The sequence below is a fragment of the Mycolicibacterium septicum DSM 44393 genome (genome assembly GCF_000455325.1).
Classification (GTDB): domain Bacteria; phylum Actinomycetota; class Actinomycetes; order Mycobacteriales; family Mycobacteriaceae; genus Mycobacterium; species Mycobacterium septicum.
The window spans coordinates 936,657-992,513 of sequence record NZ_HG322952.1 but is presented as its reverse complement, the minus strand read 5'-3'; the positions used below and the strand labels follow the sequence as shown (position 1 = coordinate 992,513).

The 55,857-nt window shown below is 66.0% G+C and carries 58 protein-coding genes, 1 tRNA gene and 3 pseudogenes; 32 read left to right on the top strand and 30 right to left on the bottom strand.

Annotated elements, in window-relative coordinates; translation table 11 throughout:
• Positions 1–39: 39 nt before the first annotated feature.
• From fadD17 to TX88_RS24880, 3 genes are read right to left on the bottom strand one after another with little or no spacing between them, the layout of a single operon-like run.
• Positions 40–1,551, bottom strand: a complete 1,512-nt coding sequence (gene fadD17 / locus TX88_RS24890) for a long-chain-fatty-acid--CoA ligase FadD17 (RefSeq protein ID WP_044520596.1) — start codon at positions 1,549–1,551, stop codon at positions 40–42.
• A gap of 2 nt (positions 1,552–1,553) precedes the next feature.
• The gene (locus TX88_RS24885) at positions 1,554–2,651 is read right to left on the bottom strand and encodes an acyl-CoA dehydrogenase family protein (RefSeq protein ID WP_044520595.1); all 1,098 of its coding nucleotides are present in this window, start codon (positions 2,649–2,651) and stop codon (positions 1,554–1,556) included.
• A 13-nt stretch (positions 2,652–2,664) separates the two neighbouring features.
• On the bottom strand, positions 2,665–3,843 hold the full coding sequence (locus TX88_RS24880) for an acyl-CoA dehydrogenase family protein (protein WP_044520594.1): 1,179 nt from the start codon (positions 3,841–3,843) through the stop codon (positions 2,665–2,667).
• A 165-nt stretch (positions 3,844–4,008) separates the two neighbouring features.
• On the opposite strand from TX88_RS24880, the gene TX88_RS24875 reads away from it, so the two are divergent.
• The 12 genes from TX88_RS24875 to TX88_RS24820 all read left to right on the top strand — a co-directional run bounded on the left by TX88_RS24875 (position 4,009) and on the right by TX88_RS24820 (position 15,797).
• Positions 4,009–4,200 (top strand): ferredoxin, encoded by a 192-nt coding sequence (locus tag TX88_RS24875; protein WP_036391771.1) that lies wholly within the window; start codon positions 4,009–4,011, stop codon positions 4,198–4,200.
• Between the two features lie 35 nt (positions 4,201–4,235).
• Positions 4,236–5,147, top strand: a complete 912-nt coding sequence (locus TX88_RS24870; RefSeq protein ID WP_044520590.1) for a 3-oxoacyl-ACP reductase — start codon at positions 4,236–4,238, stop codon at positions 5,145–5,147.
• 270 nt (positions 5,148–5,417) lie between these two features.
• On the top strand, positions 5,418–6,182 hold the full coding sequence (locus tag TX88_RS24865) for an MlaE family ABC transporter permease (RefSeq protein ID WP_003879810.1): 765 nt from the start codon (positions 5,418–5,420) through the stop codon (positions 6,180–6,182).
• On the top strand, positions 6,179–7,021 hold the full coding sequence (locus TX88_RS24860; RefSeq protein ID WP_044520588.1) for an ABC transporter permease: 843 nt from the start codon (positions 6,179–6,181) through the stop codon (positions 7,019–7,021). Before TX88_RS24865 ends, TX88_RS24860 begins: the two co-directional genes overlap by 4 nt.
• A 15-nt stretch (positions 7,022–7,036) precedes the next feature.
• Complete coding sequence (locus TX88_RS24855) at positions 7,037–8,242, top strand: MCE family protein (RefSeq protein WP_044520587.1); 1,206 nt, start codon at positions 7,037–7,039, stop codon at positions 8,240–8,242.
• The gene (locus tag TX88_RS24850; RefSeq protein WP_044520582.1) at positions 8,242–9,288 is read left to right on the top strand and encodes an MCE family protein; all 1,047 of its coding nucleotides are present in this window, start codon (positions 8,242–8,244) and stop codon (positions 9,286–9,288) included. The genes TX88_RS24855 and TX88_RS24850 overlap by 1 nt, the downstream gene beginning before the upstream one ends.
• Entirely contained in the window at positions 9,281–10,339 is a 1,059-nt protein-coding gene (locus TX88_RS24845; RefSeq protein ID WP_044520581.1) for a virulence factor Mce family protein, read from the top strand. The genes TX88_RS24850 and TX88_RS24845 overlap by 8 nt, the downstream gene beginning before the upstream one ends.
• Complete coding sequence (locus TX88_RS24840; protein WP_044520580.1) at positions 10,336–11,721, top strand: virulence factor Mce family protein; 1,386 nt, start codon at positions 10,336–10,338, stop codon at positions 11,719–11,721. The genes TX88_RS24845 and TX88_RS24840 overlap by 4 nt, the downstream gene beginning before the upstream one ends.
• A gap of 71 nt (positions 11,722–11,792) precedes the next feature.
• The gene (locus TX88_RS24835) at positions 11,793–12,914 is read left to right on the top strand and encodes an MCE family protein (RefSeq protein ID WP_110918149.1); all 1,122 of its coding nucleotides are present in this window, start codon (positions 11,793–11,795) and stop codon (positions 12,912–12,914) included.
• Positions 12,914–14,614 (top strand): MCE family protein, encoded by a 1,701-nt coding sequence (locus TX88_RS24830; protein WP_044520578.1) that lies wholly within the window; start codon positions 12,914–12,916, stop codon positions 14,612–14,614. Before TX88_RS24835 ends, TX88_RS24830 begins: the two co-directional genes overlap by 1 nt.
• Complete coding sequence (locus TX88_RS24825; RefSeq protein WP_044520577.1) at positions 14,614–15,312, top strand: Rv1363c family protein; 699 nt, start codon at positions 14,614–14,616, stop codon at positions 15,310–15,312. Before TX88_RS24830 ends, TX88_RS24825 begins: the two co-directional genes overlap by 1 nt.
• Positions 15,312–15,797, top strand: coding sequence for a mammalian cell entry protein (locus TX88_RS24820; RefSeq protein ID WP_044520576.1), 486 nt, complete (start codon positions 15,312–15,314; stop codon positions 15,795–15,797). The genes TX88_RS24825 and TX88_RS24820 overlap by 1 nt, the downstream gene beginning before the upstream one ends.
• Positions 15,798–15,803: 6 nt before the next feature.
• Here TX88_RS24820 and TX88_RS24815 read toward each other — a convergent pair whose 3' ends face one another.
• From TX88_RS24815 to TX88_RS24800, 5 genes are all read right to left on the bottom strand, one after another.
• Positions 15,804–17,255: an alpha,alpha-trehalose-phosphate synthase (UDP-forming) gene (locus TX88_RS24815; protein WP_044520575.1), complete on the bottom strand. Its 1,452-nt coding sequence runs from the start codon at positions 17,253–17,255 to the stop codon at positions 15,804–15,806.
• Complete coding sequence (locus TX88_RS34605; RefSeq protein ID WP_090426445.1) at positions 17,256–17,420, bottom strand: hypothetical protein; 165 nt, start codon at positions 17,418–17,420, stop codon at positions 17,256–17,258.
• A gap of 45 nt (positions 17,421–17,465) precedes the next feature.
• Entirely contained in the window at positions 17,466–17,855 is a 390-nt protein-coding gene (locus TX88_RS24810) for an intersectin-EH binding protein Ibp1 (RefSeq protein WP_084622108.1), read from the bottom strand.
• Between the two features lie 108 nt (positions 17,856–17,963).
• Entirely contained in the window at positions 17,964–18,302 is a 339-nt protein-coding gene (locus TX88_RS24805) for a hypothetical protein (protein WP_044520574.1), read from the bottom strand.
• 56 nt (positions 18,303–18,358) lie between these two features.
• Positions 18,359–18,745 (bottom strand): hypothetical protein, encoded by a 387-nt coding sequence (locus TX88_RS24800; protein ID WP_044520573.1) that lies wholly within the window; start codon positions 18,743–18,745, stop codon positions 18,359–18,361.
• 267 nt (positions 18,746–19,012) lie between these two features.
• Here TX88_RS24800 and TX88_RS24795 point away from each other — a divergent pair, with 267 nt between their 5' ends.
• Both TX88_RS24795 and TX88_RS24790 read left to right on the top strand, forming a co-directional pair.
• Positions 19,013–19,921: an enoyl-CoA hydratase gene (locus tag TX88_RS24795; RefSeq protein ID WP_044520572.1), complete on the top strand. Its 909-nt coding sequence runs from the start codon at positions 19,013–19,015 to the stop codon at positions 19,919–19,921.
• 11 nt (positions 19,922–19,932) lie between these two features.
• A complete protein-coding gene (locus TX88_RS24790; RefSeq protein ID WP_044521883.1) occupies positions 19,933–20,769 on the top strand; it encodes an SDR family oxidoreductase in 837 nt (278 codons plus the stop codon).
• A 67-nt stretch (positions 20,770–20,836) separates the two neighbouring features.
• Here TX88_RS24790 and TX88_RS24785 read toward each other — a convergent pair.
• Both TX88_RS24785 and TX88_RS24780 read right to left on the bottom strand, forming a co-directional pair.
• Positions 20,837–21,723, bottom strand: a pseudogene (locus TX88_RS24785) (NAD(P)-dependent oxidoreductase).
• A gap of 64 nt (positions 21,724–21,787) precedes the next feature.
• On the bottom strand, positions 21,788–22,267 hold the full coding sequence (locus TX88_RS24780) for a MarR family winged helix-turn-helix transcriptional regulator (RefSeq protein ID WP_044520571.1): 480 nt from the start codon (positions 22,265–22,267) through the stop codon (positions 21,788–21,790).
• A 276-nt stretch (positions 22,268–22,543) separates the two neighbouring features.
• Between TX88_RS24780 and TX88_RS24775 the strand changes: the two genes are divergently transcribed.
• Genes TX88_RS24775 through TX88_RS24760 form a run of 4 tightly spaced genes read left to right on the top strand, consistent with a single transcriptional unit; the run spans position 22,544 to position 26,688 of the window.
• Positions 22,544–22,957 carry an MmpS family transport accessory protein gene (locus TX88_RS24775; protein ID WP_244438658.1) on the top strand — a complete coding sequence of 138 codons (414 nt, stop codon included), beginning with the start codon at positions 22,544–22,546 and terminating at the stop codon, positions 22,955–22,957.
• Positions 22,954–25,797, top strand: a complete 2,844-nt coding sequence (locus TX88_RS24770) for an MMPL/RND family transporter (protein ID WP_244438606.1) — start codon at positions 22,954–22,956, stop codon at positions 25,795–25,797. Before TX88_RS24775 ends, TX88_RS24770 begins: the two co-directional genes overlap by 4 nt.
• Position 25,798: 1 nt before the next feature.
• Positions 25,799–26,242, top strand: a complete 444-nt coding sequence (locus TX88_RS24765; RefSeq protein ID WP_044520569.1) for a hypothetical protein — start codon at positions 25,799–25,801, stop codon at positions 26,240–26,242.
• An 11-nt stretch (positions 26,243–26,253) separates the two neighbouring features.
• Entirely contained in the window at positions 26,254–26,688 is a 435-nt protein-coding gene (locus TX88_RS24760) for a YdeI/OmpD-associated family protein (RefSeq protein WP_044520568.1), read from the top strand.
• On the opposite strand, the gene TX88_RS24755 is transcribed toward TX88_RS24760, so the two are convergent.
• Genes TX88_RS24755 through TX88_RS24740 form a run of 4 tightly spaced genes read right to left on the bottom strand, consistent with a single transcriptional unit; the run spans position 26,666 to position 31,104 of the window.
• Entirely contained in the window at positions 26,666–27,172 is a 507-nt protein-coding gene (locus TX88_RS24755) for a (2Fe-2S)-binding protein (RefSeq protein WP_044520567.1), read from the bottom strand. The genes TX88_RS24760 and TX88_RS24755 overlap by 23 nt on opposite strands.
• Positions 27,165–28,049, bottom strand: a complete 885-nt coding sequence (locus TX88_RS24750; protein WP_044520566.1) for an FAD binding domain-containing protein — start codon at positions 28,047–28,049, stop codon at positions 27,165–27,167. Before TX88_RS24750 ends, TX88_RS24755 begins: the two co-directional genes overlap by 8 nt.
• Entirely contained in the window at positions 28,046–28,750 is a 705-nt protein-coding gene (locus TX88_RS24745) for an SRPBCC family protein (protein ID WP_044520565.1), read from the bottom strand. The genes TX88_RS24750 and TX88_RS24745 overlap by 4 nt, the downstream gene beginning before the upstream one ends.
• Before the next feature lie 2 nt (positions 28,751–28,752).
• Positions 28,753–31,104, bottom strand: coding sequence for a xanthine dehydrogenase family protein molybdopterin-binding subunit (locus TX88_RS24740; protein ID WP_044520564.1), 2,352 nt, complete (start codon positions 31,102–31,104; stop codon positions 28,753–28,755).
• Between the two features lie 225 nt (positions 31,105–31,329).
• Between TX88_RS24740 and TX88_RS32910 the strand changes: the two genes are divergently transcribed.
• The 5 genes from TX88_RS32910 (at position 31,330) to TX88_RS34600 (ending at position 35,317) form a co-directional block, all read left to right on the top strand.
• On the top strand, positions 31,330–32,475 hold the full coding sequence (locus tag TX88_RS32910; RefSeq protein ID WP_084622106.1) for an acyltransferase family protein: 1,146 nt from the start codon (positions 31,330–31,332) through the stop codon (positions 32,473–32,475).
• A gap of 35 nt (positions 32,476–32,510) precedes the next feature.
• Positions 32,511–33,086, top strand: a complete 576-nt coding sequence (locus TX88_RS24730; protein ID WP_044521874.1) for a M15 family metallopeptidase — start codon at positions 32,511–32,513, stop codon at positions 33,084–33,086.
• Positions 33,087–33,184: 98 nt separating this feature from the next.
• Positions 33,185–33,886, top strand: a complete 702-nt coding sequence (locus TX88_RS24725) for a cutinase family protein (RefSeq protein WP_044520563.1) — start codon at positions 33,185–33,187, stop codon at positions 33,884–33,886.
• A 91-nt stretch (positions 33,887–33,977) separates the two neighbouring features.
• Positions 33,978–35,123 (top strand): glycoside hydrolase 5 family protein, encoded by a 1,146-nt coding sequence (locus TX88_RS24720; protein ID WP_044520561.1) that lies wholly within the window; start codon positions 33,978–33,980, stop codon positions 35,121–35,123.
• 38 nt (positions 35,124–35,161) lie between these two features.
• The gene (locus TX88_RS34600; RefSeq protein ID WP_110918148.1) at positions 35,162–35,317 is read left to right on the top strand and encodes a hypothetical protein; all 156 of its coding nucleotides are present in this window, start codon (positions 35,162–35,164) and stop codon (positions 35,315–35,317) included.
• Positions 35,318–35,320: 3 nt separating this feature from the next.
• Here TX88_RS34600 and TX88_RS35330 read toward each other — a convergent pair.
• From TX88_RS35330 to TX88_RS24710, 3 genes and pseudogenes are all read right to left on the bottom strand, one after another.
• A pseudogene (locus tag TX88_RS35330) lies at positions 35,321–35,724 on the bottom strand (HNH endonuclease).
• Between the two features lie 42 nt (positions 35,725–35,766).
• Positions 35,767–35,841: transfer RNA gene (locus TX88_RS24715), tRNA-Thr, on the bottom strand.
• A 27-nt stretch (positions 35,842–35,868) separates the two neighbouring features.
• Entirely contained in the window at positions 35,869–36,684 is an 816-nt protein-coding gene (locus TX88_RS24710) for a hypothetical protein (RefSeq protein ID WP_044520560.1), read from the bottom strand.
• A 96-nt stretch (positions 36,685–36,780) separates the two neighbouring features.
• Here TX88_RS24710 and TX88_RS24705 point away from each other — a divergent pair, with 96 nt between their 5' ends.
• Both TX88_RS24705 and TX88_RS24700 read left to right on the top strand, forming a co-directional pair.
• A complete protein-coding gene (locus TX88_RS24705) occupies positions 36,781–37,500 on the top strand; it encodes a response regulator transcription factor (RefSeq protein ID WP_044520559.1) in 720 nt (239 codons plus the stop codon).
• Positions 37,501–37,529: 29 nt separating this feature from the next.
• Entirely contained in the window at positions 37,530–38,963 is a 1,434-nt protein-coding gene (locus TX88_RS24700; protein ID WP_044520558.1) for a sensor histidine kinase, read from the top strand.
• Here TX88_RS24700 and TX88_RS24695 read toward each other — a convergent pair.
• A complete protein-coding gene (locus tag TX88_RS24695) occupies positions 38,923–39,339 on the bottom strand; it encodes an HIT family protein (protein ID WP_044521873.1) in 417 nt (138 codons plus the stop codon). The genes TX88_RS24700 and TX88_RS24695 overlap by 41 nt on opposite strands.
• Positions 39,340–39,494: 155 nt before the next feature.
• Between TX88_RS24695 and TX88_RS24690 the strand changes: the two genes are divergently transcribed.
• Complete coding sequence (locus TX88_RS24690) at positions 39,495–40,463, top strand: acyl-ACP desaturase (protein WP_044520557.1); 969 nt, start codon at positions 39,495–39,497, stop codon at positions 40,461–40,463.
• 6 nt (positions 40,464–40,469) lie between these two features.
• Here the strand turns inward: TX88_RS24690 and TX88_RS24685 are convergent, their stop codons facing one another.
• The 9 genes from TX88_RS24685 to TX88_RS24645 form a co-directional block, all read right to left on the bottom strand.
• Entirely contained in the window at positions 40,470–41,297 is an 828-nt protein-coding gene (locus TX88_RS24685; RefSeq protein ID WP_044521871.1) for an SDR family NAD(P)-dependent oxidoreductase, read from the bottom strand.
• A gap of 29 nt (positions 41,298–41,326) precedes the next feature.
• The gene (locus tag TX88_RS24680) at positions 41,327–41,755 is read right to left on the bottom strand and encodes a nuclear transport factor 2 family protein (RefSeq protein WP_044520555.1); all 429 of its coding nucleotides are present in this window, start codon (positions 41,753–41,755) and stop codon (positions 41,327–41,329) included.
• A gap of 74 nt (positions 41,756–41,829) precedes the next feature.
• Positions 41,830–42,963 carry an NDMA-dependent alcohol dehydrogenase gene (locus TX88_RS24675; RefSeq protein ID WP_044520554.1) on the bottom strand — a complete coding sequence of 378 codons (1,134 nt, stop codon included), beginning with the start codon at positions 42,961–42,963 and terminating at the stop codon, positions 41,830–41,832.
• Between the two features lie 92 nt (positions 42,964–43,055).
• On the bottom strand, positions 43,056–43,595 hold the full coding sequence (locus TX88_RS24670; protein ID WP_044520552.1) for a nuclear transport factor 2 family protein: 540 nt from the start codon (positions 43,593–43,595) through the stop codon (positions 43,056–43,058).
• A 2-nt stretch (positions 43,596–43,597) separates the two neighbouring features.
• Positions 43,598–43,804, bottom strand: a complete 207-nt coding sequence (locus TX88_RS24665) for a ferredoxin Fdx (RefSeq protein ID WP_044520550.1) — start codon at positions 43,802–43,804, stop codon at positions 43,598–43,600.
• Between the two features lie 5 nt (positions 43,805–43,809).
• The gene (locus TX88_RS24660) at positions 43,810–45,168 is read right to left on the bottom strand and encodes a lanosterol 14-alpha demethylase (protein WP_044520548.1); all 1,359 of its coding nucleotides are present in this window, start codon (positions 45,166–45,168) and stop codon (positions 43,810–43,812) included.
• Positions 45,165–45,992, bottom strand: coding sequence for an SDR family oxidoreductase (locus tag TX88_RS24655; protein WP_044520547.1), 828 nt, complete (start codon positions 45,990–45,992; stop codon positions 45,165–45,167). The genes TX88_RS24660 and TX88_RS24655 overlap by 4 nt, the downstream gene beginning before the upstream one ends.
• A gap of 11 nt (positions 45,993–46,003) precedes the next feature.
• The gene (locus TX88_RS24650) at positions 46,004–47,206 is read right to left on the bottom strand and encodes a cytochrome P450 (protein ID WP_044520546.1); all 1,203 of its coding nucleotides are present in this window, start codon (positions 47,204–47,206) and stop codon (positions 46,004–46,006) included.
• Positions 47,203–47,814 carry a TetR family transcriptional regulator gene (locus tag TX88_RS24645; RefSeq protein WP_044520545.1) on the bottom strand — a complete coding sequence of 204 codons (612 nt, stop codon included), beginning with the start codon at positions 47,812–47,814 and terminating at the stop codon, positions 47,203–47,205. The genes TX88_RS24650 and TX88_RS24645 overlap by 4 nt, the downstream gene beginning before the upstream one ends.
• Before the next feature lie 188 nt (positions 47,815–48,002).
• Here TX88_RS24645 and TX88_RS24640 point away from each other — a divergent pair, with 188 nt between their 5' ends.
• Genes TX88_RS24640 through TX88_RS24620 form a run of 5 tightly spaced genes read left to right on the top strand, consistent with a single transcriptional unit; the run spans position 48,003 to position 52,760 of the window.
• Positions 48,003–49,472: an aldehyde dehydrogenase gene (locus TX88_RS24640; protein WP_044520544.1), complete on the top strand. Its 1,470-nt coding sequence runs from the start codon at positions 48,003–48,005 to the stop codon at positions 49,470–49,472.
• Positions 49,473–49,491: 19 nt separating this feature from the next.
• On the top strand, positions 49,492–50,244 hold the full coding sequence (locus TX88_RS24635) for an SDR family oxidoreductase (RefSeq protein WP_044520542.1): 753 nt from the start codon (positions 49,492–49,494) through the stop codon (positions 50,242–50,244).
• On the top strand, positions 50,241–51,089 hold the full coding sequence (locus tag TX88_RS24630) for an NAD(P)-dependent oxidoreductase (RefSeq protein ID WP_044520541.1): 849 nt from the start codon (positions 50,241–50,243) through the stop codon (positions 51,087–51,089). Before TX88_RS24635 ends, TX88_RS24630 begins: the two co-directional genes overlap by 4 nt.
• 11 nt (positions 51,090–51,100) lie before the next feature.
• The gene (locus TX88_RS24625; protein WP_044520537.1) at positions 51,101–51,544 is read left to right on the top strand and encodes a carboxymuconolactone decarboxylase family protein; all 444 of its coding nucleotides are present in this window, start codon (positions 51,101–51,103) and stop codon (positions 51,542–51,544) included.
• On the top strand, positions 51,534–52,760 hold the full coding sequence (locus TX88_RS24620; protein WP_044520536.1) for a hypothetical protein: 1,227 nt from the start codon (positions 51,534–51,536) through the stop codon (positions 52,758–52,760). Before TX88_RS24625 ends, TX88_RS24620 begins: the two co-directional genes overlap by 11 nt.
• 87 nt (positions 52,761–52,847) lie before the next feature.
• Here the strand turns inward: TX88_RS24620 and TX88_RS24615 are convergent, their stop codons facing one another.
• Both TX88_RS24615 and TX88_RS24610 read right to left on the bottom strand, forming a co-directional pair.
• Entirely contained in the window at positions 52,848–53,306 is a 459-nt protein-coding gene (locus TX88_RS24615; protein ID WP_244438604.1) for a hypothetical protein, read from the bottom strand.
• 2 nt (positions 53,307–53,308) lie between these two features.
• Positions 53,309–54,538 (bottom strand): DUF6973 domain-containing protein, encoded by a 1,230-nt coding sequence (locus TX88_RS24610; protein ID WP_044520534.1) that lies wholly within the window; start codon positions 54,536–54,538, stop codon positions 53,309–53,311.
• 140 nt (positions 54,539–54,678) lie between these two features.
• Between TX88_RS24610 and TX88_RS24605 the strand changes: the two genes are divergently transcribed.
• Entirely contained in the window at positions 54,679–55,374 is a 696-nt protein-coding gene (locus tag TX88_RS24605) for a M15 family metallopeptidase (protein WP_044520533.1), read from the top strand.
• 13 nt (positions 55,375–55,387) lie between these two features.
• On the opposite strand, the pseudogene TX88_RS24600 reads toward TX88_RS24605, so the two are convergent.
• Positions 55,388–55,857: pseudogene (locus TX88_RS24600) on the bottom strand (TetR family transcriptional regulator); the annotation flags it as partial.

Here is a 55,857-nt window from a genome sequence, read left to right as displayed (position 1 = left end):
GTATCGAAATGGTTGGCGCGCGTGCCGCGCAGGTACGGGCTAGCGGGGGATCGGCCAGACCGGGTCCGCGCACTCGGTGGCCTCGGCCGACAACTGCCGCTTGATCACCTTGAACGTCTCGGTACGTGGCAACTCGGTGCCGACCCGGACATACGACGGCCACTGCTTGGGTCCCAGGTCGGGCTGCTCATGAAGAAATTTCCCGAAGCTGTCGATGTCGAACGGCTTGCCCGCCGTCAACACCAGCGCGGCCATCACCTGATCGCCCACATCGGGGTCGGGGATCGGGTACACCGCGACCTCGGCGACGTCGGGGTGGCGCGACAGGATTCGTTCGATCGGCGCGGTTCCCAGATTCTCGCCGTCGACCCGCATCCAGTCGCCCAGCCGCCCGGCGAAGTGCGCGAAGCCGTTCTCGTCGAGGTAGGCCAGATCGCCGGTGTGGTAGACGCCGCCGGTCATGCGGTCGGCTTCGGCTTCGGGATCGTTGTAGTAGCCGCGGAACCAGCCCGCACCCGTCGGGTTCACCAACTCTCCGACCACGCCGGGCGGGCACGGCTCGCCGGTGTCCACGTCGACGATCGCCACCTGGTCGGTGAGCGGGCCGAGGGCGCCTTCGGGGGTGTCGGGAGTGCGGGCGATCGCCACACCGCCTTCGCTGGAACCGAATCCGTCGACCACCGTCACCCCGAACCGCTCGGCGAACCGGCCCAGATCCCGCGGGGCACCCTCGTTGCCGTAGAGGAACCGCAGCGGATTGTCGGCATCGTCGGGCGCTGGTTCGGTGGCCAGGATGTACGACAGCGGCTTGCCGACGTAGTTGGCGTAGGTGGCGCCGAAGCGGCGGATATCGGGCATGAAACCGGAGGCGGAGAACTTGCGCCGCAACGCGATCGACGCACCGGCCGCGGCGGCGACTGCCCAGCCGGCCATGATCGCGTTGGAGTGGAACAGCGGCATCGACAGATACACGGTGTCGGCCGGACCCAGCCCGAAGCGGTCGGCCAGCATCCGGCCCGGAAACGCCACCTTGTCGTGGGTGACCCGCACGGCCTTGGGATCGCCGCTGGTCCCCGAGGTGAAGATGAGCATGAACAGGTCGTCGGCCGACAGATCGCCGAACGTCACCGGGGTGTCCCGATACGACGCGAGTTCGGCAGCCCAGTCGGCAGATTCGACGTCGATGAAATCCACCCCGGGGGGCACCGCGTCGGGATTGTCGGCCAGCACCAGCTGGCAGTCGGCCTTGGCGATATCGCGGGCCAGCGCCTCACCGCGGCGGGTCTGGTTGAGCCCGACGGGCACCAGCCCGCTCAGGCCCGCGGCCACCAGGAGGCTGGAGAAAAAAGTGGTGTTGCCGAGGAGTGCCCCGACGTGTGGGGGTTTGGAGGGGTCCAACCGTGCCCGCAGCGCCGCGGCCAGTTGCGCACCGGCGGCGATGTGGTCGGCCCAGCTGACGAACGAATCCTCTTGGTAGAGGCCACGATCGGTGACCTCGGCCAGCGGGACCAGCAGCTCGGTGACCGTCGGCCCGGCGGTTGGACCCCCCATCCCTAGACCGGGGTGTCCGCGAGTTCGCGGCCGATGCGCAGCAGCTGTCCCGTCGCCCCGCCGACACCGAACTCGGTCTGCTTGGCGGCCAGGAAGTACCGGTGCACCGGGTGGTCCGTGTCGATGCCGACACCACCGTGCACGTGCACCGCGGTGTGCGCGACGCGGTGGCCGGCCTCGGCAGCCCAGAACGAGGCACTGGCGACATCGATGTCGGCGGGCAGGTCCTCGGACAACCGCCAGGCGGCCTGGGTCAGCGTCAGGCGCAGCCCCTTGACGTCGATGTAGCCGTCGGCCAGCCGGGACGAGACAGCCTGGAAGCTGCCGATCGGACGGTCGAACTGCTCACGCTCGCGGGCATATTCGGACGTCAGCTCCAGCGCGCGCTCCAGCACACCGAGCTGGAAGGCGCTGTGGCCCAACGCCGAATAGGTGGTGAGCCACTGCGCGACCTCCGCGCCACCGACGAGGCGGCCGGCGTCCACCGTGGTGCCCTGCAGCTCCAGATGGGCCACGCTGCCCTTGCCGGTGGTGCTCAGCGCGGTAACGGTGACACCCGGGTCATCCTTGGTGACCAGGAAAACGCCGACCCCGGAATCGGTTTCGGCCGGAACCAGGAACGCGTCGGCCACCGGCCCGTAGTTCACCTGGGTGCGAGAGCCGGTGAGCTTGTACCCGGAGCCGTCGGCCTGCGCCTGCACCGGCCCCTGACCCATTTCGCCGTCCAGGGCGATGGCGAGGATCTTGTCGCCGGCCACCGCGGGATGTGCCCACTCGGTGCGCAGCTCCTCGGACCCGAACGCGGCCAGCGCGCCCGCGCCCAGCACCACCGAGTCCAGGTACGGCACGGCAGCCAGCTGACGGCCCAGCGCGGTCAGCACGGCGGCCTGCTCGAGCACGCCCAAACCGCCACCGCCCACCGACTCCGGCGCCGCGGCCGACAGGACGTCGGCCTCGACCAGCTTGGCCCACAGATTGGCGTCGAATCGCTGCTCGAGCCCGTCGAGCTCACGCTGGCGTTCGGGCGTGCACACCGATTCGGTGATCGTGCGCACCAGGCCACCCAGGTCGGCGGCCTCTTCGGTCGTCTTGAAATCCATTGGTGTGCCGTCCTTACCGGTTCACTCGGGGCAGGCCGAGCGCGACCATGCCGATGATGTCACGCTGAATCTCGTTGGTGCCGCCGCCGAAGGTCAGGATCAGTGCCGACCGGTGGAACCGCTCGATGCGGCCACGCAGCAGTGCGCCCTTGCTGTCCGGACGCAGCGTCGCCGAGGTGCCCAGCACCTCCATCAGCAGGCGGTAGGCCTCGGTGGCCAGCTCGGTGCCGTACACCTTGGCCGCCGACGCATCCGCGGGCGATGGGGCGGAGGTGGCAGAGGCCAGCTCCCAGTTGATCAGCTTGAGTACCTCGGCCTTGGCGTGCACCCGGGCCAGGTTCAGCTGCACCCACTCGGAGTCGATGACCCGCTTGCCGTGCACGTCCTTGGTGTTCTGGGCCCACTCGCGGACCCCGTCCAGCGCGACGTAGATCGGCTGTGAAGAAACCAGAGCCACCCGCTCATGATTCAGCTGGTTGGTCACGAGCTTCCAGCCGGCGTTCTCCTCGCCGACCAGGTTGGTCGCCGGGATGCGCACGTCCTGGTAGTAGGTGGCGCTGGTGTCCACACCGGACATGGTGTGCACCGGCGTCCAGGAGAAGCCCTCGACGGTGGTCGGCATGATCAGCATCGAGATGCCGCGGTGCTTCTTTGCCTCGGGGTTGGTGCGGACCGCCAGCCAGACGTAGTCGGCGTAGGCGATCAGGCTGGTCCACATCTTCTGGCCGTTGACCACATAGTCATCGCCGTCGCGCACCGCGGTGGTCCGCAGCGCGGCCAGGTCGGTGCCCGCGCCGGGCTCGGAGTAGCCGATCGAGAAGTGCAACTCGCCCGCGGCGATCTTGGGCAGGTAGAACTTCTTCTGCTCCTCGGTGCCGAAGTGCATGATCGTCGGCGCGACGCTGTTGATCGTCAGGAACGGCACCGGGGCGCCGGCGATCGCAGCCTCGTCGGTGAAGATCAGCCCGTCCATCGGCGGGCGGGCCTGGCCGCCGAATTCTTCTGGCCAGCTCAGGGTCAGCCAGCCGTCCTTGCCCATCTGCGCGACGGTGTCGCGGTAGACGGTGCCTCGACCCATCTCGCCCTCGGACGAGTTGAGTGCCTCGACGCGCTCGGGCGTCATCAACTTGGAGAAGTACGCGCGCAACTCGCGGCGCAGCTCCTCCTGCTCGGGGGTGTAACCGATCCGCATTCCGCTGCATCCTCACTGCTTGATATACCTGAGTTCTCACCTGGTTGTAACACGTTCTAGTCTTAGGATCCAGGCCGGTGCAGGACTGGTATCCGTCAGGTGTGGTCGTATTCTGTGGCTGCGCGCACGCAGCCCCGTGCGTGCACACGTTGTGAGGAGGTCGCCATGCGAGTTGAAGTGGACCGTGATCGCTGCGAAGGCAATGCGGTGTGCGTGGGTATTGCCCCCGATTTGTTCGATCTTGATGACGACGACTATGCCGTGGTCAAGTCCGATCCGGTGCCTGCCGACCAGGAGGATCTGGCCGAGCAGTCCATCGCCGAATGCCCCCGGGCAGCCCTGATCCGAAAAGACTAGAGGCATTCATAAATGCCGCGCACGCGAGGAGCAATATGACGACTGACCAGGCTCAGATTGATCTGTCCGGAAAAGTGGCGGTGGTCACTGGTGCCGCCGCGGGCTTGGGCCGCGCCGAAGCCGTCGACCTGGCCAAGGCCGGGGCGACCGTGGTGGTCAACGACATGGCCGGCGCGCTGGAGTCCTCCGACGTCCTCGACGAGATCGCGGCCGCCGGCTCCAAGGGTGTCGTCGTCGCCGGGGACATCAGCGCGCGCTCGACCGCCGATGAGCTGGTCGCCACCGCCGATGGTCTGGGTGGCCTGGACATCGTCGTCAACAACGCGGGCATCACCCGCGACCGGATCCTGTTCAACATGAGCGACGAGGAGTGGGACGCGGTCATCGCGGTGCACCTTCGTGGCCACTTCCTGCTGACCCGCAACGCGGCCGTCTACTGGCGCAACAAGGCCAAGGCGGGGGACGGCACGGTCTACGGCCGGATCATCAACACCTCGTCGGAGGCCGGGCTGTCGGGTCCGGTCGGTCAGCCCAACTACGGCGCCGCCAAGGCGGGCATCACCGCGCTCACGGTGTCGGCCGCCCGGGCCCTGGAGCGCTTCGGTGTCCGGGCCAACGCGATCGCGCCGCGGGCCCGCACCGCCATGACCGCGGGCGTCTTCGGGGATGCGCCCGAAGGTCAGGTCGACCCGCTGTCGACCGACCACGTCGTCACCCTTGTACGATTCCTGGCCGCGCCGGCGTCCGAAGCCGTCAACGGTCAGCTGTTCATCGTCTATGGTCCAACTGTCACGTTGGTCGCGCCGCCCACAGCGGAGAAGCATTTCACTGCGGACTCCGATGCCTGGAACCCGGCAGACCTCAGCGGGACGTTGCACGATTACTTTGCTGATCGTGACCTGGGACGTGGATTCTCGGCGACGGAGCTGATGGATTCACGAGACTGACGGTCTCGTTTGCCGTCGCTCGAAATGTGTAGAACGTGTTCTAACTCAATGTTGATGCGGTACGCCCTGAGCTGCAAAAACGGCGTCCGACATGAGGATTTTGAATTCTTTGACACTGCGAACATGTTCTAGTTAGTATGATCCGGCTCACTAAGAGCACCGTAAGACCAAGGGGTGGGAGAGCGGCTACGTCACGTGGCCGTCCAACTTTCGCTATCGCGACAATCCGCGGAATTTCCCCCACCTAAGTACCCGAGAACGGAGCCCAGGTTGATCGAACAGCTTGCGGTTCCGGCCCGGGCCGTGGGCGGCTTTGTCGAGATGTCCTTGGACACCTTCGCCAAGATGTTCCGTCGACCGTTCCAGTTCAAAGAGTTCCTGGATCAGACCTGGATGATCGCCCGGGTCTCGTTGGTGCCGACCTTGTTGGTCGCCATCCCCTTCACGGTCCTGGTCGCGTTTACCCTCAACATCCTCCTTCGCGAGATCGGTGCCGCCGACCTGTCCGGCGCAGGCACCGCCTTCGGCACCATCACCCAGCTCGGCCCGGTGGTGACCGTGCTGGTGGTGGCAGGCGCGGGCGCCACGGCGATCTGCGCCGACCTGGGTGCCCGCACCATCCGCGAAGAGATCGACGCCATGCGCGTGCTGGGCATCGATCCGATCCAGCGACTGGTCGTGCCCCGCGTGCTGGCCTCGACCTTCGTGGCACTGCTGCTCAACGGTCTGGTCTGTGCGATCGGCCTGGCGGGTGGCTATGTCTTCTCAGTGTTCCTGCAGGGCGTCAACCCCGGTTCCTTCATCAACGGCCTGACCGTGCTGACCGGCCTCGGCGAGCTCGTGCTGGCCGAGATCAAGGCGCTGTTGTTCGGCGTGGTCGCCGGACTGGTCGGGTGCTACCGCGGGTTGACCGTAAAAGGAGGCCCGAAGGGTGTCGGTAACGCTGTGAACGAAACGGTGGTCTACGCCTTCATCTGCCTGTTCGTGATCAACGTGATCATGACAGCAATCGGGGTCCGGGTGCTCGTGCGATGAGCTATGACGCCACACTCCGCTTCCGCCGGCTGTTCCGCGGCGTGCCCAAGGTCGTCGACAACGTCGGCGAGCAGGCGCTGTTCTACGGCGAGACCATGCGGTACCTGCCGAACGCCATCAACCGCTACCGCAAGGAGACCATCCGGCTGGTAGCCGAGATGACCATGGGCGCAGGCGCCCTGGTGATGATCGGCGGTACCGTCGGCGTCGCGGCCTTCCTCACCCTGGCCTCCGGCGGTGTGATCGCGGTGCAGGGTTACTCGTCGCTCGGCAACATCGGCATCGAGGCCCTGACCGGCTTCCTGTCGGCGTTCCTCAACGTGCGCATCGTGGCACCGGTGATCGCCGGTATCGCCCTGGCCGCCACGATCGGCGCGGGCGCAACCGCTCAGCTCGGCGCGATGCGGGTGGCCGAGGAGATCGACGCCGTCGAAGCGATGGCGGTTCATGCGGTGTCCTATCTGGTCTCGACCCGATTGCTGGCCGGCCTGATCGCGATCGTGCCGCTGTATTCGCTGTCGGTGCTGGCCGCGTTCTTCGCCGCGAGATTCACCACGGTGTTCATCAACGGTCAGTCGGCGGGTCTGTACGACCACTACTTCAATACGTTCCTGATACCCAGCGACCTGCTCTGGTCGTTCCTGCAGGCGATCGTGATGGCGATCGCGGTGATGCTGGTGCATACCTATTACGGCTACAACGCATCCGGCGGGCCGGTCGGCGTGGGCATTGCGGTCGGTCAGGCCGTGCGCACCTCGCTGATCGTCGTCGTCACCATCACGCTGTTCATCTCCCTGGCCGTCTACGGCGCGTCCGGCAACTTCAACCTTTCCGGGTAGGTGGCAGGAATTCCTATGACAGACGCACCTTCCAAGCACCGTCGTCATGTCAGGATCGCCGCTGCGATCCTGGCGGCGATCCTGGCCGCCGCGGTGGTCTTCACCTACCTGTCCTACACAGCCGCCTTCACGCCGACCGACACGGTCAGCCTGACCGCGCCGCGGGCCGGCCTGGTGATGGAGCGCGACGCCAAGGTGAAGTACCGCGGGATCCAGATCGGCAAGGTCACCGACATCGCGTATGCCGGCAGCGAGGCGAAGCTGACGTTGTCCATCAAGCGCGGCGAGATGCGCTACATCCCGTCCAACGCCACCGTGCGGATCGCGGGCAACACGATCTTCGGTGCCAAGTCGGTGGAGTTCCAGCCGCCCGCGGAGCCGCAGCCGACGTCGCTGCGCCCGGGTAGCACGGTGGCCGCCAAGGATGTGCAGCTCGAGGTCAACACGCTCTTCCAGACGCTGTCGGACGTGCTCAACAAGATCGACCCGGTCAGCCTGAACGCCACTCTCACCGCGCTCGGCGAGGGCCTGCGCGGCCACGGGGACGATCTCGGTACGGCTCTCACGGGACTCAACGGCTATCTGGCGCAGATCAATCCGAAGTTGCCGACCCTGCGCGACGACTTCGCGAAGGCCGCCGCGGTCGCCAACATCTACGGTGACGCCGGGCCGGACCTGGCCCGCATCGTCGACAACGTGCCCGCCCTGAACAAGACGATCGTCGACGAGAAGACCAACCTCAACGCCACCCTGCTGGCCGCGACCGGCCTGGCGAACAACGGCACCGCGACCCTGCAGCCGGCCGCCGACGACTACATCGCCGCCATCCAGCGGCTGCGGGCCCCGTTGAAGGTGGCCAGCGACTACTCACCCGAGTTCGGCTGTGTGCTCAAGGGTGTGTCGATCGGTGTGGACCGGTTCGCGCCGATCATCGGTGGTATCAGGCCCGGTCTGTTCGTGTCGTCGAACTTCCTGCCCGGCGCCCCGGCGTACACCTACCCGGAGAGCCTGCCGATCGTGAACGCCTCTGGCGGCCCCAACTGCCGTGGCCTGCCGGATGTGCCGTCGAAGCAGTTCGGCGGTAGCTGGTACCACTCGCCGTTCCTGGTGACCGACAACGCCTACGTGCCGTTCCAGCCGAACACCGAGGTGCAGTTCGACGCCCCGGCAACGCTGCAGTTCCTGTTCAACGGCGCATTCGCGGAGAGGGATCGCTTCTGATGGCGTCCAGTGCGCGTCCTGACCGGACCATGCTCAAGGTCAGCATCTTCACCATCGCCATGCTCTTGGTGGCGGCCATGCTGGTCGTGGTGTTCGGCGAATTCCGGTTCGCCTCGGAGAACAGCTACCACGCCACCTTCAGCCAGGCTTCGCGACTGAAGGCAGGCCAGGACGTCCGCATCGCGGGCGTGCCGGTCGGCACGGTCAACGACGTCAAGCTCAACCCGGACAACACGGTCGACGTGAAGTTCGACCTCAACAAGCGCTACCAGCTCTACACGTCGAGCCAGGCCAAGGTGCGCTACGAGAACCTGGTCGGTGACCGGTATCTGGAGATCACGTCGGGTCCCGGCGAACTGCGCAAGCTTCCGGCCGGAGCGACCATCCCGCAGCAGAACACCCAGCCGGCGCTCGATCTCGACGCGCTGCTGGGCGGCCTGCGGCCGGTGATGAAAGGCCTTGACGGCAACAAGGTCAACGAGATCTCCAACGCGATCATCGAGATGCTGCAGGGCCAGGGTGGAGCGCTGGCGAACATGCTCACCAGCACGAGCGCATTCACCCAGAACCTGGCCGCCCGCGACCAGTTGATCGGTGACGTGATCACCAACCTCAACACCGTGCTTGGCACCGTCGACGACAAGGGCGCGCAGTTCGATTCCAGCGTCGACGAATTGCAGAAGCTGATCTCCGGTCTGTCCGAGGGGCGCGACCCGATCGCCGGCGCCATCGCACCGCTGGCCTCGGCCGAGAACGACCTGACCGACATGCTGGACAAGTCGCGTCGCCCGCTGCAGGCCGTCATCGAGAACGCGCGGCCGTTCGCCCAGCGGATGGACGAACGCAAGGCCGACGTCAACAAGGTGATCGAACCGCTGGCCGAGAACTACCTGCGGCTCAACGGACTTGGCGCCTACGGCTCGTTCTTCAACATCTACTACTGCTCGATCCGGATGAAGGTCAACGGACCGGCCGGTAGCGACATTCTGATTCCGTTCGGCGGCCCGCCGGACCCGTCGAAGGGGAGGTGCTCGGAGAATGGCTAAGCGCGACGGCGACACAGCGCTACGCACCGGGATCTTCGGCATCGCCCTGGTGGCATGTGTGGTGCTGGTGTCCTTCGGCTACACCGGGCTTCCCTTCTTCCCGCAGGGCAAGAAGTACGAGGCGTATTTCAGCGACGCCGGCGGGATCGACCCGGGCAACGACGTCAACGTCTCGGGTATCGCGGTCGGCAAGGTCACCGGGGTGGCGCTGGTCGGTGACACCGCCAAGGTCAGCTTCACCGTGGATCGCAACATCAAGATCGGCGATCAGTCACTGGTGGCGATCAAGACCGAAACCGTGCTGGGGCAGAAGTCGCTTTCGGTGACGCCGAAGGGCAGCGGGTCCTCGACGGTGATCCCGTTGGGGCGCACCACGACTCCCTACACGCTCAACACGGCCCTGCAGGACCTGGGGCAGAACGTCTCCGAACTGGACAAGCCGAAGTTCGAGCAGGCCCTCCAGACCTTGACCGACACCCTGCGCGACGCCACACCGCAGTTGCGGGGTGCGCTGGACGGTGTGGCCAACCTGTCGCGCAGCATCAACAAGCGCGATGAGGCGCTCGAAGGATTGCTCACGCACGCCAAGCGGGTGTCGGATCTGCTGGCATCGCGCGCCGGCCAGGTCAACCAGCTGGTCACCGACGGCAACCAGCTCTTCGCCGCGCTCGACGAGCGCAGGCAGGCGCTGAGCAATCTGATCGCCGGCATCGACGACGTGTCCCGGCAGCTCTCGGGATTCGTCGCCGACAACCGCAAGGAGTTCAAGCCGGCGCTCGAGAAGCTCAACCTCGTGATGGACAACCTGTTGGAGCGCAAAGAGCACATCGGCGAGGCCTTGCGCCGCCTGCCGCCGTACGCGACCACCCTCGCCGAGGTGGTCGGCAACGGTCCGGGCTTCAACATCAACCTGTACGGTTTGCCGCCCGCGTCGATGTCCGAGGTGCTGCTCGATACCTACTTCCAGCCGGGGAAGCTGCCCGACAGCCTCGCCGACATGCTGCGTGGATACATCTCCGAACGCACGATCGTTAGGCCGAAATCGCCATGACCCAAGAGAGTTCGGTGTCGTCCGGTCGCAACCGGTGGATGCGCATCGGCCTGGCCGTGTTGCTGCTGGCGGTACTCGCCGTCGGCGTGTACCAGGTGTGGCCGTCGCGGACGGGTCCCAAGCTCACGGCGTACTTCACCAACGCCGTCGGCCTGTACCCCGGCGACGAGGTTCGGATCGTCGGGGTGCCGGTGGGCACGATCGACTCGATCGAGCCGCGGCCCTCGGATGTCAAGATCGAGATGACCCTCGATCGCGGCGTCAAGGTGCCCGCCGACGCCAAGGCGCTGATCCTCTCGCCGAACCTGGTGTCGGCCAGGTTCATTCAGCTGACGCCGGCCTACACCGAAGGCGACGTGATGGCCGACGGCGCATCGATCGGGCTGGACCGCACCGGTGTCCCGGTCGAATGGGACGAGGTCAAAGAGCAACTCACGCAGCTCAGTTCACAACTCGGGCCGCAGGCCAACTCGGTGCAGGGTCCGATCGCGGCCTTCGTCGACCAGGCCGCCACCACGTTCGACGGCAACGGCGACTCCTTCCGCAACGCACTGCGGGAGTTGTCCCAGACCGCGGGCCGGTTGGGTGATTCCCGCACCGATCTGTTCGGCACGGTGAAGAACCTTCAGGTCCTCGTCAACGCGTTGTCCAACAGCAACGAACAGATCGTGCAGTTCACCAATCACGTGGCGTCGGTGTCGCAGGTACTGGCCGACAGCTCCAACGGTCTCGATCAGACCCTGGGCACGCTGAACCAGGCGCTGGGCGATGTCCGCGGATTCCTGAACGAGAACAACGACGCGCTGATCGCCCAGGTGGGCAAGCTGGCGGACTTCACCCAGATCCTCACCGACCACAGTGACGACATCGAGCAGATCCTGCACGTCACGCCCAACGGTCTGGCGAACTTCTACAACATCTACAACCCGGCCCAGGGCACCGTCGGTGGTCTGCTGTCACTGCCCAACTTCGCCAACCCGACGCAGTTCATCTGTGGTGGCACCTTCGACATCGGCGCCAACCCGGACAACTACAAGCGCGCCGAGATCTGCAGGCAGCGGATGGGTCCGGTGCTGCGCCGCATCACGATGAACTACCCGCCGGTGCTGTTCCACCCGGTCAACAGCATCACCGCCTACAAGGGCCAGATCCAGTACGACACCCCGGCGACCGAGGCCAAGTCGGAGACTCCGGTGCCGTACCTGCAGTGGCAGAACGCCCCGGGCGTGACGCCGCCGCAGATCCCGCATGACGCGACGCTGAGTTCGCTGATCCTGCCGCCGGATGCACCCGCACCCGCACCCGGAACAGGAGTCGGTCCCGCGCCGGGGCCCGCACCCGGACCCGCGCCCGCGCCTGCTGAGGCTGGTGCCGGCGGATGATGAGGGGTAAAGCATTGAGGGGTAAGGCATCCCGGTTCAGCGGACGCACGCTGGCAATCGGCAGCGGCGCGATGCTGCTGGCCGGCTGCCAGTTCGGCGGACTCAACTCGCTCAACATGCCCGGCACGGCCGGGCACGGGGCGGGGTCCTACAACGTCACCGTGGAGTTGCCCGATGTGGCGACCCTGCCGCAGAACTCGCCGGTGATGGTCGACGACGTCACGGTTGGCAGTGTGTCCGGTCTGGACGCCATGCAGCGTCCGGACGGCAGCTTCTACGCGGCGGTACAGCTGTCGTTGGACGGCGACGTGAAGCTCCCGGCGAATGCCGTTGCGCGCGTTGCCCAGACATCGCTGCTGGGTTCTCAGCACGTGCAGTTGTCCGAACCGGTCGACGAACCGGCGCAGGGACAGTTGCGCGAGGGCTCCAACATCTCCCTGTCGCAGACCAGCCGCTACCCGACCACCGAGGAAGTGCTGTCCTCGCTGGGCATGGTGGTGAACAAGGGCAATCTCGGTGCGCTGCAGGACATCACCGATGAGGCCTACGCCGCGGTGGCAGGCAGGGCCGGAAGCTTCGCCGAGCTGATCCCGCGCCTGGCCGAGCTGACCTCATCGCTGGACCAGCAGACCAACGACATCATCGCTGCGGCCGACGGGCTGAACCGCTTCGCTTCGATCCTGGCCCGCAGCAAGGACAACCTGGGCCGCACGTTGGACAGCCTGCCCGGGGCGCTGAAGGTGCTCAACGAGAACCGCTCCAACATCGTCGAGGCGTTCACCGCGCTGCGCGGCTTCGCCGAGGTGGGCTCGCGGATCCTGTCGTCGACCAAGGACGATTTCGCGGCCGACATCAAGGATCTCTATCCGGTGATCAAGGCGTTCAACGACAACGCCGACGATTTCATCAAGGACCTGGAGTTCCTGCCCACGTTCCCGTTCCACTACAAGTACCTGCGCAACGCGGTCCGCGGTGACTACCTGAACGTGTTCGTCACGTTCGACCTGACATTGCGCCGGTTCGGCGAGTCGATCTTCACCACGGGTGGATTCGACCCGAACATGAAGCACCTCGACGAGGTGATCAATCCGCCGGACTGGCTGACCGGAGAGATGGCCAACCTGTCCGGACAGGCCGCCGACCCGTTCAAGATCCCCGCCGGAACTGCCACCCAGCACGAGGAGAAGCCGTAATGATCGACCGGCTGACCCGTATGCAGTTGATGATCTTCGGGGTCGTCACCGTCCTCACCGTCGGCGCGATCTCGCTGTTCTATCTGCATCTGCCTGCTGCCGTGGGTATCGGCACCTATCACGTCAACGCCAACTTCCTGACCGGTGGCGGCATCTACTCGAACGCCAACGTCACCTACCGCGGTGTGACGGTCGGGCGGGTGGATTCGGTGGGCCTGGCCCCCGACGGCGTGGTCGCCAGGATGCAGCTGAACAGCAGCACGGCGATCCCGAACAACGTCACCGCCACGGTCAAGAGCGTCTCGGCTGTCGGTGAGCAGTACATCGATCTGATTCCGCCGGAGTCACCGTCGACCGACAAGTTGCGCAATGGCGCCACCATCGATCAGCAGAACACCCGGGTCGGCCAGGACATCGCAGGCATGCTGCACGAGGCCGACACGCTGGTCAGCAGCATCGGAAACAGCCGCTTGCAGGATCTGCTGCGCGAGACGTTCAAGGCGTTCAACGGATCCGGGCCCGAACTGGCGCGGCTCATCGAGTCCTCGCGCCTGCTGATCGACGAGGCCAACGCCAGTTCCGGCGAGACCACCCAGCTGATCGACCAGGCCGGTCCGTTCCTGGAAGCGCAGATGCGCAGCGGGGACAACATCCGGTCGCTGGCCGACGGGCTGGCCCGGTTCACCGGTGAGGTGAACAAGGCAGACCCGCAGCTGCGCGCCACCCTCAAGACCGTTCCCGGCGCCACCGAGGCGGCCAACACCGCGTTCAGCGGTATCCGGCCGACGTTCCCGGTGCTGGCGGCCAACCTGGCCAACTTCGGCCGGATCGGCGTGATCTACAGCAAGTCGCTCGAGCAGGCGCTGGTGATCTTCCCGGCCCTGATGGCCGCACTGAACACGGTCGCCGGCGGTGTGCCCGTCGACGAGGGCGGCAAGCTCGACTTCAAGGTCGACCTCGGCGATGCGCCGCCGTGCCTGACCGGATTCCTCCCGCCGACCCAGACCCGGTCCCCGGCCGATCTGACCCTGCGGGATCTGCCGACCGACATGTACTGCAAGACCGCGCAGAACGATCCGGCCGTGGTGCGTGGCGCGCGCAACTACCCGTGCCAGGAGTTCCCGGGCAAGCGGGCACCCACGATCCAGTTGTGCCGCGATCCCAACGGCTACGTTCCGGTGGGCTCCAACCCGTGGCGCGGTCCGCCGGTGCCGTACGGCACGCCGATCGAGGACGGGCGCAACATCCTGCCGCCCAACAAGTTCCCGAACATCCCGCCGCAGGTCGACCCGGATCCGGGTCCGCCGGTGGTGCAGTTGCCGCCGGGTGTCGAGCCGGGCCCGGGTCCGGCGCCGCACGCTCCGTTCCCGCTGCCGGTGCCGCCGAACAAGCCGGGCACCCCGCCGCCGCCGTGGCCGTACTTCGCGCCGCCGGACCAGATCGTGCCGCCGTACGGCCGGACGCCTCCGGGAGCACCCGAAGCGGCACCGGCACCGGATGCGCCCGCACCGGCTCCGGATGCACCCTTGCCGGCCGAGGCACCACCTCTGGCCAGCGCTCCAGGGATCGGCACCTACGATCAGCACAGTGGGGTCTTCGCTGACGCAGACGGAGGCACCGGCGTGTACGCGGCCGGCGCCGACAATCTGGCACCCGCGGAGACCTGGGTAGACCTGATGCTGGATCCAAGGCAGGCTTGATGACGGAAGAAACGGCCTCGAATCAGAGGCCGGTGCGTAGGCGCGCGTCCAGGGCGGCCGGCCCGACCGGGGCCGCGCCCGCCGGCGACGCGACCACAACCACCGTGGTGGTCGATTCACCGACCACCACGGCAGCCAAGGCGCCGAAGCTGACGCCGCTGAAGGCGCCGCCCCGGCGGCGTCCCCACGGCAGGCTGGTGGCGCTGGCGGCGGCCGTGGCGCTCGGCCTGGGGACCGTGGCGCTGGGCGTGCTCGGGTACGTGATGTTCGGTCAGCAGCGGGCCGTGGACGATGTGCAGGCCCGCAACGAGCGCTTTGTCGACACGGGCGAGCAGACCGTGATCAACATGTTCAGCTACACCCAGGACACCATCGACGAGAGCGTCAGCCGCTTCATCGACGGCACGAGTGGCCCGCTGCGCGACATGATGAGCCAGGGCAACAACGCCGACAACCTCAAGGCACTGTTCCGTGACACCAAGGCCAGCTCGGAAGCCGTGGTGAACGGCGCAGCGCTGGAGAAGGTGGACGAGATCGCCGGGAATGCTTCGGTGCTGGTCGCGGTGCGCGTCACCGTCGCCGACATGGACGGCGTCAATTCTCCGACCCGTCCGTACCGGTTGCGGGTGATCGTGCACGAGGACGACAACGGCCACATGACCGGATACGACCTCAAGTACCCCGACGGTGGAAACTGATGCGCTCTAAACTCACTGGCCTGCTGATCGGCGTGCTGGCGGTGGCCTTCGTCGCCTTCGCCGGTATCGGTGGCTCGCTCTACTGGAACCGCGTGACGCAACGCGGCCAGGAGACCACGCGGGCCGAGTTGCCCGTCGTGGCGGCCGACCAGATCCCGAAGGTGTTCGGCTACGACTATCAGACCGTCGAGCGCAGCTTGTCGGAAACCTATCCGCTGCTCGCCCCGGACTTCCGCCAGAAGTTCGAACAGGACGCCACCGCCAAGGTGATCCCCGAGGCGCGCAAGCGTCAGTTGGTGGTCCAGATCAGCGTCGTCGGCGTCGGTGTGATGACCGCGGAACGCGAATCGGGATCGGTGCTGGTGTACATGAACCGCACGGTGACCGACCAGTCCCGCCAACCGCTGTATGACGGCAGCCGGCTGCGCGTCGACTACCGCAAGATCGGCGGGGACTGGCTGATCAACGCGATCAACCCGATCTAGCCTGATTCAGCCCGATTTGGATTGAGCGAGGGCGTCCAGGAAGGCGCGTGCCCACCGGTCCACGTCGTGGGCCAGCACCTGGCGGCGCAGCGCCCGCATCCGGCGCCTGCCCTCCTCGGGGCTCTGCTCCAGTGCCGCCTCGATCGCGTCCTTGACGCCCTCGAGATCGTGCGGGTTGGTCAGATAGGCCTGACGCAACTCAGCTGCCGCACCGGTGAACTCGGACAGCACCAACGCGCCGCCGAGGTCACTGCGGCAGGCCACGTACTCCTTGGCCACCAGGTTCATCCCGTCGCGCAGCGGGGTGACCAGCATGACGTCGGCCGCGACGAAGAACGCGATGAGCTCGTCCCGGGGCACCGGCCGGTGCAGGTAGTGCACCAACGGGTGCCCGACCTCCCCGTATTCACCGTTGATGTGCCCGACCTGACGTTCGATGTCCTCGCGCATCGCGATGTAGCTCTCGACCCGCTCGCGGCTCGGTGTGGCCAGCTGGACCAGGACGGTGTCGTCGCGTTTGATCCGGTCCTCTTCGAGCAGTTCGGTAAACGCGCGCAGGCGGACGTCGATGCCCTTGGTGTAGTCGAGCCGGTCGACGCCGAGCAGGATCTTGCGCGGGTTGCCGAGCTCGGCGCGGATCTGTCGGGCCCGCTGCCGGATCGCGCGGTTGCGGGCCTTGGCGTCCAGATCGGCCGAATCGATCGAGATGGGGAACGCCCCGACCTTGACCGTGCGGAATCCGTAGGAGATCTCGCCGAAGCGTGAGCGGACGCCGATCGAGGCGCGCGAGGTGTTGGCCCCGACCAGGCGGCGGGCCAGGACCAGGAAGTTCTGTGCACCCCCGGCCAGGTGGAACCCGACCAGATCGGCTCCGAGCAGGCCCTCCACGATCTCGGTGCGCCACGGCATCTGCATGAACAGCTCGACCGGCGGGAAGGGGATGTGCAGAAAGAAACCGATGGTGACGTCGGGACGCAGCATGCGCAGCATCTTGGGGACGAGCTGCAGCTGATAGTCCTGGATCCAGACCGTGGCACCGGGCGCGGCGGCCCGCGCCGTGGCCTCGGCGAAACGCCGGTTCACGTCGACGTAGCTGTCCCACCACTTGCGGTGGTAGACGGGTTTGACGATGAGGTCGTGGTAGAGCGGCCACAGGGTGGCGTTCGAGAACCCCTCGTAGTAGTCCGCGACGTCCTGCGCGGACAGTTCCACGGGGTAGAGCTGCACGCCGTCCTCGACGATGGGCTCTTCGCCGCTGTCGGGGACGCCGGCCCAGCCGATCCACGCGCCGCGCCGTTTACGCAGCAGCGGTTCCAGTGCGGTTACCAGTCCGCCGGGGCTGCGCTTCCAAGTCGTGCTGCCATCCGGCAACCGCTCCATGTCGATGGGCAGCCGATTGGCCACCACGACGAAGTCGGAGTTACCGGAGGCGGCCTCGGGGCCGCCCTCCGGACTCACTTACGCCTCGGTTTTCGAGGGCCCAATGCCGAGCATGGACAGAAACATCCGGCACTCGTCGGCGTCGGTGGCGTAGGTCGCCACGACGCGACGGGCCTGGCTGGCAGTGCTGTCGGCGAGCGGTTCGACGTCGTCGATCTCGGCGGTATCAGTTTTCGCAGGCATGACACAACTGTATGCGACCGGGAGGGCCCCGGTCGCCTCACGCCATCAGCCGATGGAACCGTGCACAGTCGGGCTGCTGCCGACGGTCGACTCCGGCACCGGCTGCGGTCCCTGAGCCTGCTGTTCCTCGGCCAGGCCGATGCACTCGCCCGAGTTGGCGCCGGTGCACGGGATGGAGCCGCCGCCGCCGGGCACGTTCACCGAGGGCAGGTCAGGGTTGGCCGGGGTGGCGCTGAATGGTGCGGGGGAGTTCGGCACGGTGTGCGGGACGCATGCGCCGCTGTAGAGGTCTTCCTCTTCGCCCGTCGGGCAGGCGATCGCCGGGCCGGAAGACACGGGTACGGAGAACGCGGCGATCGCTGGGGCGGCGGCCGCAGCGAGTGCAAATCCGCCGGCAAAGATCAGTCGTCGCATCGAGATCGGGAAGGTCGCCATCGTCACGCTTTCTCTAGGTATTCGATTGTTTTGTTGAGTGGGATTCTATGGATGCTGTGAGAGATCTGCATCAGATCTACGAGTTGGCTGGGAAACCGCCCCAAACTGCTACGGACTGGCGCTGATTGTTGACCGCGGAATTGGTTGTGGCCCTTCGGCCTCGTCCTCCTCGGCCAGTCCGATGCATTCGCCGGCATTGTGGCCTGTGCAAGGGATGGCTCCGCCTCCGCCGGGGAGGTTCACTGCCGGCAAATCCGGATTGCCGGGGATTCCGCTGAACGGCGACGGTGAATTCGGCACCAGGAATGGCGTGCAGGTGGTCGTGTAGACGTCTTCTTCCTCGCCGGAAGTACACGCCGCGTGTGCGGCCGGCGCACCCAGCCACAAGGACAGTGCACAGCCGGCGCCGGCGACGGACAGCACGACGGGCGCAACACGTGATTTCACGTCAGCAGTCTAGGACTGCTGGGGGTTTACTGTGCGGTCTCTGCGGTGGGGCTGTATCAGCCGATGGAGCCGTGCACGGTCGGACTGCTGCCGACCGTCGACTGCGGAACCGGTTGCGGGCCTTCGGCCTGCTGCTCCTCGGCCAGGCCGATGCACTCACCCGAGTTGGCGCCGGTGCATGGGATCGAACCGCCGCCGTCGGGCACATTCACCGAGGGCAGGTTCGGATTGCCTGCGGTCGGGCTGAACGCGTTGGGCGAGTTCGGGACCAGGTCCGGGACGCACACGTTGGTGAAGGTGTCTTCGGTTTCCCCGCTGGGGCAGGAGGCGAGTGAGCCGGACGCGGGCATCGCGAGAACTGTCAGGACAGGGGCTGAAGCGATGGCCACGGCAATGCCTGCCGCGACGGCGAAGCGACGCGCGATGAACGGGGAGTTGGCCATTGTGCTGCTTTCTCTTCAGGGCCTCAAAAGGTTTGCTGGACCCCGGCCGCGGTGGTCTGACGACGGTTGTCGGTGATGTCGTCCCGTGGTCGATATCCTACCCTTTACTAGGGAAAATAGCTCTGCGAACGATGTAGTGCCGACGGCGCCACACGTTCTGCTGTGAAGCGGCTGCATGGTAGCTGTGATCCCGGTGTGAGCTCGGTTACGCGATACACGTAATGTGCAGTTCGTTACTTACTTACCCTGCCTAAGAGGTGGTCCGAAATGGTCAGTTCCGACGACGAGGCCCGTCAGGTCGAATACGAGACACTCGATGAGGGACGCATCGCCCGGATCTGGCTGAACCGTCCGAATGCGCAGAACGCCCAGTCCCGAACCCTGCTGGTGCAACTCGACGAGGCGTTCGGCCGGGCCGAGGCCGATGACGCGGTCCGCGTGGTGATCCTGGCGGCGCGCGGGAAGAACTTCTCGGCCGGCCATGACCTCGGTTCCGAAGAGGCCCTCGCCGAGCGCACACCGGGCCCGACCCAGCACCCGACCTTCCGTTCCCACGGTGCTACCGCCGCCGGCGTCACCGAGCGGACCTACTTGCAGGAATGGCACTTCTACTTCGAGAACACCCGGCGCTGGCGTGATCTACGCAAGATCACCATCGCCCAGGTGCAGGGCAATGCGATCTCGGCGGCCCTGATGCTGATCTGGGCCTGCGACCTGATCGTGGCCGCCGACGACGCCAAGTTCAGCGACGTCGTCGGGGTGCGGATGGGGATGCCGGGCGTCGAGTACTACGCCCACCCGTGGGAGTTCGGCGCCCGCAAGGCCAAAGAGCTGCTGCTGACCGGTGATTCGATCGATGCCGATGAGGCGTACCGGTTGGGCATGGTGTCCAAGGTCTTCGCGCGCGACGAACTCGAAGACAAGACACTGGAATTCGCGCGGCGCATCGCCGAGCGGCCGACGATGGCGGCCTTGCTGATCAAGGATTCTGTCAACGCGGCCAGCGACGCGATGGGCTTCACCGAAGCGCTGCGCCATGCGTTCCACATTCACGAACTCGGGCACGCGCACTGGGCGTCGGCCAACGAGAACCGCTGGCCGGTGGGTATGCCACCCGATGTTCCCGACTGGCGGACGCTGGGGGCCCCGAAACCGGCCCGGCGAGATACACCATAAGGATGACGCAAATGGAACTGTCGTTGAAGGATCGCACCTACCTGGTCACCGGTGGCGGTAGCGGCATCGGCAAGGGTGCCGCGGCCGGCATCGTCGCGGCCGGCGGTAACGCCCTGCTGATCGGGCGCAATGCCGACAAGCTGAGCGCGGCCGCCGACGAACTCGCGGCGCAGGGGCCCGGATCGGTGCGGTACGAACCCGCCGACGTGACCAACGAGGACGAGGTTCGCCGCGCGGTCGATGCGGCCACTGCCTGGCACGGCCAGCTGCACGGTGTGGTCCACAGTGCCGGTGGTTCGCTGACCATCGGTCCGATCACGCAGATCGACTCCGAACTGTGGCGCCAGACCGTCGATCTCAACGTCAACGGCACGATGTACCTGATCAAGCACGCGGGCCGGGAGATGGTCCGTGGTGGTGGCGGTTCGTTCGTCGGCATCTCCTCGATCGCGTCGAGCAACACCCATCGGTGGTTCGGCGCATACGGCGTGAGCAAGGCGGCGTTCGACCATCTGCTCAAACTGGCCGCCGACGAGCTCGGGCCGTCCTCGGTGCGGTTCAACAGCATTCGGCCCGGCTTGACCCGCACCGAGATGGTCGGTCCCGTCTTCGAACTCCCGGCGGCCCGCGACGACTACGAGGCCTGCACGCCGATGCCGCGCTTCGGTGAGGTCGAGGACATCGCCAACCTGGCCGTGTTCCTCCTCAGCGACGCCGCGGGCTGGATCACCGGTCAGGCCATCGGTGTCGACGGCGGGCACGCCCTGCGCCGCGGCCCCGACATCTCGGGGATGCTGGAACCGCTGTACGGCGTCGACGGACTGCGCGGCGTGGTCGCCGCCGACTAGATCGGAAAGCCGTTGCGCCGAGGATGGCGGTCACCATGTGGCCGCAATCCTCGGCGCTGACGCGTTTCTAGGCGGGGTGGTCCGCTCCGGCCTCCCACGCGCTGAGCGCACCCACCGCCGACCAGTCCAACTCGGCGCGCCGGTGGCCAGCAGCGTGAGGAAACGATCACGCAGCAGGCTCGCGACGGGAAGCGGCACCTGTAGCTCCTCGCCCGCACTCAGCGCCAGCTTGACGTCCTTGAGGCCCAGGGTGGCGGCGAACCCGGCCGGGGTGAATTCCTCGCGGGCCAGCAGCCCGCCGTAGGTGCGGTACACGGGGGCGTCGAACAACGTCGAGGTCAGCAGTTCCAGGTACTGCTGCTTGTCCACCCCCGCCTTGCTCACGAGAGCCATTGCCTCACCCAGGGATTCGATCACCGAGGCGATCAGGAAGTTGCCGCTGATCTTGACGAGGTTCGCGGCTTGCGGTTCCTCGCCGAGGACGAATGTGCGCTGCCCGATGGCATCGAAAATCGGCGACACCTTATCGACCGCCGCCGGGGCGCCGGCCGTCACGACGAACAACTTCGCTGCCGCGGCGGCCTCGGGCCTGCCGAACACCGGGGCGGCCACGAAACCCTGGCCCGCCGTGGCATGGGCTTCGGTGAGGCGTTCGGTCAGGGCGGTGCTGACAGTCGACGACGAGACATGGATGGCGCCTTCGGGCAGCGAGGCGAGGATGCCGTCGTCGCCGAATGTCACCGCCTGCACCGCGTCGTCGTTGGCCAGCATGGTGACGACGACGTCGCCCCGGCAGGCGTCGGCCACCGACGCTGCCGGTCGTGCCCCCTGGGCGGCCAGTGCGGTCACCTTGTCGGGGGAGCGGTTGTACGCGGTGACCTCGTGTCCCGCCTTGAGCAGGTTGGCGGCCATGGCCGCACCCATGTTGCCCAGGCCGATGAATCCGATCTTCATGACTCCACTCCTACCGGGTTGGTTCGAACTCTGGCGGAAGACGATGGTCTCGGCGACTGTCCGATCAGGCAACGCCCTCGGATTCGGTGCCTGCCGGCGTATCGGCGATCTCGCGCATCTGGTCGAGCAGTCGCGCCGCGACCTGTGCGGCGAGCCACAGGGTCACCTGGTCGTCGTCGGACAGTCCGGCCAGGAGCGTGGCGATGCGCTGCTTGCGGATGTCGGCGCGCTCATCCCACAGCTGCCGGCCTCCTTCCCCGACCTTGACCAGGCATGCCCGTCCGTCGTCGGGATCGTCGCACCGTTCCACCAGCCCCTGCTGCTCCATCCGCTGCACGAGCTGCGTCATTCCGGACTGGCTCGCACCTTCGGCCTCGGCCAGCGCCGTAACCCGCATGGGGCCCTGCCGGTTGAGGCGCACCAGGACGAGCGTCGCGCTCGCGCTGAGGCCTTCGCGGTCGGCGAGGTGTCGCCACATCAGATCGGCGCTCGTGACGAGCAGGGCCGAGATCGCTTCCACTCTGCTGTCCGGCGTATCGCTCACGCGATATTTATATCATTCATGGGAAGTAATGCGTCGGAAACCAAGGGGCAGCGGGCTGGGGAGGATGTGGCGCGGGGTTCGCGCGCCAACAGCTGACCATTATTGTTAATTCGCGGCGTACAGCGAAGTCACAGACTCGCCGTGTGCAGCGAATCGGTGGTCGAGGGGGTTGATAGATAGTTCCTATGTGCGATATATCTAGCCGTCATGATCGTGGATGGACCTGCAAGCGGGCGAGGCGTCCGGGCGACCCGGCGCCCACGAGGCGGGACCTTCCTGCAGAAGGGCTGGCTCCCCCTGGTCACCGTCGTCGCGCTCGGTGTCGGTTCGGTGGCCGTCTGGAAGGTGCATCAGATGTCCGAGCCGGGACCCGTCCCGTCGGTGCTGACCGCGCAGGCGCCCGAGCAGTTCACCCCCAAGCGGCTCACCTATGAGTTGTTCGGGACCGTCGGCAACGGCGGGATGCTGAGCTACGTCGACATCAACGGCCACCCGCACAAGGTCGACATCACCGAGCTGCCGTGGACGCACACGGAGACGACGACGCTCACCGTGGTGTCGGGCAGCATCTCGGCGCAGGTCGCCGGTGGCGACGTGGGGTGCCGGATGCTGGTGAACGACGTTGTGCGCGACGAACAATCGTCGACCCATGCCGAAGCCGACGTCACCTGCCGGGTGAAGTCCGCGTGAGCGCACACCGGGCGGACGGACAGGCCGTCGCGCGTGCCGTACGCGTGTTGGCGGTGCCGATCATCGTCTTCTGGGCTCTACTCGCCGTCAGCACCAATACGTTCATCCCGCAGGTGGAACGCGTCGCCGAACAACTCGCCGGCTCGATGATCCCGAGCTACGCGCCGTCGCAGGTCGCGATGCTGCGGATCGGTGAGAAGTTCCAGGAGTCCACCTCCACCAGCCTGACGATGCTGGTGCTGGAAGCCGACCGGCCACTCGACGACGGCGACCACCGCTACTACGACGACCTGATGAACCGGCTCAAGCAGGATCCCGAGCACGTGCAGTACGTCATGGACCTGTGGGGCAAACCAATCACCGCGGCCGGGGCCCAAAGTGTGGACGGGAAGGCGACATTCGTCCTGCTGCGGCTCGCGGGCAACATCGGCCAGCTCCAGGCGAACGAGTCGGTGAACGCCGTCCGTGACCTCATCGCCCACGACACTCCGCCACCTGGGCTCAAGGTCTACGTCAGCGGGGCCGCACCACTGGCCTCCGACACGCTGACGATCGCGAACTCCAGCCTCAACAACATCACGATCCTGACGATCATCCTCATCGTGATCATGCTGCTCGTGGTCTACCGCTCGGTCTCCACCCTGCTGGTACCGCTCGTCAGCGTCCTGATCGAGATGCTCGTCGCCAAGGGCGTCATCGCCACCCTCGGACACTTCGGCGTCATTCCGCTGTCGTCGTTCGCGGTGAACATCGTGGTGGCGCTGACCCTGGGCGCCGGAACCGATTACGGCATCTTTCTGCTGGGCCGCTATCAGGAGGCCAGACAGGCCGGCGAAAGCCGGGAAGCCGCGTTCTACACGGCCTATCGCAGCGTCGCCCCGATCATCATCGGCTCCGGGCTGACGATCGCCGGTGCCTGCTACTGCCTGAGTCTGGCGCGTCTCGACTACTTCCACACCATGGGCCCGGCCGTCGCCATCAGCATGCTGTTCACCATCGCCGCTGCTCTGACGCTCGCACCGGCGATACTCACCCTCGGCAGCATGTTCGGCCTGTTCGACCCGAAGCGGGCGGTCAAGGGGCATCTGTACCGACGGATCGCGACGAGCGTGGTGCGGTGGCCCAAGCCCGTGTTCGTCGCCAGTACCGCGGTCGTGATGATCGGAGCGGTGTTCGTCCCCACCTACCGGGTCAGCTACGACGACCGCGCCTACCAACCTGCCGATGGCTCAGCAAATCTCGGCTTCGAGGCGTCGGACCGGCACTTCTCGCAGAGCAAGCTGTTCAGCGAGATGCTGATGGTCGAGAGCGATCACGACATGCGTAACTCGGCGGACTTCATCTCGCTGGACCGGGTGGCGAAGAGCCTCATCCGGTTACCGGGTGTCGCGATGGTGCAGAGCATCACCCGACCCTTGGGCCGGCCGTTGGAGCACGCCACCATTCCCTACCTGTTCACCACCCAGGGCAGCGGAAGCGGTCAGCAGCTGCCGTTCACCGAGCAGCAGAACGAGAACACCGACAAGCAGGCCGAGATCCAGGCGCGTTCGGTCGCGGTGCTGCAGCAGGTGATCGGGCTGACCCAGAAGATGTCCGACGAACTCCACTCGACGGTGCTCACGTTGGAGAACCTCAAGCAGGTCACCGATGACATGAATGCCGGGATCTCCAACCTCGACGACTTCCTGCGGCCGTTGAAGAACTACTTCTACTGGGAGCCACACTGTTTCGACATCCCAGGGTGCTGGGCGATGCGATCACTGTTCGACTCGCTGGACGGCATCGACAGCCTCGACGCGCAGATCGCCGACGCCGTCACGTCGTTCGAGGCCATCGACCGGCTGCTGCCGCAGATGATCTCGCAGCTGGAGCGGATGATGGCCGACAGCCGCTCCCTGCTGGGCGTGATCACCAACAACTACGGGCCCGCGCATCTGCAGTCCACCCAGACCGATCAGACGTTCTTCGATCTGATCAACGTGGGCAACGACTTCGACCAATCTCGAAGCGACGACTTCTTCTACATCCCCAGGGAGGCGTTCGACAACGAGGACGTCAAAACCGGTATGCAGCTGATGATGTCGCCGGACGGCAAAGCTGCCCGCTTCATCGTCACCCATGAGGGCAACGCGATGGGCCCGGAAGGGATCGACCACGTCGAGCAGTTCCCGGACGCGATCAAGGCGGCGCTCAAGGAAACGTCGCTGGCCGGCGCCAAGATCTACATCGGCGGTGCGGGGTCGAACAACAAGGACATCAAGGCCTATGCGGCTTCCGATCTGCTGATCGTGGCGATCGCCGCGGTCGTGCTGATCTTCTTGATCATGCTCTACCTGACCCGAAGCCTGGTGGCGGCCTTCGTCATTCCCGGCACGGTGGCGTTCTCGTATGCCGGCGCGTTCGGGCTGTCGATACTGGTGTGGCAGCACCTGATCGGCCTGCATCTGCACTGGCTGGTGCTGCCGCTGACCTTCATCATCCTGGTCGCGGTCGGCTCGGACTACAACCTGCTGCTGATCTCCCGCGTCAAGGAGGAAACCGGCGCCGGGTTGAACACCGGGCTCATCCGGGCGCTCGGGAGCACCGGTGGCGTGGTGACGTCCGCGGGTTTGGTGTTCGCATTCACGATGCTGGCGATGTTGATCAGCGATCTGCGCACCATCGGTCAGGTGGGTTCGACGGTCTGTATAGGTCTGCTGCTCGACACCCTGATCGTCCGGTCGTTCATCGTGCCGTGCCTGTTACGCATGCTCGGACCGTGGTTCTGGTGGCCCACCTTCATCCGGCAGCGTCCACTGCGGCAGCGTGCAGGCCGACAGCTGCAGGAAGCAGGGGTGTGACGTGACGACCTCCACTCTCTTCGGCCTGTTGTCGATCGTCTTCTTCTCATTGATCTGGGTGTTCGCGATCATCGCGTTCGTGTTCACGAGGCGGTCGATGGGCAAGCCGCATGTCACGTCGAGGCTCGACATCGGCGTCCTGCCTGCGACTTTGCACAAGGTCCGCAAACGAGAGGCGCTCTCGGACGATGAGTTGAGCCTGGCGCGGGAGGTGCTCTCCGTCCGTGGCAGCGTCCTGGCGTTCGCCGTTCCGGCCACGCTGTTCTGCATCGGATGCTTCTACGTCTTCGGCAGTCTCGAACAGTTGCACGGGCATACCCCGTCGGAACGAACGTTCCTCGGCGTGTTCCCGATGCTGACCTCCACCAACATGACCATCCAGATACTCAGGAGCGTGCGACTCAAACGACGGCTGCCCGCAGCCAAGGTGGCTTCGACCGCTTAGATTCGGGAGGTATGAAGTTCTCGACGACGATGTTCCAGGACGGCAACAACACCGGTATCGAAGTTCCCGCCGACGTGGTGGACGCGCTCGGCGCCGGGAAGCGCCCAGCCGTGGTGGTCGACGTGAACGGCTACCGATACCGGTCGACGATCGCGCCGATGGGCGGCAGGTTCCTGATTCCGTTCAGCGCCGAGCGTCGCGACGAGTCGGGGATCGGCGGCGGCGACGCCATCGACGTCGATCTGACGGTCGACACCGAACCACGCACCGTGGAGGCTCCCGACGACCTGCGGGCCGCGTTGGCGGAGTCACCGGGCGCTGCGGCGAAGTGGGAGAGCCTCTCCTACAGCAAGCAGAAGGCGCACGTGACGTCCGTGCAGGGCGCCAAGGCCGCCGATACCCGGGCCCGGCGCATCGCGAAAGTCATTGCTGAGCTAGAGGCTTGAGCTCGGCGTCGGCTTCTGCGTGCTCACACACCCGGTGCACCGCGTTGACGATGCCCTGGTAGCCGGTGCAGCGGCAGAAGTTGCCCGAGAGCCCCTCGCGGATCTCCTCGTCGGTGGGATTCGGGTTGTCGCGCAGCATCGCGGTGATCGAGGTGACGAATCCCGGTGTGCAGAAGCCGCACTGAAGGCCGTGGCACTCCTTGAGTGCGGCCTGAACGGGGGACAGCTGACCGTCCGGGGCGGCAATACCTTCGACCGTGGTCACTTCCTGACCCTCCACCTGAACCGCGAACACCAGACAGGACCGGACCGCCTGCCCGTCCAGCAGGACCGTGCAGGCGCCGCAGGCGCCGTGCTCGCAGCCGAGGTGGGTCCCGGTGAGACCGCAGTTGTCCCGCAGGAAATCGGCGAGTGTCACCCGAGGCTCGACCACACTCTGGTAGCCACACCCGTTGACCGAAACGGCAACCGGCAGTTCATGCATTGACGGCCTCCTCGGCGTGCGTGATCGCCTGGGTCCAGGCTCTGGACACCATGGCGGCCCCGACCCGGGCCCGGTATGACGCCGAGCCCTGCAGATCGGAAGGAATGTCGGTGAGTTCGGACATCGCCAGCCGGCCGATCTCGTCAGCGGTGATACCGCCGATCGGGGTGCCGATCACGGCTGTCTCGGCCGGGGTGGCCCGCAGCGGTGTGGACCCGAGCCCGAGCAGGCCGATGCCGCAGCGGGTGATCCGGTCGTCCTCATCGAGTTCGAATCCGACCACCGCGCCGGCGATCGCGAAATCACCATGGCGTCGGGCGAATTCGGCGATACCGAAGCTGCTGCGCCCCGAGGCGACCGGGAAGCGCACCGCGGTCAGGATCTCGTCGGAGGCCAGTGCGGTCTCCCACAGGCCGGTGAAGAACTCGGCGGCCGGGATCTGGCGGGTGCCACGCGCCGAGGTGGCCTCGATCGTGGCGTCGAGCGCCAATGCGACCGCCGCGTACTCGGCGGCCGGATCGGCGTGTGCGATGGCGCCGCCCAGGGTGCCGCGGCTGCGGATCTGGAAGTGCCCGATGTGCGGCGTGGCCAGGGTCAGCAGCGGCACAGAATCAGCGACCTCGTCGTCCAGGCCGACCATGGCGTGGGGGGTGGCCGCGCCGATCCGGACCTCGTTGCCCTGCAGCGCGATGTCGTTCAGCTCGGACAGCCGGGAGATGTCGATCAGGTTCTCGAAGTGGGTCAGGCGCATGGCCAGCATCGGTACCAGGCTCTGCCCGCCGGCCAGGATCTTGGCGTCCTCGCCGTACTCGCCGAGCATGGACACCGCCTCGGTGACCGTGGCGGGCCGGTGATACGCGAAGGGGGCGGGCTTCATGACACCAACCGCAGCAGCGCGGCGTGCAGATCCTCGGTGGTCAGCCCGCTGCTCTTACGCTTGCTGCGGCCGGCCCGGCCGAACAGGAAGCCGAGCACACCCGCGGCCGCGACCGCGCCGATGGCCGGCGCGAACCGCTTGGCCATCGGCACCGCCATCACCTTGGCCAGTGCGAGCGCATTGATCGGGGCGGCCTCCTGAGGTGCCTGCTCAGATGGGCCTGCGGCGGAGCCGGTTTCGGCCGCAGGCGCCTTCCCGCCCAGAAGTTCGGCCTCCAGGCTGCCGGCGAACTGGTCGATCAGGCTGCCGGCCACATCTGCCAGCACGCCGCGGCCGAACTGGGCGGCCTTGCCGGAGATGGCCAAATCGGTGGTGACCACCACCAGTGTGGAGTCGGCGCCCTCGTCTTTCAGCTGGGCGGTCACGATGGCCGACGCGGTGCCGTTGCCGCGGGTCTCCTTGCCGTTGGCCTTGAGGACCACCCGCTGCGCCGCCGCGTCCTTTTCCTGGAACGTCGCGTCGCCCTTGTAGGACACCGTGATCGGACCGACCTTCACCTTGACCGCACCGGTGAAGTCGTCGCCGTCGACACTCAGCAGGGTGGCACCGGGTAGGCAGGGCGCGACGCGTGCGACGTCGGTGAGCACCTCCCAGGTCTTCGCCGCAGGTACCGCGACCCGGAATTCGTTGTTGAGCTCCACGATCAGTGGTCCCTTCCTTTTTGTTCCTGCGAGCGTTCGATGGCTTCGACGATGGCCGCCGGGGTGGCGGGCAGCGTGGTCAGGGTGACGCCGAGTGGGGCCAACGCGTCGTTGACGGCGTTGATGACCGCGGGCGTCGAGCCGATGGCGCCGCCCTCACCGGCGCCCTTGTAGCCGCCGACGCCGGGGCCGGGAATCTCGACGTGGCCGTACTCGATCGTCGGGACCTCGGTGGCGGTGGGCAGCAGATAGTCGACAAATGTTGAGGACAAGGGGTTTCCGGCATCGTCGTAGGACAGCTTCTCCAGCAGCGCGCCGCCGATGCCCTGGACGGTGCCACCGGCGATCTGGCCCTCGACCACGTTGGGGTTGATCATCGGGCCGACATCCTCGCTGACGATGTAGCGGGTGAGGGTGACGTGTCCGGTGACCACGTCGACCTCGCATGTGCAGGCGTGGGTGGCGTTGGCCCAATGGATCGGGGCGGTCGGCGGCGCGGTGTAGCGCGCGGTGGCCTCCAGGTTCGCCGACATGCCCGGCGGCAGCATCTGCGGCTCGTAGTGGGCGCGGAAGGCCAGATCGGCGAAGCTCACGCTCTTCTCGGGATCGCTGCGCACGAGCGCTTTCGATCCGCCGAGCTCGATCTCGGACTCCTCGACCCCGAGTCGGGCCGCGGCCATCGCGACAAGCTGGTTGCGCAGGATGGTGCCGGCCTCGTTGACCGCACCCGCCGTCATCGGGGCACTGCGGCTGCCCTGGGTGCCTGCACCGTACGGTGTCACCGCGGTATCGCCCTGGATGGTGGCGACATCGTCGATGTCGGCGCCCAGGGCGTCGGCGGTGAGCTGAATAACGGTGGTTTCCAGGCTGTTTCCGGTGGATCCACCGTTGACGTACACGTTGATCTTGCCGGTCGGCTCCATCCGGATGGTGCAGCCCTCGCTGGCGAGGTGGCCGGTGGCGGCGCCGGTCGGCTCGATGTAGGCGGAGAAACCCAGCCCGAGGTAGCGGCCCTGGGCCAGTGCCGCGGCCTGCTCCTTGCGGAAGCCCTCGTGGTCGAGGATCTTCACCGCCTGCTCGAACGTCTCGATCGGGGCGACGTGGTCATAGGGCATGCCGTTGGGGTTGAAGTACGGCATCTCGTCGCGGCGCAGCAGATTCTTGCGCCGCAGCTCGACGGGATCCATGCCCATCTTCCGCGCGGCGATGTCGAGAAGTATTTCGCGGGTGAGGGTTTCGTACTGCCACGGTCCGCGGTAGGCATGCAGGCCCGCGGTGTTGGAGAACACGGTCTTGTAGCTGAAGCTCGCCTTGGGCACCCGGTACGGGCCGGGGAAGAACATGCCGATGGCCGCGGTGGTCAGCACCGGATACGGGGTCGGGTACGAACCCACGTCCTGGATGAAGTCGATGTCGGCAGCCAGGATCGCGCCGTCGTCGTCGAATGCCATGCGCACGTCGCCGTCGACGTGACGGGACTGACCTGCCGACATCAGGTTCTCGCGGCGGTCCTCGATCCACTTCAGCGCCCTCGCCACTTTGCGTGCGGCCAGCATGATGCACATGTCCTCCCGCATCGGCACGACCTTCTGGCCGAATCCGCCGCCGGTGTCGCGCATGATGACCCGGACGTGCTGAGCGGGGATTCCGAGCAGGCGGGCCGCGAACGCGCGGAGTTCGTGCGGGGTCTGGGTGGAGGCCCAGATGGTCAACTCGCCCGCGGCCGCCCATTCCGCGACCATGCCACGCGTCTCGATCGGCACCGGAACGTGCATCTGCTGGTAGATGTGTTCCTTCACCACGTGCGCCGCGGCGCCGAAGACCTCTTCGTCGGGCGGCATGCCGGCCATGCCGCCGGCGTTGTTGTCCGGGAAGGCCTCGTGGACGGACACCTCGGAGGTCAATGCCTGACGGAAATCGGCGATCGCGGGCAGCGGCTCGTAGTCGACGTCGACCAGGTCGGCCGCATCCTCGGCGATATAGCGGTTGTCGGCGATGACGAGCGCCACGGGATCGCCGACGAACTTCACCTCACCCTCGGCCAGTGGTGGCCGTGGCGTGTCGGGGACGTCCTTGCCCGCGACGGCATGCCAGGCCTCTTTGACCTCGGGGTTGAGGTCGGCGGCAGTGAGCACGGCGTGCACCCCGGGCAGAGCCCGGGCTGCGGCGGCATCGATGGCGGTGAACGTCGCGCGTGCGTAGGGGCTGCGGACGAAGCAGGCGTGCAGCATGCCGGGCCGCGTGATGTCGTCGACGTATGTGCCGCGTCCGGTGAGCAGGCGGGTGTCCTCGACCCGCTCGACCCGTCTGCCGGCGTAGCGGGTTGCGACGGTCTCCGGTACGGCTGACGCCATGGGATTGCTCCAATCCGTCCGTTGGTGTTGCGCGTAAGTAGGTGGCCACCAGGGCTTCGATGCCATCTCAAGAGTGCGATTATCGTACATCGGAAGTCGATATGTCTGAAGATGAGAGCGGCATTTCCGCATGAAGATCGGGGGTAGTCGCCCCGGTGTGATTGTCGCGCGACAAATCGAGCTGATGCCCGCCCCTCTAGACTTGAGCGTCGACCGAGGGGATATATGGATTCGGCGACGACATCTGAACGACGCCCAGCGACACTCCGATTGGTACGGGCCGCACTTCACGGGCCCCGCCTGTCATTCGATCAATTCCGCGCCGAAGGGCGCATCAGGGAGATCGACGGCCTGCGGGCCGTGGCGATCCTCTTCGTAATCGCCGGCCACATGCGCGATCCCATCTGGGGCAACGTCCCGGGCACGGGTGTGCCGATCTTCTTCGTCAACAGCGGCTTTCTCATAACGCTGCTGCTCCTTCGGGAACACAGTGAGCGTTCGCGCATCGACTGGGAGAGCTTCTACGTCCGCCGCGCTTTCCGCCTGCTCCCCGTCTACTTCTTCACCCTTTTGTTGTTCAGCGGGCTCGTAGTGGCCGGACTTGCGGAGAACCCCGGTAATTGGTGGAAGCGATTCGTGTACTTCCTGACCTTCCAGAACGAGTTTGCGTCTGGGGCGACATTCGGCCACACCTGGACCCTTGCGGTACAGGAGAAGTTCTATCTGGCATGGCCACTCGTGGCCTTCGCGCTCATCGCTCCGGTTTTCGAACGTGCGCGTCTCTGGTTCGCGGTCAGCCTCGCGGCGGTGATGACAGCAGCGTGGGTCGTCTGGCCCTCGAACTATTCGGTCGTGTTCATCCCGCTGATCCTGGGCTGCGTTCTTGCCCTGCTGATGTTCAGGGCGACGTCGTATCGCCTGGTTGCCCAATTCGCGAGACCCGGCGTGTTCCTGATCATCCTTGTTGGCGCGATCCTGGTGAAGGCTCTGGTCGACGTCCCAGGGATTGTGGACGTGCCGTTCTCTTACGCGGTGGTGCTTCTGATGCCGGGCCTTGTCATCGGCCCGCGTTGGGTGAGCAGAATTCTTCGCTCCCGGCCGCTCGTCGCGCTCGGGACATGGGCGTACTCGATGTATCTCCTGCATCCCCTTGTCCGGTCAGCAGTCGACATCGCGATCACGCCCGGACAATTCTCGATCCCACTTGAGATCCTGCGATACACCTTGGTGGTGGCCGGCACCGCCGCATTCAGTTTTGTCACCTACCGGTGGATCGAGAAGCCGTGCATCGGCATCGGCGCACGGTTCACGAACCGACGCGCGGCAGAACGGTCCGTTCAAAAGGGCGAGAATGCCATGGTGGCGGGGTGACACGCACTCTTGCCGGCCTGCTGGCGTTGTTCGTCATGGTCTGCGCTCCGGTACCCACGGCGTCCGCCCGGCCGGCGGCCGAGGCCGGGCTGGTCGACGTGCGCTCGGTCGTCCCCGACGCGGTGGTCGACCTGCGGTACGCGACCAGCGACAACTTCGTCGGCCAGCGGCTCTATCCGCCGGGGGCACCGTGCCTGGTGCACGAGTCGATGGCCCCCGGGTTGGCGGCCGCTGCGGCCGCGCTGCGCCCGCAGACGCTGGTGTTCTGGGATTGCTATCGGCCGCACGAGGTGCAGGTCAAGATGTTCGAGGTGGTGTCCAACCCCAACTGGGTGGCCCGGCCGTCCGCGTATGCGCGCAGCCACGAGGCCGGCCGATCGGTGGACGTGACGATCGCAGGGGCCGATATGGGCACCGGATTCGATGACTTCGCCCCGCGCAGCCTGGCCTATGCGACGGACGGGGTCAGCCCGGCCGCCCAGGCCAACCGGGCCCGGTTGCGCGAGGCCATGAAGGCCGGCGGGTTGACCGTGTACTCGGGGGAGTGGTGGCACTTCGACGGTCCAGGCGCGGCAGATCCTCGGCCCTACCTGGACGTACCGCTGGGATAGGTCCAGGCAATATTTGCGGACGCTGTCATCCAGGTTTGGGATGTGTCAGCATGGGGAACTGAAAACGTTCAACACGGTCCGTCAGACGTGGAGTCCATATGAACGTCCTCAAGCTCACCCAGGGCGCGGTGCTGATAGCCGCCTGCGCCGTACCGATGGCACCCGCGCCGGCCGCGTCCGCGCAGCCGTGCCCGGACGTCGAGGTGGTGTTCGCGCGCGGCACCTACGAGCCGCCAGGGGTCGGCGGACCGGGACAGTCCTTCGTCGACGCGCTGCGTACGCGTGCCGGAGAGCGTTCGGTCGAGGTGTACCCGGTGAACTACCAGGCCAGTGGAAACTTCGGTGACCGGATCGAGTTCGCCAGGACCGTCGTCGACGGCATCCGGAATGCGACCGACCACGTCAAGGCGACCGCCAAGGACTGCCCCAAGACCAAGATGGTGCTCGGCGGCTACTCGCAGGGCGCCGCGGTAGCGGGCTACGCCACCGCGGCCACTGTCCCCGACGGGATCCCGCCCGAATACAAGCAGTACATCCCCGAACCCATGGCGCCCGAGATCGCCGACCACGTGGTGTCGGTGGTTCTACTGGGGACGCCGTCCGACGAGTTCATGCGCGATATCGGCGCACCGGCGATGGTGATCGGCCCGCGATACAAGGACAAGACCATCGAGTTGTGCGAACCCGGCGACACCATCTGTGACGGAACACCCGCCGGGGTACCCAACTTCGCGCACACCGCATACGTGCTCAACGGCATGCCTGGCCAGGCCGCCGATTTCACGGTGGGCCGGCTCTGAGGGTGCCGAGTAGATAACGATATGAAACCTCAATGGTTGCAATGTGATACGTGACCCCGGGGTCTTTGCTGGGCGCCACTATGTTCACTAAGTGCACCGTCGAACGGCCCTCAAGATCCCGCTGGTACTGGCAGCAGCAGCGGCTCTACCTCAGGTACTGGCTCCTCTTCCCGTGATCCCGCGTGCGAGCGCGGCGGCGGGCCAGTGGCCGGTCGAGCGCGCCAACGCGTGGTACCAGGCCCAGGGCTGGTTGGTCGGCACGAACTTCATCACATCGAACGCGATCAACCAGATCGAGATGTTCTCGCCGGGTACCTACGATGCGCGACGGATCGACAGCGAGCTGGGGGCGTGCCGGCTACTCGGGTTCAACACGGTCCGGGTGTTCCTGCACGATCTGCTGTGGGCCCAGGACCGTGCCGGATTCCAAAGCAGGCTGGCTCAATTCGTCGGGATCGCGGCGCGTCAGGGCATCAAGCCGCTGTTCGTCTTCTTCGACTCGTGCTGGGATCCGAATCCGCAACTGGGGGCGCAGCGGGCCCCGACGCCGGGCGTGCACAACTCGGGCTGGGTGCAGAGCCCGGGAGCGCAACGCATCGACGACCCCCGCTACCGCACCGTGCTGCGTGACTATGTGGTCGGGGTGATGAGCCAGTTCCGCAACGACAACCGGGTCCTGGGCTGGGACCTGTGGAACGAGCCCGACAACCCTGCCAAGCAGTACCGCAAGGTCGAACGCAAGGACAAGATCGACGCCGTCGGAGGACTGCTGCCGCAGGTGTTCGGCTGGGCGCGTTCGGTCAATCCCGTGCAGCCCTTGACCAGTGGTGTGTGGCAGGGCAGCTGGGACCGCGGCAGCCGAAGTGCGATGGACAGCTTCCAGCTCGACAACTCCGACGTCATCTCCTTCCACTCCTACGCGGGCCCCGACGAATTCGAGGCCCGCATCGCTGAGCTCGCCCCGCTGGGCCGGCCGATGCTGTGCACCGAGTATCTGGCCCGGGATCAGGGCAGCACGGTCGAAGGTGTGCTCCCGGTTGCCAAGCGGCACAACGTCGGTGCTTACAGCTGGGGGCTGGTGGCCGGCAAGACCCAGACCTATTTCCCGTGGGATTCGTGGGACAAGCCCTACACCAAGGTTCCGAAGGTGTGGTTCAGCGATCTGCTGCAACCCGATGGGCGGCCCTATCGCGACGCGGAGTACCAAACCCTGCGAAAGCTGACCTCCCGGGTCTAGGTGTTTAGCCGCGGCCGATCCGGGTGACTCAACGGGTTATGGATCAACGTGACGGTGGCCGGGCGATACCGAAAGATGCCCGCAAGGTGACCGAAGGGCAAGAGGAGCTGCAGGACGAATTCGACCGTCGGGGTGAGGATCCCGAGGGCCCGGGACTGCACGAGAGTCACGAGAACATCGCCGACGAGACGTGAACGCTAGAACGACTGGCCGTTGGCGTAGCGCTCTCGGCGGTAGAAGCGACCGTTGCCCCTGTTGCGGGCTTTGTACGTCGGCAGCTGCGAGTCGCAGTTCGGGCAGACCAGTCTGAGGTTCTCGCGCCGTTGTTCGTCGAGTCTCCGTCGATGTGGTCCAACACCAAGACGAGCGGGAGGTCCTGCCAGGTGCTGGCCGCGCCGCAGATCGCACAACAGCCGGATTGAGCTTCGGTGAGATAAAGCCGGATGTAGTGACCGTGTAGAGAAGTAACGTAAGCCTCGCCGGATTCGAGCCAACGTTTTGTGCTGGCCTTCCGGCGGGCTGAGCCCTGACATGCATTACTGCAGTAGACCTTCTGACTGCGCTTCTCCAGTGGTGAACCGCAGCCGCGACATAGCCTCATGTGAGGAAGCTACTGACATGCACCGACACCCATCGGTGTGTATGGAGCCCCCGGTCAGGATTGAACTGACGGCCTTCCGCTTACAAGGCGGGCGCTCTACCACTGAGCTACGGAGGCGGGTGGAACGCGCCCTAGCTTAGCGGGTCAGTCGTCGGCGTCGATAATTCGCTGCGAGGCGACGGGCCGCGGGGAGCTCCGCCGGGACGAACGGCGCGGCAGCGGGATGCGGTCGGCGATGTTGCTGAGCGGATTGACCACCTGACTCAGTGTGATGACCGCGTCGTGCAGCGCGTCGATGGTGGGTGCCAGGGCCTCCAGCCCGGGCGCCAGACGATTCAGGGTGTCGGCGACATCGGCGAGCTTGAGCAGCGGGCCGTCGGGATCGGTCAGGGTGTCGAGCAGGCCGCCTTCGGCCAGCAGGCGATCGGCCACCCCGTCCTCGCGCAGCACCCGCTCGAACAGTCCGTCGTTGGCCAGCAGCTGATCGGCGAGCCCGCCCGGAGCGATCACCCGGGACACCGCGCCGTCCTCGGTGGTCAGCCGGTCCAGCAGGCCGCCCTCCAGGGTGACCTGATCCACCAGGCCGCCGGGGGCCACCGCCCGGGCCACAGCGCCGTTGTCCGCGGTCAGCCGGTCCAGCAGGCCGCCCTCGGCGGTCAGCTGATCGACCAGACCGCCCGGCCGCAGCAAACGGTTGATCGGGCCGTCGGGAGCCAGCGCCCGCCCCAGGGGGGCGTCGTCGTCCAGTAGCCGCGCCAACCGGTTCGCGCGCTCCACGGCATCATCGATGCCGAACAGCGAGGCCATCGATGACCTGCCGTTGAGTGGGTTCCCGTCGGTGATGCCGCGCTGCACCGCGTTGAGCGTCTCGTTGGCGATGCCGAGTCCGGCGTCGGCCACGGCCAACCCGATGCGTACGGGCGCGGTAGCAACCTGGATCAGCGTCTTGCCGAGGTTCATGGGCGTCAGTGTAGTTACCCGCGTCACAGCTAAACTCACAGGAAGTGCACAGCGTGCATGCAGGTTGAGTTCAAGAGGCACCATCAACATCAGGGAATGGCCATGCCTGCAGTTCCTGAGAGCGTCCCCGAAGCCCGGATCCTCGTTGTCGACGACGAGGCCAACATCGTGGAGCTGCTGTCTGTCAGCTTGAAGTTCCAGGGTTTCGAAGTTCACACCGCGTCGAACGGCGCCGGTGCCCTGGACAAGGCCAGGGAAGTCCGGCCCGACGCAGTGATCCTGGACGTGATGATGCCCGGCATGGACGGCTTCGGGCTGCTGCGCCGGCTGCGCGCCGACGGCATCGACGCGCCCGCGTTGTTCCTCACCGCGCGCGACAGCCTTCAGGACAAGATCGCCGGGCTCACCCTGGGCGGCGACGACTACGTGACCAAGCCCTTCAGCCTCGAAGAGGTGGTGGCCCGGCTGCGGGTCATCCTGCGCCGGTCCGGCCGAGGCGTCGAGGAACCGCGCAGCGCCAAGCTGTGCTTCGCCGACATCGAGCTCGACGAGGACACGCACGAGGTGTGGAAGGCGGGCGAGCCGGTCTCGCTGTCACCGACCGAGTTCACCCTGCTGCGCTACTTCATCATCAACGCGGGCACGGTGCTGTCGAAGCCCAAGATCCTCGATCACGTGTGGCGCTACGACTTCGGCGGCGACGTCAATGTCGTCGAGTCCTACGTGTCCTACCTGCGCCGCAAGATCGACACCGGCGACAAGCGCCTGCTGCACACGTTGCGCGGTGTTGGCTACGTTTTGCGTGAGCCACGCTGAGGTCCGTCCGTCGGCGGCATACTTTTGGGGTGTTTGACCGGGTAGAGCGGCGCGGTGTGCCGCTGCGCGTTGGCCTGGTGGCCGCCGCGCTGGTTCTGGTGGCGTTCGGGTTGCTCGCCTCCGGTGTCGCGGTGACCTCGATCATGCGGCACACGGAGATCAGCCGCATCGATCAGACGCTGCTCGACGCTTCGGACAGCTGGGCGCAGGAACCGCGCCAACTGCCCTCGACGCCCCTGGAAGGGCCGAACCCGGCACGCCCGCCGTCGAACTTCTATGTCCGCGGCGTCGATCAGGACGGCCGGACCTGGATCGCGATCAACGACCGCGAGGCCGAACCCGCACTGCCCGACGACAACAATGTCGGTCCGGCGCCGGTGACCGTCAAATCCGTCGGCGATTCCGACGTGCAGTGGCGGGCCATGACCGTGGAGGGTCCCAACGGGGAGCTCACCACCGTCGCGATCGACCTGTCCGACGTGCAGTCATCGGTACGCGCGTTGATCTGGTCGCAGGTGGGCATCGGCACGGTGGTGCTGGTGGTCCTCGGCATCGTCGGCTACGCCGTCGTGCACCGCAGCCTGCGCCCGCTGGTCGAGGTGGAACGCACGGCCGCGGCCATCGCCGCCGGCCAGTTGGATCGTCGTGTCCCCGAACGGGATCCGCGCACCGAGGTGGGACGGCTGTCGTCGGCGCTCAACGGGATGCTCGCGCAGATCCAGCGGGCGGTGGCGTCGTCGGACGCCTCCGCCGAGCAGGCGCGCACCTCGGAGGAACGGATGCGCCGCTTCATCACCGACGCCAGCCACGAGCTGCGCACCCCGCTCACCACGATCCGTGGATTCGCCGAGCTGTACCGCCAGGGAGCCGCCCGCGACGTCGAGATGCTGATGGGCCGGATCGAAAGCGAGTCCCGGCGGATGGGCCTGCTGGTCGAGGATCTGCTGCTGCTGGCACGTCTCGATGCGCAGCGGCCGCTGGATCAGCATCGGGTCGATCTGCTGACCCTGGCCACCGACGCCGTGCACGACACGCAGTCGATCGCCCCGAGCCGGCGGGTGCGGATGGAGGTGTTCGACGGGCCCGGGACCCCGGAGGTGCTCGGCGACGAGGCCCGGTTGCGCCAGGTGCTGAGCAACCTGGTCGCCAACGCGGTGCAGCACACCCCGGAAACCGCCGGGATCACGGTGCGGGTCGGCACCGACGACGACCACGCCATCATCGAGGTGTGTGACGAAGGTCCCGGCATGAGCCAGGACGACGCGCGACGGGTCTTCGAACGGTTCTACCGCGCGGATACCTCACGCACCCGCGCGAGCGGCGGTACCGGACTGGGCCTGTCGATCGTGCATTCCCTGGTGCTGGCTCACGGTGGCACGGTCAGGGTCACCACTGCGCCCGGTCAGGGCTGCCGGTTCACGGTCAGCTTGCCGCGGATTGCAGATCTGCCAGCGCGGCTTTGATCTTCGCTTGTGCGGCGTCGAGGGACTCGGCCGACGGGTTGTGATCAACGTGGGCGAAACCGAAGTCGGCCAGGTTGTAGGCGGGGAACACGTGCACATGCAGGTGCGGCACCTCGAGTCCGGCGATGATGACGCCGGCACGTTGCGCGCCGAAGGCCTGGCACACAGCCTTGCCGATCAGCTGTGACACCTCCATCACCCGGCCGAACACCGCGGGTTCGACGTCCTGCCAGTTGTCGATCTCAGCCCGGGGAACGACCAGCGTGTGGCCCTGTGTCATCGGTGCGATGGTCAGGAACGCGACGATCTCATCGTCCTCGTAGACGAATCGCCCGGGCAGTTCTCCGTTGATGATCTTTGTGAAGACGGACGCCATGGTGAGAAGCATAGTGAGCGCCCGAATCGGGCCGGTCGAGAGTTCGGCGCGGCCTGTGGAGTCGTCGGGACGGCCCATCGTGCTCTATCTTTGCTGGGCGGGGTGGGGGATTTTAGCCAGTCCGATGTGGTTGTACATCGGCTTTAAGGGGATTCATGCAGCAGGAGCTGACCGATGCGGTTTTGCAGGCTGAACTGGAGCAGATAGCCGAGCAAAACCTCAATCGGCATCTGGCCACCACGAAGGATTGGTACCCGCACGACTACATCCCGTGGGACTCCGGCAGCAACTTCGCCGCCGCCGGGGGCCAGGACTGGGATCCTGAGCAATCGCAGCTGAGCGACGTGGCCCGGGCGGCGATGATCACCAACCTGCTGACCGAGGACAACCTGCCCTCGTATCACCGTGAAGCCGCCGGGAGCTTCTCCCAGGACGGTCCCTGGGGAGCCTGGGTCAATCGCTGGACCGCCGAGGAGAACCGGCACGGCATCGCGATCAGGGATTATCTGGTGGTCACCCGCGGTGTCGATCTCGTCGCGCTGGAGCAGGCCCGCATGGAGCACGTGACCAACGGCTTCACGTCCACCGACGAAGAGCGGGCGATGCACAACTCCGAATTCCTGATGTCGGTCGCGTACGTGACCTTCCAGGAGTTGGCCACCCGCGTCAGCCACCGCAACACCGGCAAGGTCTGCGACGACCCGATCGCCGACCGGCTCCTGCAACGCATCGCCGCGGACGAGAACCTGCACATGATCTTCTACCGGAACATGTGCGAGGCCGCCCTCGATCTCTCGCCCGACCAAGCCCTGGACGCTGTCGGCGCCGTCGTCGAGAACTTCCGGATGCCGGGTCAGGGGATGCCGGACTTCCGCCGCAACGGTGTGCTGATGGCCAAGCACGGGATCTACGACCTGCGCCAGCACCTCGAAGAAGTGGTCATGCCGAACCTGCGCAAGTGGCAGATCTTCGAGCGCAACGACTTCAGTGCCGTCGGTGAGGCCCGGCGCGACCAGCTGGCGGCGTTCCTGGAAGACCTGCAGACGAAGGTGGTCAAGTTCGAGGAGCAGCGTGATCGGCTGCTGGCCCGCGAGGCCGCCAAGCGCGAGCGCGCGGCGTCCTGAACCCGGCTATGCCCCGGAGATGGTCTCGTGCAGTTCCTCGACCGTCCACGGCGGCGTGCTGTTGTGGTCGCGGTATCCGATGAAACCGGTTGAGGGCCGGGCGAATTCGCCGATGAACCCGCCCGCTGCGATGAATATGCGCCCGGTGATGTCCCGCGCGGCATCGCTGACCAGGTAAGCGTAAGTCGGGGCGACGTACTCCGGCGGCGCGGCGTCCAGCGCGCCCTGCATGCTGACGTCGTCGAGCAGCCCGCGCCGGTTGAGTTCGCTGATGTGCTGCTCGTAGTCCGATCCGGTGGACAGCCGGGTGCGAGCGCCCGGGCACACCACGTTGGCCCGCACTCCGTGTTCCTTGAGCTCGGCCGCGATGGCCAGGGTCAACCCGTTGACCGCACCCTTGCCGGCCGGGTAGCCGCTGCCGCCGTAATCGCCGAGGAAGGCGAAGGAACTGGTGTTGACGATGGTGCCGCCCCCTTGGGCCACCATCTTCGGTGCGACCGCGCGACAGGTCTCGAACGCCGTGCCCAGATGTGCGTCGAGCAGCTCGTGAAATTCGGCGCTGGTGACATTCAGAATGGATGACCCTGCCGGTTCGGCGGTACCGGCACAGTTGACCAGGATGTCGACCCGGCCGAACTCGGCCACACAGGTGTCGACGAGTGCGTCGGCCACCTTCGGGTCGGCGGGGGAACCGGCATGGGGGACACCGGAAATCCGGTGTGCAGCAGCGTGTGCGGCATCGGGGTCGCGTCCGTTGACCACCACACCCGCACCCTGGGCGGTCAGGAGTTCGGCAACCGCCAGGCCGATGCCGCGGGTGCCGCCGACCACGATCGCGCCGCGGCCGGCAAGCGCTCCGCCGGTCAGTTCTCGTCTTCCTGCGCGAAGACCATGGCTTCCAGGTTCCAGTAGCCGCGCAGGTTGGTGATCAGCCCTTCGGCGTTCACCTTGTAGGTGAAGACGCCACGCACGGTGGCGGTGAACCCGTTGGGAAACTTGGTGCGCAGCACCAGGATGTAGGCGATCTCGTTCGGCGAGCTGGACGGGAACGTTTCCTCGCACGTGACGGTCAGCTCGTTGGGCCCGATGTTGGCGTCGTAGAAGGCGCCGAGGGCTTCCTTGCCGCGAACCCCGGTGCCGTCGGGGTTGGTGACGGCCTCACCGATCGGGTCCTCGACCAGGATGTCATCGGCCATCAGGGCCAGCCAGCCCTCGCGGTCACCGGATTGCACGCATTTCCACGACGACCGCGATGCGACGACGACGGGTGTCTCAGTGGATGTCTCGGTCATGTGTTCCTTTCACACCGAGTTGTGGAGCCGTAGCCGTTCTCGGAACGGCTGCGGCTCCACAAAACGCAGAGTGGCTACCGATCGGCATCCGTGTAGCGGATGACGCCGCGGATGTTGCGACCCTCGAGCATGTCGGCGTAGCCGTCGTTGATCTGCTCGAGCTTGTACTGCCGGGTCACCATGTCGTCCAGGTTCAGCCGGCCGGCCTTGTACATGCTGAGCAGCTGCGGGATGTCGTGGTGCGGGTTGCCGCCGCCGAAGATGGTGCCCTGCAGGCGCTTCTGCAGCAGGGTCAGCATCGACAGGTTGAGCTTCACGTCGTTGCTGGCCATGTTGGCGACCGCGGTGGCCACCACGGTGCCGCCCTTGGCGGTGATGTTCATGTAGTGGTCGATGTCCTCACCCTTGAGCTCACCGACGGTGACGATCGTCTTGTGCGCCATGCGGCCCTGGGTGACCTCGGCGACGCCGGCCATCGCGGAGAAGATGTCCGGGTAGGCGTGGGTGGCACCGAACTTGAGCGCGTTGTCCCGTTTGAACTCAACGGGATCCACCGCGAAGACATTGCGCGCACCGGCGGCCAGCGCACCCTGGAGCGCACCGGTGCCGACACCGCCGACGCCGACGATGACCACGTCATCGCCCGGGCGGACGTCGCCACTGCGCACGGCCGAGCCGTACCCGGTGGTGACACCGCAACCCACGAGGCAGGCCACCTCGAACGGGATCGACGGATCGATCTTCACGACCGAGCTCTTGTGCACCACCATGTACGGGCTGAACGTGCCCAGCAGGGTCATCGGGATGACGGGCTGACCGTTCTTGACGGAGTGGATGCGATGCGTGCCGTCGGAAACCGCGGTGCCGGCCAGCAGGCCCGCACCGAGGTCGCACAGGTTGCGCAGACCTTCCTGACACGCCGGACATTCACCACACGACGGGATGAACGACAGCACGACGTGATCGCCGGGCTGGATGTGGTCGACACCCGGGCCCACCTCGGTCACGATGCCTGCGCCTTCGTGGCCGCCGAGCACCGGGAAACCTGCCATCGGGATGTCGCCGGTCACCAGGTGGTGATCGGAATGGCACATGCCCGAGGCTTCCATCTGAATCTTGACCTCGTCCTTGACGGGGTCACCGATCTCGATCTCCTCGATCGTCCACGGTTGGTTGAACTCCCAGATGAGAGCGCCTTTGGTCTTCATCGCGTGTGCCTTCCACTAGAGCCGTTGACCACAGACTAGAGCCATTAGTTGCGTGGGTCACACCCACCCCCAAGCAACTGCTTGGCCGGGAACTACCAGATCTTGACCGGGGCCTCGCCGAGCGGGTAGTAGCCGGGCAGTTTCTCGCCGGCCAGCGAACGCTCGATGCGCTTCTGCATGGTGGGGGTGAGGTCTCCGGACTCGATGAGCTTCAGGAACGCCTTCTGTACGTGGCCGAAGTCGAAGAAATCCCGCTGCCATTCGATGAGCAGATCGTCGTTGAGCCGGAACCAGCTACCGCCGATGCCGTAGATCTCGTCCTTGCTGCCGTCGCTCTTGTTCGCGATCTGCTTCCAGAACCCGACGATCTCGTTCTGCTTCTCGTCGATCAGGACCCGCTGGTACTCGTAGACCCAGTTCTCCAGGCCTTCCATCTCCAGGCCGAGTGCCACGTCGCGGATCTCGTCGCGGCCGACGCACATCACGTCTTCCTTGGGGCCGATGTTCCAGCCGTAGGTGGCATCTTCGGTGTAGAAGTCGGCCAGCGGCTTCCAGTCACCGGCCTTCTCTGCCTCCTGGTTGGCCTTCAGCCAGCGATCCGACCAGGCTTCCAGTTCTTCTCTTGACGCCATTGTCATTCCTTCTCTGTGATGGATAGAGCGCGGGTGGGACACATATCGACGGCCATCTCCACGGCATCGCGGAGTTCGTCAGGGGGTTCGGAATCGAGGATCTCGACGACGCCGCGCTTGGGCACCCGGAAGACGTCGGGCGCCTCCAGCTCGCACATGGCGTGGCCCTGGCAGAGGTCCTCGTCGAGTTCGACACGGTAGCAACCCATTTGGGTCAGTCCTTTACACGCTTGCGGTAGCAGACCTTGGCGGGCCGGGCCAACTGGACGACCATCTTGGAGTGGTCGTTCTGGTAGGTCTCGGGCGGTTGTGCCATCTCGAACTCGTACTCGCGCAACAGCACCGAGAAGATCGCCTTGATCTGCATCTGGGCGAACGCCGCACCCACGCAGCGGTGCCGGCCCGCGCCGAACGGGATCCAGGTCCACCGGTTGACCAGATCCTCCTGGCGCGGCTTGACGTAGCGGTCGGGGTCGAAGGCGTCCGGGTTGGGGAAGTCCTCGGGGATGCGGTTGGAGATCGCCGGCGAGGCCGCCACCATCTGGCCCTTGTGGATCGGGTAGCCGGCGACCTCGAACTCGTCCTGGGCCACGCGCATCAGGATGATCAGCGGCGGGTGCAGGCGCAGGGTCTCCTTGAGCGCGTTGTCGATGTTCGGAATCTGGCGCAGCGCATGGAAACTCACCTCCTGACCGTCGGCATAGAGCTCGTCGAGCTCGTTCTGGACCTTGGCGTAGAAATCGGGATTGCGCAGCAGTTCGATCAGCGTCCAGCTGGAGGTGCCCGAGCTGGTGTGGTGACCGGCGAACATCAGCGAGATGAACATGCCGGTCACCTCGTTGGCCGAGAAGCGCGGATTGCCCTCCTCGTCCTTGATCGACACCAGGACGTCGAGCAGGTCACGATCGCTCTTGTCGGTGGGCGGATTGGCGATCCGGCCGTTCATGACCTCCTGCACCAACTCGACCAGGTTGGCCCGGGCCTCGTCGCGGATACGGAAGCTCTCGATCGGCAGGTAGGGGTCGACGTAGCAGAGCGGATCGGTCCCGCGCTCGAGCAGGTGGTAGTAGTTCGCGAACCGGGAGTCGAGCTGGTTGCGGAACTTCAGGCCGATCAGGCAGGCCGTCGAGGTGTAGATGGTCAGCTCGGCGAAGAACTCCAGCAGGTCGATCTCTCCGCTGTCGCCCCAGTTCTCGATCATCCGGCGGACCTCGTTCTCGATGGTCGCCGCGTGGCCCTTCATCTGCTCACCGCGCAACGCGGTGTTGTGCAGCATCTCGGCCCGTCGCTCCGGGTCGGCATCGAACACCACGCCCTCACCGAAGATGGGGGTCATGAACGGGTAGGCCTCGGCCTGGTTGAGTTCGCTGTCGGTGGAACGGAAGAAGAACTCGTTGGCCTCCGCGCCGGACAGCAGGATCACCTGCTTGTCGGCGAGCTGGAACCAGCCGGCGTCGCCGCATTCGTTGCGGATCCGCCACATCAACCCGATCGGATCGGTGCGGAACTCCTCGAGGTGGCCGTGCTCCTCCTCGCCACCGGAAACCCGTTGTACTTCCTTGGTTATCGTCACTGCTCCGGCATCCCTTCTTCGCCCAGGGCGAGCTTCTGGCGGTCCTTGACATCGGCCAGCGGAGCCTCGGGCTGGAGTTCCATGTTTGCGATGAAGCCGCCGCGGGGTGTCTCGGCGACAAAGGTGATGGCCCGCGCGAGGTCGTCCGCGCGCAGGAAGTAGTCGTGGCGCGCCTGGCCCCACTTGGCCCAGTCCTCGAGTGCCGGGCCGATCAGCTCGGCCGGCAGGCTCCAGCCCATCGAGGTCTTGGTCGGACCGGGATGCACGATCGACGCGCGCACTCCGGTGCCTTCCAGCTCCATCTGATAGTTGGTCACCATCGCCACCAGAGCGGCCTTGGCGGCGCCGTAGGCGCCCATGTGCGGCCGCTGACGCAGTGCCACATCGGATCCGACGAAGATCAGGTCGCCGCGTTGCCGTTCGATCATCCCGGGTAGCACGGCGGTGGCCACCCGGTTGGCGCCGACCAGGTGGATCTGGATCTGGGACTCGAACTGCTCGGTGCTGATCGAGTCGAGCTTGCCGAAGTAGGTGTCACCGGCGCCGGCCACCAGTACCTCGATCTCGCCGAGTTCGGAGGTGGTCTGCTCGACAGCGGCCTTGACCGAGTCGGGGTCGGTCACGTCCAGGTGCACCGCGATGGCCTCGCCGCCGTTGGCGCGGATCTTCTCCACGATCTCCTGGAGCTTCTCCACCCGGCGGGCACCGAGGGCGACGGGAAACCCGTTGGCGGCGAGCTTGATCGCGGTGGCCTCACCGATGCCTGAGGAGGCACCGGCGACCAGGGCGGGACGACGGTCGGGTAGGGGGGCAAAACGAGGCATGCAGCGGCCTTTCAGCGGAGCTGGACGGTAATCGGAAGGTGAGCGAATCCACGGACACTGCTGGAGTGGACGCGGACGGCGTTGGCCTCGTCCACCTCGTATCCGCGGATTCGCTTGAACAACTCGGTCAATGCCACCCGGGCCTCCATGCGCGCCAGGTGCGCGCCGAGGCAGAAGTGGGCACCACTGCCGAAACTCACCAGTTTGGGACCGATCTCGCGATCGATCCGGTACTCGTCGGGATTCTCGAAGACGCGTTCGTCGCGGTTCGCCGAGCCGATCAGCAGCACCAGCACGTCCCCCGCAGGGACCGTGGTGTCGTAGTACGTCAGGTCCTCGGTGACCAGCCGGGCCAGGATCTGGCTGGAGGCGTCGTAGCGCAGGGTCTCCTCGACCCACGGCACGACCAGGTCGTGGTTGTCGAAGACGCGGGCCAGCTGGGCCGGGTTCTTGTGGCCCCAATATGCGGCGTTGGCAAGCAGTTTGGTGGTGGTCTCGTTGCCTGCGACCACCATCAGGAACAGGAACGCCATGATCTCGTCGTCGGTGAGCCTGTCGCCGTCGATCTCGGCCTCGACAAGTGCCGAGGTCAGATCGTCGGTGAGCCGCTTGCGGCGCTGTTTGACCATGTCGGCGTAGTAGACCAGCAGCTCACCCGAGGCCGCGATGGCCGATTCGGGCACGTCGGCGACGCCGTCCTCGCGGTGCATGACACCGTCGGCCAGCGCGCGGATCCGGATCCGGTCCTCCTCGGGTACACCCATCAGCTCGGAGATGACGTCCATCGGCAGCTTGCCGGCGAAATCGTCGACGTAATCGAATGTCGTGCTCTGCAGCGCCGCGTCCAGATGCTGGTGGGCGATCTCGGTGACCCGGCCCTCCAGTTCGCGGATGCGCCGCGGGGTGAAGCCCTTGGACACCAGCGTGCGCAGCCGCAGGTGGCCGGGATCGTCGAGGGCCAGGAACGACATGACGCGGTGCGCTTCGTCGTTGCGCGAGATCGGGTCGAGGGACACACCGTGCTTGTTGGAGAGTGTGACGCTGTTACGAAAACCCTGCAGCACGTCGCTATGCCGGGACAGCGCCCAGAACTTGAGGTCTTCGTTGTGATAGATCGGGGCCTCGTCGCGCAACCGCTTGTAGTACGGGTACGGATCCTCGTGGAAGTCGTAGTCGTACGGGTCGAAGATCAGCTCGACGGCATTCAAGGTCATTTGTCCTCTCCCAGGACGAGTCCGACCACATAGGTCAATCGGTCGGCGATCTGGTGGTAGGTGAAGGCGCCGCTGCCGGCATTGACCAGCGCGCCGAAGAAGGTCATCTCGAGGGCGGAGACGATGCGGGAATCGGCATCCGGCCCGACGGCCGATCGGATGCGCTTGTGGATCTCGGCGCCGATGCGGTCGCGCACCTTGCGCACCGCCGGGTCGGAGCCGCCGCCGAGCAGGGCTGTGGTGCAGGCGGCCGCCACCTCGGGTTCGTCGGCGACAACCAGGGTCAGCGCACGCAGCGCCTTGTCGACGCGGGTGGTCCTGGAGTCGTTCACGTCGGTGAAGTACGGGCATCGGCTGACCAGATCCAGGTACATCTCGGCGATCAGGTGGTTCTTCGACGAAAAGTACGTGTAGGCCGTGGCAGGTGCGACCCCGGCGCGTGCGGCGACCGCACGCACCGTCAGATCGGCGTAGGAGGACTCCCGCAACATCTCGGTTCCGGCGGTCAGGACCTTGCGGAAGGTCTCTTCCTGCCGGCGGTTGCGCGGGGCCTCCTTGTCTGGCTCCGGAGCTGGTTCTGTGACTGCGGACACCGCATCGCTGGACACATGTCCAAGTTATCCGACGATGTCGAGGTTGAGCAAGTATGGATCGTGAAAGGCCACAATGAACTGCGAATTCTGACGTCGGATGAGGAGTGGTGGGGTGCACCCTTGCGGCTCGACATCGTCTGCGGCTATCGTTCGAGACGAGACAGCCGGACAGTTGTCCAGAATTCGTGAAGTGGAGTTCACCAATGCCGGTACTGGCCGATCGCCAGAGTCAACTGCTTATCGACGGCAAGCTCGTTGCCGGGGGCGGCGGAGTGTTCGAGACCGTCAACCCCGCCACCGAGGAGGTGCTCGGCGTTGCCGCCGACGCCGACGCCGAGGACATGGGCAATGCCATCGAGGCCGCGCGTCGGGCATTTGACGACACCGACTGGTTGACGAACACCGCGCTCCGGGTGCGCTGCCTGCGCCAGCTGCGCGATGCGTTGCGCGAGAACATCGAGGATTTGCGGGAATTGACCATCGCCGAGGTGGGTGCCCCGCGCATGCTCACCGCCGGTGCACAGCTGGAAGGTCCGATCGACGATCTGGCCTACTCGGCCGACACCGCCGAGAACTACGAGTGGACAACCGATCTCGGTTACGCCACCCCGCAGGGCATCCCGACCAACCGCAAGATCGCGCGGGAGGCGGTCGGAGTCGTCGGCGCGATCACCCCGTGGAACTTCCCGCACCAGATCAACCTGGCCAAGGTCGGCCCGGCCCTGGCCGCGGGTAACACGCTGATCCTCAAGCCGGCCCCGGACACCCCGTGGGTGGCCGCGGCTGTCGGCCAGATCATCGCCGAGCAGACCGACTTCCCGGCCGGCGTGATCAACATCGTCACCTCCAACGATCACGCGGTGGGCGCGCTGCTGTCCAAAGACCCTCGGGTGGACATGGTTTCGTTCACGGGTTCGACCGCGACCGGTCGGGCCGTCATGACCGATGCGGCGCTCACGCTCAAGAAGGTGTTCCTTGAGCTGGGTGGCAAGTCGGCCTTCCTGGTGCTCGATGACGCGGACCTGGCCGGGGCTTGCTCGATGGCGGCCTTCACGGTTGCCATGCACGCCGGTCAGGGTTGCGCGATCACCACCCGTCTGGTGGTGCCGCGGGCCCGCTACGACGAGGCAGTGGAAGCTGCGGCCGCCACGTTATCGGGCATCAAGCCCGGCGACCCGAACAGCAAGCGCACGGTGTGCGGCCCGCTGATCTCTGCCCGTCAGCGCGACCGGGTTCAGTCCTACCTGGACCTCGCGCTGCAGGAGGGCGGCCGGTTCGCGTGCGGCGGTGGGCGTCCCGCGGACTTGGACACCGGGTTCTTCATCGAGCCGACGGTGATCGCCGGCCTGGACAACAACGCCCGGGTGTCCCGCGAGGAGATTTTCGGTCCGGTGCTGACCGTCATCGCCCACGACGGCGACGACGACGCCGTGCGGATCGCCAACGACTCGCCGTACGGCCTGTCCGGAACCGTGTTCTCCGGCGACGACGCCCGTGCGCAGGCAGTGGCGGCGCGGATGCGCGTCGGCACCGTCAACGTCAACGGCGGCATCTGGTACTCGGCCGATGCCCCGTTCGGCGGCTACAAGCAGTCCGGAATCGGCCGCGAGATGGGCGTGGCCGGCTTCGAGGAGTACACCGAAATCAAGTGCGTCGCGACGCTCGCGAACTAGAGGACTGAGGAGATTTTCGATGGGACAGTTCGACAACAAGGTGGCCATCGTCACCGGGGCCGGTGGCGGTATCGGCCAGGCCTACGCCGAGGCGCTGGCACGCGAGGGTGCGGCGGTCGTGGTGGCCGACATCAACACCGAAGGTGCGGCGAAGGTCGCCGACGGCATCAAGGGTGAGGGCGGCAACGCGCTCGCGGTGCGGGTCGACGTCTCCGACATCGACTCGGCCAAGGACATGGCGGCGCAGGCCCTTTCGGAGTTCGGCGGCATCGACTACCTGGTCAACAACGCCGCGATCTTCGGTGGGATGAAGCTCGACTTCCTGCTCACCGTCGACTGGGACTACTACAAGAAGTTCATGAGCGTGAACCTCGACGGCGCGCTGGTGTGCACCCGCGCGGTGTACCGCAAGATGGCCAAGCGTGGCGGCGGCGCGATCGTCAACCAGTCCTCGACCGCGGCCTGGCTCTACGCCAACTACTACGGCCTGGCCAAGGTCGGCATCAACGGCCTGACCCAGCAGCTGTCGCGGGAGCTGGGCGGACAGAACATCCGCATCAATGCCATCGCGCCCGGTCCGATCGACACCGAGGCCAACCGCACCACCACCCCGCAGGAGATGGTCGCCGACATCGTCAAGGGAATCCCGTTGTCCCGCATGGGCCAGCCGGAGGACCTGGTCGGCATGTGCCTGTTCCTGTTGAGCGATCAGGCCAAGTGGATCACCGGCCAGATCTTCAACGTCGACGGCGGACAGATCATCCGGTCATGACTCAGCAGCGATACGGCTACATCGGCCTGGGCAACATGGGTGCCCCGATGGCCAAGCGCCTGGCCGAATGGCCGGGCGGGTTCACGGTATTCGATGTGCGTGCCGAATCCATGGAGCCTTTCGCGGAGCTCGGCGCGACACTGGCGGACGACGTCACAGGTGTCGCCGACGCGGACATCATCAGCATCACGGTGCTCAACGACGAGCAGGTGCGTTCGGTGATCGCAGACCTGGCGCCGAAGGTCAAGCCGGACACCGTGATCGTGATCCACTCCACGATCAGCGACACCACCGCGGCCGAACTCGCCGAGCAGTACCGGTCGCAGGGCATCCACATCGTCGACGCACCGGTCAGCGGGGGCGGCGCGGCGGCCGAGAAGGGTGAGCTGGCCATCATGGTCGGCGCCGACCGGCCGGTCTACGAGCGGATCAAGCCGGCGCTCAAGCAGTTCGGCTCGATGGTGATCCACGCCGGCGAGCCGGGTGCCGGCACCCGGATGAAGCTGGCCCGCAACATGCTGACCTTCACGTCCTATGCCGCGGCGTGCGAGGCGATGAAGCTGGCCGAGGCGGCCGGGTTGGACCTGGGCGCGCTGGGCCGGGTGGTGCGTCATACCGATGCGCTGACCAGCGGGCCGGGCGCCATCATCGTCCGCGACAACATGGCCGAGCTGACCCCGGACCACTGGCTCTACGACGCGTTCACCCACACCCGCGGCCTGGGTGAGAAGGACCTGAGCCTCGCCATCGGCCTGGGTGACGTTGTGGGAGTGGACCTTCCGTTGGCTCAGCTGGCCTTGCAGCGGCTCGCTGACGGCCTCGGCGTACCGCACAAGAACGATTAGGAGAACTTTCGATGGACGAGTTGCGCGCCAAGGGCCTGGCCAAGATGAACGAGGTCTACGGCTGGGAGATGCCGAACATCGAGGGTGATCCGTACTTCGATCTCACCGTTGACCACCTGTTCGGCAGCATCTGGACCAAGCCCGGACTGTCGATGCGTGAGAAGCGGCTGATGACGTTGTCCGCGGTGACCGCCGTCGGCTCGCAGGATCTCGCCGAGATCCAGGTGAATGCCGCGCTGCTCAACGGTGAGTTCACCGAGGAAGAGCTCAAGGACATCGCGATCTTCCTCACCCAGTACCTCGGCTTCCCGCTCGGGTCCGGGCTCAACGGAACCGTGTCCAAAGTTGTGGCCAAGCGCCGCAAGGCCGCCGAGAAGGGGCTTGACGAGGACCGGCGCGCCAATGTGAACGCGGCAGTCAAGATGAACACCGGGAGCGAGCTCGATGACAAGTAGGTACGCGTCGCTGACCCATGACGAGCTGGTCAAGCTGGTACCCGAGCTGCTGCTCATGGGTCAGATGATCGACCGGTCCGGGATGGCCTGGTGCATCAGCAATTTCGGCCGTGAAGAGATGCTGCAGATCGCCATCGAGGAGTGGGCGGCGTCCAGCCCGATCTACACCAGGCGGATGCAGAAGGCGCTCAAGTACGAGGGCGTCGACGTCATCACCATCTTCAAGGGCTTGCAGCTCGACATCGGTGCGCCGCCGCAATTCATGGATTTCCGATACACGGTTCACGATCGCTGGCACGGCGAGTTCCATCTCGATCACTGCGGGGCGCTGCTCGACGTCGAGCCGATGGGCGAGGACTACGTGCGCGGCATGTGCCACGACATCGAGGACCCGACCTTCGACGCCACCGCCCTGGCCACCAACCGCAAGTGCCAGGTCCGGCCGATTCACCGGCCGCCCCGGGCGCCGGCGGACCGGCAGCCACACTGCGCGTGGACGGTAATCATCGACGAGTCCTACCCAGAGGTCGACGACATCCCGGCCCTTGATGTGATCGGCCGGACCCGGGCTGCTCAAACGGTTTTGGATCCGATCGATCCCTCCGAAGAGGGTGCTTCGGACTACTCGGGTCCGCTGCTGTCGGATTTCGACTTCGCGGCGTTCTCCCATTCGGCACTGGTCCGGGTGGCCGACGAGGTGTGCCTGCAGATGCATCTGCTGAACTTGTCGTTCATTCTCGCGGTGGGGAAGCGGGCCGGTACCAACACCGAACTGGCCACCGAGATCTGCACAAAGCAGCTGATCGGCGTGGCCGGGCTAGGTGCCGAGCGCATCCACCGGGTTCTCGATCTGCCCGGCGGCATCGAAGGTGCGGTGCGGGTGCTCGAGTTGCATCCGATGTTCAATCCCTCGGAATACGTCGACGCCGAGTTCGGCCCGGACACCGTCTCGGTACGGCGTTCCCCGGCCCACGAAGACGGTTCCTGGGTGGCCCTGACCGGGCCTGCCGAGACTCGGCCGCTGCAGGCCATCGTCGCGGGCGTCGACCGGCACCTGTCTGTCGAGGTCATCGGGTCCGAGGCGGAGTGGACCGCTCGGATTATCGAAACCGAGACGGCAGCAAAGGAATTTGACGAGGTTGCGGTGACCAAGTTCAGCGGCGGTGCGTCGTTCGTGTTCGAACCGCGGAAGTCGTTGCCGTTGACCGTGGTCTGAGTTGTACCGAGCCGACTTTGGCGGTGGGTCTGGGTTTCAACTGTGGTACTGCCTGCGGTACCACAGTTGAAACCCGCACATGTGCTGCTAGCTCGCAGGCACCGTCAGCATGAGAGTTCCACCGCCCGCCGGCTTCAGAACCACATTGGCAGGGAAGGTCACACGGTGGTCTTCAGGGCGGAGAAAATCTGGCGTGATACCAGCGGCTTTGACGGGTTTGTCATTGAGTTCAAAGACCAGCAGGTTGGCCTTGGAATTCAGGAACTTGCTCTTGATAACAGGAGCGCCGACGACCTTCTCGATGTATTCCCGCTCTGAGTATTCGTTGAAGAGGTGAACCTCGTCCCAATCCCAGCTGGTGAAGTCGCTCAGTCTGGCTGACTTGTTCTCGTGCAGCAGGGTTCTCAGTCCGCTGTCGAGTCGTTGATCGTTGTAGTCGATATCCATTGACTGCCTCATTGCTTGCCTGACCAGATCGCAGCTAGTCAGGGAGAAACACAGCAGCAGCACGCTTAGCGTGACGCCTACCGCTGAAAACTTGGCCACAACTAATATCCTCCCGCTGATGTTCCATAGCCTCCCGGCTGACCGGGATCGTAAATTCCACCTGGTCCGGCCCCGGTCGGCGTAGGCGCCTGGCCGGGAATTGTCGACAGGCTAGTTATGCCGGCTTCGCCCTCTTTGACTGTGTTGCTCCAGGCCAACCGCTCACCACCACTGTTCGGCGCCACCACGACGGTATCGCCTTGTCGGACGGCCCGCTCGACATAGTTGGCAAGCTCGGCAGGAGTCGCGTCAGGATGAGCCATTGCGATGTTCCTGCCTACCTCGTTGTTGTAGAGGTCCATGGCTTCGGCTGTGGAGGGATTGTCGGGCAGTCGCTCGTGTGCTGTCGTGAAATCACGGGTCCAGTCCGCGCCGAAGCGCTGAGTCATCAGTGCATTCCAGTAAGCGTGCCGGAATGCATCCGTGTGGTTATCGGCCGTGTCGTTGGGGTGCCGCGGTGGTGGAAATCGGTTGATTGCCTCGCTTTTGGCGGCTTCTGTGACTTGGTCGAGGTCGCGGAGGTCCAATACGGAAAGGCCGTCGAGTATCCGTCCCTCAGTAGCTGTGACCTGGTGCGGTTCGGTGAACATGTTGAACGGCCAACCCGGTTCCCAGTCGAGTTTGCCGTCAGGGTCCTCGTCGACTTGGTACTTGCGTTTGAGCTCGTCGAGTGGATCCACAGGCGGCGGATCACCTTCCGGAAATTCTCCTAGCTTTGCGGGCTTTCCCTCCTTCTCGCCTTCTCCTGCGAGCGCGTCGTATTCCTTGCGGATATCCTCGATGCGTCGACCGATGTCACCCATCTCTCCGGTCGATTGCGTGATGACATCGTTGATCTGGCCGATGCCCTTGCTGGCGAGGATCACCCGCATGATCTCGCCGGTCTTGCCGGGCGGGATCGACGCGTCCATGCTGGTTACCCAACTCTGGGTTTGCTCGAGATTCTGCCGACCGGCGCTGACCACCTCGGCTGCCCGGCTGACTTCAGTGGCCATGCGCTGGTCGAGGTTGGCGAGCTTGCCGTAAACGGCCGCGTGCTCGGCGTTCTTCGCCGCGTAGGCCTGAGAGGCCGTGCCCTGCCATCGTTCGTCGGGCGCTGCGGACTCTATGGTGGATTGCATCTCGCGGAGCCGCGCGCTGCCGTCGAACGTATCGCCTGTCGTCGGAGCGCCCTCACCGAACGTGGTGCGCGCCTGCGACCACGTCGTGTGGAAGGCGTCGAGTGCGCGCACAGCTCACCCCCAGCTGATTCGAGGGCTCAAGTCTAAGTCCCGGCAAACGGTCTCCCGTGCGCCAATTTCCCGTCCACCAGGACCGAATCAACCCCGCACTCACGGCGGATTTCCCCAGCTCTGCGATCTAGAGTGGCTGGGTGGGCATCCCAACGGTCCGCGCATGTGCCCTGGTTGCGGGCTTGTTCGCCTGGAGCATGGCGGGATGTGCCGGTGGTGCGTCGGAATCGGTCACGGCGCCGAGGACCATCGCCACTACGCAGCCCGGTTCGGTGGCGCAGCAACCCGCCCGGGCTCAGTCCGTGGACGCCGCCGCGCTGGGCGCCACCTGGCGGCCGGGATGCCCCGTGCCACCCATCGAGCTCCGCCGAATCACCCTGTCGTATTTCGGTTTTGACGGCCGATCGCACCGCGGTGAGTTGGTGGTGCACCGTGATGCGGTCAACGACGTGATCGCGATCTTCGCGGAGTTGTATTCGGTGCGATTCCCGATCGAGAAGATACGCACGGTGGACAACTATCCGCGCGCCGAGGACGAGCTGTCGATGCAGGACAACAACACTTCGGCCTTCAATTGCCGGCCGCTGCCGAGCGGAGCCTGGTCATTGCACGCCTACGGCCGTGCGGTCGACATCAACCCGTTGATCAACCCGTACATCTCGGCCTCCGGCGACTTGCAGCCCGCCACCGCGCGAGCGTATCTGGACCGCGCCCGCACCGATCAGGGGATGATCCGCGACGGTGACGTGGTGGTGCGGACCTTCGCCGCGCATGGCTGGAAGTGGGGCGGGCACTGGCATGACCCCGTCGACTACCAGCATTTCGAACGACGCTGACGCTCTTGCCGGTCTAGTTCCCGGCCGACGGCCTCGTGGACGCCAGATGTCCGCTCACCACTGCTGAGCCCACCCAGCGTCGCAGATAGCTGCGCAACGCGTCGCCGGTGCGCGGCGGACGCCCCGGGTCGATCACGAAGGACTGGATGATTCGCAGCAGGTGCTCGGCGAGCTCGTCGAGTTCGGTATCGGTGTAGCCGAGGCCGGCCCAATCGACGTCGAACTTGCGCAGCAGGGCGCGGGCAAAATCGACCGCGACATCAGAGGTCACCGACTCGGTGTGTGCATCTGCGCGACCGGGGGCGATCAGCAAACCGATGTGCTTGTCCTCGGGCAGCCACTCCAGCGCGATCGCGATGCCCTCGGCGGCTGCCTCCGCCGGGTCCGTCACCCCCGCGGATGGGCGGCCACCCGGTCCAGGAAGTCGCTGGCCGCGTGTACCGCCGATGCCACCAGCAGGGCGTCGGTGCTGGGGAAATAGCG

Bases quoted from the DNA above. Each gene is read 5' to 3' on its own strand.
- TX88_RS24820 (WP_044520576.1), top strand. From the start codon at position 15,312: ATGCGCTCTAAACTCACTGGCCTGCTGATCGGCGTGCTGGCGGTGGCC.
- TX88_RS24860 (WP_044520588.1), top strand. From the start codon at position 6,179: ATGAGCTATGACGCCACACTCCGCTTCCGCCGGCTGTTCCGCGGCGTG.
- TX88_RS24800 (WP_044520573.1), bottom strand. From the start codon at position 18,745: ATGGCCAACTCCCCGTTCATCGCGCGTCGCTTCGCCGTCGCGGCAGGC.
- TX88_RS24655 (WP_044520547.1), bottom strand. From the start codon at position 45,992: ATGCCTCGTTTTGCCCCCCTACCCGACCGTCGTCCCGCCCTGGTCGCC.
- TX88_RS24840 (WP_044520580.1), top strand. From the start codon at position 10,336: ATGACCCAAGAGAGTTCGGTGTCGTCCGGTCGCAACCGGTGGATGCGC.
- TX88_RS24885 (WP_044520595.1), bottom strand. From the start codon at position 2,651: ATGGATTTCAAGACGACCGAAGAGGCCGCCGACCTGGGTGGCCTGGTG.
- TX88_RS24845 (WP_044520581.1), top strand. From the start codon at position 9,281: ATGGCTAAGCGCGACGGCGACACAGCGCTACGCACCGGGATCTTCGGC.
- TX88_RS24790 (WP_044521883.1), top strand. From the start codon at position 19,933: ATGGAACTGTCGTTGAAGGATCGCACCTACCTGGTCACCGGTGGCGGT.
- TX88_RS24630 (WP_044520541.1), top strand. From the start codon at position 50,241: ATGACTCAGCAGCGATACGGCTACATCGGCCTGGGCAACATGGGTGCC.
- TX88_RS24750 (WP_044520566.1), bottom strand. From the start codon at position 28,049: ATGAAGCCCGCCCCCTTCGCGTATCACCGGCCCGCCACGGTCACCGAG.
- TX88_RS24650 (WP_044520546.1), bottom strand. From the start codon at position 47,206: ATGACCTTGAATGCCGTCGAGCTGATCTTCGACCCGTACGACTACGAC.
- TX88_RS24680 (WP_044520555.1), bottom strand. From the start codon at position 41,755: ATGACCGAGACATCCACTGAGACACCCGTCGTCGTCGCATCGCGGTCG.
- TX88_RS24810 (WP_084622108.1), bottom strand. From the start codon at position 17,855: ATGGCGACCTTCCCGATCTCGATGCGACGACTGATCTTTGCCGGCGGA.
- TX88_RS24850 (WP_044520582.1), top strand. From the start codon at position 8,242: ATGGCGTCCAGTGCGCGTCCTGACCGGACCATGCTCAAGGTCAGCATC.
- TX88_RS24635 (WP_044520542.1), top strand. From the start codon at position 49,492: ATGGGACAGTTCGACAACAAGGTGGCCATCGTCACCGGGGCCGGTGGC.
- TX88_RS24670 (WP_044520552.1), bottom strand. From the start codon at position 43,595: ATGGCGTCAAGAGAAGAACTGGAAGCCTGGTCGGATCGCTGGCTGAAG.
- TX88_RS24690 (WP_044520557.1), top strand. From the start codon at position 39,495: ATGCAGCAGGAGCTGACCGATGCGGTTTTGCAGGCTGAACTGGAGCAG.
- TX88_RS34600 (WP_110918148.1), top strand. From the start codon at position 35,162: ATGGATCAACGTGACGGTGGCCGGGCGATACCGAAAGATGCCCGCAAG.
- TX88_RS24730 (WP_044521874.1), top strand. From the start codon at position 32,511: ATGGTCTGCGCTCCGGTACCCACGGCGTCCGCCCGGCCGGCGGCCGAG.
- TX88_RS24620 (WP_044520536.1), top strand. From the start codon at position 51,534: ATGACAAGTAGGTACGCGTCGCTGACCCATGACGAGCTGGTCAAGCTG.
- TX88_RS24755 (WP_044520567.1), bottom strand. From the start codon at position 27,172: ATGCATGAACTGCCGGTTGCCGTTTCGGTCAACGGGTGTGGCTACCAG.
- TX88_RS24855 (WP_044520587.1), top strand. From the start codon at position 7,037: ATGACAGACGCACCTTCCAAGCACCGTCGTCATGTCAGGATCGCCGCT.
- TX88_RS24625 (WP_044520537.1), top strand. From the start codon at position 51,101: ATGGACGAGTTGCGCGCCAAGGGCCTGGCCAAGATGAACGAGGTCTAC.
- TX88_RS24880 (WP_044520594.1), bottom strand. From the start codon at position 3,843: ATGCGGATCGGTTACACCCCCGAGCAGGAGGAGCTGCGCCGCGAGTTG.
- TX88_RS24760 (WP_044520568.1), top strand. From the start codon at position 26,254: ATGAAGTTCTCGACGACGATGTTCCAGGACGGCAACAACACCGGTATC.
- TX88_RS24835 (WP_110918149.1), top strand. From the start codon at position 11,793: ATGCTGCTGGCCGGCTGCCAGTTCGGCGGACTCAACTCGCTCAACATG.
- TX88_RS24675 (WP_044520554.1), bottom strand. From the start codon at position 42,963: ATGAAGACCAAAGGCGCTCTCATCTGGGAGTTCAACCAACCGTGGACG.
- TX88_RS24705 (WP_044520559.1), top strand. From the start codon at position 36,781: ATGGCCATGCCTGCAGTTCCTGAGAGCGTCCCCGAAGCCCGGATCCTC.
- fadD17 (WP_044520596.1), bottom strand. From the start codon at position 1,551: ATGGGGGGTCCAACCGCCGGGCCGACGGTCACCGAGCTGCTGGTCCCG.
- TX88_RS32910 (WP_084622106.1), top strand. From the start codon at position 31,330: ATGGATTCGGCGACGACATCTGAACGACGCCCAGCGACACTCCGATTG.
- TX88_RS24725 (WP_044520563.1), top strand. From the start codon at position 33,185: ATGAACGTCCTCAAGCTCACCCAGGGCGCGGTGCTGATAGCCGCCTGC.
- TX88_RS24665 (WP_044520550.1), bottom strand. From the start codon at position 43,804: ATGGGTTGCTACCGTGTCGAACTCGACGAGGACCTCTGCCAGGGCCAC.
- TX88_RS24875 (WP_036391771.1), top strand. From the start codon at position 4,009: ATGCGAGTTGAAGTGGACCGTGATCGCTGCGAAGGCAATGCGGTGTGC.
- TX88_RS24825 (WP_044520577.1), top strand. From the start codon at position 14,614: ATGACGGAAGAAACGGCCTCGAATCAGAGGCCGGTGCGTAGGCGCGCG.
- TX88_RS24870 (WP_044520590.1), top strand. From the start codon at position 4,236: ATGACGACTGACCAGGCTCAGATTGATCTGTCCGGAAAAGTGGCGGTG.
- TX88_RS24710 (WP_044520560.1), bottom strand. From the start codon at position 36,684: ATGAACCTCGGCAAGACGCTGATCCAGGTTGCTACCGCGCCCGTACGC.
- TX88_RS34605 (WP_090426445.1), bottom strand. From the start codon at position 17,420: ATGCCTGCGAAAACTGATACCGCCGAGATCGACGACGTCGAACCGCTC.
- TX88_RS24640 (WP_044520544.1), top strand. From the start codon at position 48,003: ATGCCGGTACTGGCCGATCGCCAGAGTCAACTGCTTATCGACGGCAAG.
- TX88_RS24830 (WP_044520578.1), top strand. From the start codon at position 12,914: ATGATCGACCGGCTGACCCGTATGCAGTTGATGATCTTCGGGGTCGTC.
- TX88_RS24795 (WP_044520572.1), top strand. From the start codon at position 19,013: ATGGTCAGTTCCGACGACGAGGCCCGTCAGGTCGAATACGAGACACTC.
- TX88_RS24740 (WP_044520564.1), bottom strand. From the start codon at position 31,104: ATGGCGTCAGCCGTACCGGAGACCGTCGCAACCCGCTACGCCGGCAGA.
- TX88_RS24695 (WP_044521873.1), bottom strand. From the start codon at position 39,339: ATGGCGTCCGTCTTCACAAAGATCATCAACGGAGAACTGCCCGGGCGA.